At 62.4% G+C, this 54,719-nt stretch carries 52 protein-coding genes, 2 tRNA genes and 1 rRNA gene (1 of these 55 cut by a window edge); 41 read left to right on the top strand and 14 right to left on the bottom strand.

Annotated features, from left to right (window positions below; genetic code table 11):
• The 3 genes from AB6804_RS13040 to AB6804_RS13050 form a co-directional block, all read left to right on the top strand.
• Nucleotides 1-360: the 3' end of an aspartate kinase gene (locus AB6804_RS13040; protein ID WP_244794485.1), read on the top strand. 891 nt of this gene lie to the left of the window's left edge; 360 of the gene's 1,251 nt are visible here — the last part of the coding sequence; its start codon lies off the left edge, out of view; its stop codon occupies nt 358-360.
• 150 nt (nt 361-510) lie between these two features.
• Nucleotides 511-603, top strand: a tRNA-Ser gene (locus tag AB6804_RS13045).
• A gap of 522 nt (nt 604-1,125) precedes the next feature.
• Entirely contained in the window at nt 1,126-1,626 is a 501-nt protein-coding gene (locus AB6804_RS13050; RefSeq protein WP_370886783.1) for a porin family protein, read from the top strand.
• Between the two features lie 81 nt (nt 1,627-1,707).
• Here the strand turns inward: AB6804_RS13050 and AB6804_RS13055 are convergent, their stop codons facing one another.
• A complete protein-coding gene (locus AB6804_RS13055) occupies nt 1,708-2,478 on the bottom strand; it encodes a M48 family metalloprotease (protein WP_370886784.1) in 771 nt (256 codons plus the stop codon).
• A 352-nt stretch (nt 2,479-2,830) separates the two neighbouring features.
• On the opposite strand from AB6804_RS13055, the gene AB6804_RS13060 reads away from it, so the two are divergent.
• The gene (locus AB6804_RS13060) at nt 2,831-3,169 is read left to right on the top strand and encodes a hypothetical protein (protein WP_370886785.1); all 339 of its coding nucleotides are present in this window, start codon (nt 2,831-2,833) and stop codon (nt 3,167-3,169) included.
• Between the two features lie 230 nt (nt 3,170-3,399).
• A complete protein-coding gene (locus AB6804_RS13065) occupies nt 3,400-3,756 on the top strand; it encodes a hypothetical protein (protein ID WP_370886786.1) in 357 nt (118 codons plus the stop codon).
• Nucleotides 3,757-3,849: 93 nt separating this feature from the next.
• Here the strand turns inward: AB6804_RS13065 and fabI are convergent, their stop codons facing one another.
• Nucleotides 3,850-4,641, bottom strand: a complete 792-nt coding sequence (fabI, locus tag AB6804_RS13070; RefSeq protein WP_370886787.1) for an enoyl-ACP reductase FabI — start codon at nt 4,639-4,641, stop codon at nt 3,850-3,852.
• A 335-nt stretch (nt 4,642-4,976) separates the two neighbouring features.
• Between fabI and AB6804_RS13075 the strand changes: the two genes are divergently transcribed.
• The 6 genes from AB6804_RS13075 (at nt 4,977) to AB6804_RS13100 (ending at nt 13,308) form a co-directional block, all read left to right on the top strand.
• Nucleotides 4,977-6,809, top strand: a complete 1,833-nt coding sequence (locus AB6804_RS13075; RefSeq protein ID WP_370886829.1) for an extracellular solute-binding protein — start codon at nt 4,977-4,979, stop codon at nt 6,807-6,809.
• A gap of 12 nt (nt 6,810-6,821) precedes the next feature.
• Nucleotides 6,822-7,871 carry a microcin C ABC transporter permease YejB gene (locus AB6804_RS13080; RefSeq protein WP_370886788.1) on the top strand — a complete coding sequence of 350 codons (1,050 nt, stop codon included), beginning with the start codon at nt 6,822-6,824 and terminating at the stop codon, nt 7,869-7,871.
• A 2-nt stretch (nt 7,872-7,873) separates the two neighbouring features.
• The gene (locus AB6804_RS13085) at nt 7,874-8,986 is read left to right on the top strand and encodes an ABC transporter permease (protein WP_370886789.1); all 1,113 of its coding nucleotides are present in this window, start codon (nt 7,874-7,876) and stop codon (nt 8,984-8,986) included.
• The gene (locus AB6804_RS13090) at nt 8,983-10,581 is read left to right on the top strand and encodes an ABC transporter ATP-binding protein (protein ID WP_370886790.1); all 1,599 of its coding nucleotides are present in this window, start codon (nt 8,983-8,985) and stop codon (nt 10,579-10,581) included. The genes AB6804_RS13085 and AB6804_RS13090 overlap by 4 nt, the downstream gene beginning before the upstream one ends.
• A 147-nt stretch (nt 10,582-10,728) precedes the next feature.
• Entirely contained in the window at nt 10,729-11,385 is a 657-nt protein-coding gene (locus AB6804_RS13095; protein ID WP_035959397.1) for a C40 family peptidase, read from the top strand.
• Between the two features lie 378 nt (nt 11,386-11,763).
• Nucleotides 11,764-13,308 carry a 2-isopropylmalate synthase gene (locus tag AB6804_RS13100; RefSeq protein ID WP_370886791.1) on the top strand — a complete coding sequence of 515 codons (1,545 nt, stop codon included), beginning with the start codon at nt 11,764-11,766 and terminating at the stop codon, nt 13,306-13,308.
• A 65-nt stretch (nt 13,309-13,373) separates the two neighbouring features.
• Here the strand turns inward: AB6804_RS13100 and AB6804_RS13105 are convergent, their stop codons facing one another.
• Nucleotides 13,374-13,889, bottom strand: coding sequence for a hypothetical protein (locus AB6804_RS13105; RefSeq protein ID WP_370886792.1), 516 nt, complete (start codon nt 13,887-13,889; stop codon nt 13,374-13,376).
• Nucleotides 13,890-14,037: 148 nt separating this feature from the next.
• Here AB6804_RS13105 and AB6804_RS13110 point away from each other — a divergent pair, with 148 nt between their 5' ends.
• From AB6804_RS13110 to AB6804_RS13240, 27 genes are all read left to right on the top strand, one after another.
• Nucleotides 14,038-15,318 (top strand): branched-chain amino acid ABC transporter substrate-binding protein, encoded by a 1,281-nt coding sequence (locus tag AB6804_RS13110; RefSeq protein ID WP_370886793.1) that lies wholly within the window; start codon nt 14,038-14,040, stop codon nt 15,316-15,318.
• A gap of 165 nt (nt 15,319-15,483) precedes the next feature.
• Entirely contained in the window at nt 15,484-15,753 is a 270-nt protein-coding gene (gene rpsO, locus AB6804_RS13115) for a 30S ribosomal protein S15 (RefSeq protein ID WP_035959394.1), read from the top strand.
• A gap of 368 nt (nt 15,754-16,121) precedes the next feature.
• A complete protein-coding gene (pnp, locus tag AB6804_RS13120) occupies nt 16,122-18,257 on the top strand; it encodes a polyribonucleotide nucleotidyltransferase (protein ID WP_370886794.1) in 2,136 nt (711 codons plus the stop codon).
• A gap of 199 nt (nt 18,258-18,456) precedes the next feature.
• Complete coding sequence (locus AB6804_RS13125) at nt 18,457-19,473, top strand: NAD(P)H-quinone oxidoreductase (protein ID WP_370886795.1); 1,017 nt, start codon at nt 18,457-18,459, stop codon at nt 19,471-19,473.
• Nucleotides 19,474-19,659: 186 nt separating this feature from the next.
• Entirely contained in the window at nt 19,660-20,433 is a 774-nt protein-coding gene (gene tpiA, locus AB6804_RS13130; protein ID WP_370886796.1) for a triose-phosphate isomerase, read from the top strand.
• Nucleotides 20,434-20,513: 80 nt separating this feature from the next.
• Complete coding sequence (secG, locus tag AB6804_RS13135) at nt 20,514-20,879, top strand: preprotein translocase subunit SecG (protein WP_370886797.1); 366 nt, start codon at nt 20,514-20,516, stop codon at nt 20,877-20,879.
• A gap of 126 nt (nt 20,880-21,005) precedes the next feature.
• Nucleotides 21,006-21,090: transfer RNA gene (locus tag AB6804_RS13140), tRNA-Leu, on the top strand.
• A 177-nt stretch (nt 21,091-21,267) separates the two neighbouring features.
• A complete protein-coding gene (locus AB6804_RS13145; RefSeq protein ID WP_035959388.1) occupies nt 21,268-21,627 on the top strand; it encodes an NADH-quinone oxidoreductase subunit A in 360 nt (119 codons plus the stop codon).
• Between the two features lie 61 nt (nt 21,628-21,688).
• The gene (locus AB6804_RS13150; RefSeq protein WP_006052903.1) at nt 21,689-22,168 is read left to right on the top strand and encodes an NADH-quinone oxidoreductase subunit B family protein; all 480 of its coding nucleotides are present in this window, start codon (nt 21,689-21,691) and stop codon (nt 22,166-22,168) included.
• A 20-nt stretch (nt 22,169-22,188) separates the two neighbouring features.
• Nucleotides 22,189-22,791: an NADH-quinone oxidoreductase subunit C gene (locus AB6804_RS13155; protein ID WP_035959387.1), complete on the top strand. Its 603-nt coding sequence runs from the start codon at nt 22,189-22,191 to the stop codon at nt 22,789-22,791.
• A gap of 9 nt (nt 22,792-22,800) precedes the next feature.
• A complete protein-coding gene (locus tag AB6804_RS13160; protein WP_370886798.1) occupies nt 22,801-24,054 on the top strand; it encodes an NADH-quinone oxidoreductase subunit D in 1,254 nt (417 codons plus the stop codon).
• 168 nt (nt 24,055-24,222) lie between these two features.
• Nucleotides 24,223-24,708 carry an NADH-quinone oxidoreductase subunit NuoE gene (gene nuoE / locus AB6804_RS13165; RefSeq protein ID WP_035959385.1) on the top strand — a complete coding sequence of 162 codons (486 nt, stop codon included), beginning with the start codon at nt 24,223-24,225 and terminating at the stop codon, nt 24,706-24,708.
• Nucleotides 24,705-26,027 (top strand): NADH-quinone oxidoreductase subunit NuoF, encoded by a 1,323-nt coding sequence (gene nuoF, locus AB6804_RS13170; protein ID WP_370886799.1) that lies wholly within the window; start codon nt 24,705-24,707, stop codon nt 26,025-26,027. Before nuoE ends, nuoF begins: the two co-directional genes overlap by 4 nt.
• Before the next feature lie 50 nt (nt 26,028-26,077).
• Nucleotides 26,078-28,414 (top strand): NADH-quinone oxidoreductase subunit NuoG, encoded by a 2,337-nt coding sequence (gene nuoG / locus AB6804_RS13175; protein ID WP_370886800.1) that lies wholly within the window; start codon nt 26,078-26,080, stop codon nt 28,412-28,414.
• Nucleotides 28,414-29,478, top strand: coding sequence for an NADH-quinone oxidoreductase subunit NuoH (gene nuoH / locus AB6804_RS13180; RefSeq protein WP_035959381.1), 1,065 nt, complete (start codon nt 28,414-28,416; stop codon nt 29,476-29,478). The genes nuoG and nuoH overlap by 1 nt, the downstream gene beginning before the upstream one ends.
• Before the next feature lie 26 nt (nt 29,479-29,504).
• Nucleotides 29,505-29,993 carry an NADH-quinone oxidoreductase subunit NuoI gene (gene nuoI, locus AB6804_RS13185; protein WP_035959380.1) on the top strand — a complete coding sequence of 163 codons (489 nt, stop codon included), beginning with the start codon at nt 29,505-29,507 and terminating at the stop codon, nt 29,991-29,993.
• Between the two features lie 161 nt (nt 29,994-30,154).
• Nucleotides 30,155-30,844: an NADH-quinone oxidoreductase subunit J gene (locus AB6804_RS13190; protein ID WP_035959378.1), complete on the top strand. Its 690-nt coding sequence runs from the start codon at nt 30,155-30,157 to the stop codon at nt 30,842-30,844.
• Nucleotides 30,845-30,865: 21 nt separating this feature from the next.
• Entirely contained in the window at nt 30,866-31,171 is a 306-nt protein-coding gene (gene nuoK / locus AB6804_RS13195) for an NADH-quinone oxidoreductase subunit NuoK (RefSeq protein WP_007588140.1), read from the top strand.
• Between the two features lie 17 nt (nt 31,172-31,188).
• Nucleotides 31,189-33,243 carry an NADH-quinone oxidoreductase subunit L gene (gene nuoL, locus AB6804_RS13200; RefSeq protein ID WP_370886801.1) on the top strand — a complete coding sequence of 685 codons (2,055 nt, stop codon included), beginning with the start codon at nt 31,189-31,191 and terminating at the stop codon, nt 33,241-33,243.
• 13 nt (nt 33,244-33,256) lie between these two features.
• Nucleotides 33,257-34,747 carry an NADH-quinone oxidoreductase subunit M gene (locus AB6804_RS13205; RefSeq protein ID WP_035959376.1) on the top strand — a complete coding sequence of 497 codons (1,491 nt, stop codon included), beginning with the start codon at nt 33,257-33,259 and terminating at the stop codon, nt 34,745-34,747.
• Nucleotides 34,748-34,772: 25 nt separating this feature from the next.
• A complete protein-coding gene (gene nuoN / locus AB6804_RS13210; protein ID WP_370886802.1) occupies nt 34,773-36,245 on the top strand; it encodes an NADH-quinone oxidoreductase subunit NuoN in 1,473 nt (490 codons plus the stop codon).
• Nucleotides 36,245-36,565, top strand: a complete 321-nt coding sequence (locus tag AB6804_RS13215) for a DUF2818 family protein (RefSeq protein ID WP_370886830.1) — start codon at nt 36,245-36,247, stop codon at nt 36,563-36,565. The genes nuoN and AB6804_RS13215 overlap by 1 nt, the downstream gene beginning before the upstream one ends.
• A gap of 46 nt (nt 36,566-36,611) precedes the next feature.
• On the top strand, nt 36,612-37,211 hold the full coding sequence (locus tag AB6804_RS13220; protein ID WP_370886803.1) for an NUDIX domain-containing protein: 600 nt from the start codon (nt 36,612-36,614) through the stop codon (nt 37,209-37,211).
• A 188-nt stretch (nt 37,212-37,399) separates the two neighbouring features.
• Entirely contained in the window at nt 37,400-37,849 is a 450-nt protein-coding gene (locus tag AB6804_RS13225; protein WP_370886804.1) for a DUF1178 family protein, read from the top strand.
• 52 nt (nt 37,850-37,901) lie between these two features.
• Nucleotides 37,902-39,098 carry an acyl-CoA dehydrogenase family protein gene (locus AB6804_RS13230; RefSeq protein ID WP_370886805.1) on the top strand — a complete coding sequence of 399 codons (1,197 nt, stop codon included), beginning with the start codon at nt 37,902-37,904 and terminating at the stop codon, nt 39,096-39,098.
• A 10-nt stretch (nt 39,099-39,108) separates the two neighbouring features.
• A complete protein-coding gene (locus tag AB6804_RS13235; RefSeq protein WP_370886806.1) occupies nt 39,109-40,242 on the top strand; it encodes an acyl-CoA dehydrogenase family protein in 1,134 nt (377 codons plus the stop codon).
• A gap of 19 nt (nt 40,243-40,261) precedes the next feature.
• Nucleotides 40,262-40,720, top strand: a complete 459-nt coding sequence (locus tag AB6804_RS13240) for a MaoC family dehydratase (RefSeq protein WP_370886807.1) — start codon at nt 40,262-40,264, stop codon at nt 40,718-40,720.
• Nucleotides 40,721-40,744: 24 nt separating this feature from the next.
• Here the strand turns inward: AB6804_RS13240 and AB6804_RS13245 are convergent, their stop codons facing one another.
• From AB6804_RS13245 to AB6804_RS13275, 7 genes are all read right to left on the bottom strand, one after another.
• Nucleotides 40,745-41,968: an acyl-CoA dehydrogenase family protein gene (locus AB6804_RS13245; RefSeq protein ID WP_370886808.1), complete on the bottom strand. Its 1,224-nt coding sequence runs from the start codon at nt 41,966-41,968 to the stop codon at nt 40,745-40,747.
• Between the two features lie 21 nt (nt 41,969-41,989).
• A complete protein-coding gene (locus AB6804_RS13250; RefSeq protein ID WP_370886809.1) occupies nt 41,990-43,087 on the bottom strand; it encodes a phosphotransferase in 1,098 nt (365 codons plus the stop codon).
• A 31-nt stretch (nt 43,088-43,118) separates the two neighbouring features.
• Nucleotides 43,119-43,844, bottom strand: coding sequence for a histidine phosphatase family protein (locus tag AB6804_RS13255; RefSeq protein ID WP_370886810.1), 726 nt, complete (start codon nt 43,842-43,844; stop codon nt 43,119-43,121).
• Between the two features lie 3 nt (nt 43,845-43,847).
• A complete protein-coding gene (locus tag AB6804_RS13260) occupies nt 43,848-44,636 on the bottom strand; it encodes an oxepin-CoA hydrolase, alternative type (RefSeq protein ID WP_035959363.1) in 789 nt (262 codons plus the stop codon).
• Complete coding sequence (locus AB6804_RS13265; protein ID WP_370886811.1) at nt 44,633-46,174, bottom strand: 3-hydroxyacyl-CoA dehydrogenase; 1,542 nt, start codon at nt 46,172-46,174, stop codon at nt 44,633-44,635. Before AB6804_RS13265 ends, AB6804_RS13260 begins: the two co-directional genes overlap by 4 nt.
• Before the next feature lie 62 nt (nt 46,175-46,236).
• Nucleotides 46,237-47,418, bottom strand: coding sequence for a pyridoxal phosphate-dependent aminotransferase (locus AB6804_RS13270; RefSeq protein WP_370886812.1), 1,182 nt, complete (start codon nt 47,416-47,418; stop codon nt 46,237-46,239).
• A 42-nt stretch (nt 47,419-47,460) separates the two neighbouring features.
• A complete protein-coding gene (locus tag AB6804_RS13275) occupies nt 47,461-47,943 on the bottom strand; it encodes a putative toxin-antitoxin system toxin component, PIN family (RefSeq protein WP_035959359.1) in 483 nt (160 codons plus the stop codon).
• Between the two features lie 56 nt (nt 47,944-47,999).
• Here AB6804_RS13275 and yaaA point away from each other — a divergent pair, with 56 nt between their 5' ends.
• The gene (gene yaaA, locus AB6804_RS13280; RefSeq protein ID WP_244794533.1) at nt 48,000-48,779 is read left to right on the top strand and encodes a peroxide stress protein YaaA; all 780 of its coding nucleotides are present in this window, start codon (nt 48,000-48,002) and stop codon (nt 48,777-48,779) included.
• A 47-nt stretch (nt 48,780-48,826) separates the two neighbouring features.
• Nucleotides 48,827-49,996: a M14-type cytosolic carboxypeptidase gene (locus AB6804_RS13285; protein ID WP_370886813.1), complete on the top strand. Its 1,170-nt coding sequence runs from the start codon at nt 48,827-48,829 to the stop codon at nt 49,994-49,996.
• A gap of 90 nt (nt 49,997-50,086) precedes the next feature.
• Here AB6804_RS13285 and AB6804_RS13290 read toward each other — a convergent pair whose 3' ends face one another.
• The 4 genes from AB6804_RS13290 to AB6804_RS13305 form a co-directional block, all read right to left on the bottom strand.
• Entirely contained in the window at nt 50,087-50,719 is a 633-nt protein-coding gene (locus tag AB6804_RS13290) for a BspC domain-containing protein (RefSeq protein WP_370886814.1), read from the bottom strand.
• 138 nt (nt 50,720-50,857) lie between these two features.
• Nucleotides 50,858-51,532 (bottom strand): energy-coupling factor ABC transporter permease, encoded by a 675-nt coding sequence (locus tag AB6804_RS13295; RefSeq protein ID WP_370886831.1) that lies wholly within the window; start codon nt 51,530-51,532, stop codon nt 50,858-50,860.
• Between the two features lie 68 nt (nt 51,533-51,600).
• A complete protein-coding gene (locus AB6804_RS13300) occupies nt 51,601-52,410 on the bottom strand; it encodes a LuxR C-terminal-related transcriptional regulator (RefSeq protein WP_370886815.1) in 810 nt (269 codons plus the stop codon).
• A 186-nt stretch (nt 52,411-52,596) separates the two neighbouring features.
• Nucleotides 52,597-53,808, bottom strand: a complete 1,212-nt coding sequence (locus tag AB6804_RS13305; protein ID WP_370886816.1) for a DUF2863 family protein — start codon at nt 53,806-53,808, stop codon at nt 52,597-52,599.
• 617 nt (nt 53,809-54,425) lie between these two features.
• Here AB6804_RS13305 and AB6804_RS13310 point away from each other — a divergent pair.
• A 16S ribosomal RNA gene (locus tag AB6804_RS13310) occupies nt 54,426-54,719 on the top strand; the annotation flags it as partial.

Raw genomic sequence — 54,719 nt, forward strand, 5'->3', positions numbered from 1 at the left:
ATCGACATCGACATGATCATTCAGAACCAGAGCGTGAACGGCAAGACCGACTTCACGTTCACGGTCGGCCGCGGCGACTATCAGCGCGCACTCGAAATCCTGAACGGTCAGGTCAAGGGCCACGTGCAGGCGGAGACGGTGCTGGGCGATCCGAAGGTGTCGAAGGTGTCGGTGGTGGGCGTCGGCATGCGTTCGCACGTGGGCATCGCGAGCACGATGTTCCGCACGCTGTCGGAAGAGGGCATCAACATCCAGATGATCTCGACTTCTGAAATCAAGATCTCGGTGCTGATCGACGAGAAATACACCGAGCTGGCAGTGCGCGCGCTGCACAAGGCGTTCGAGCTGGATCGCGCGTAAGAAGCGCGGGCGTTTGCTCCGGTGGTCGGCGGCGGGAACATTCGTGGTCGATCCATTGGAAAAAATCGTCATGTGAATTTGACCACTGCCGGGGAACACGCTATTATCTCGATCTCGTTGCACTGCACTCCCGGTGCGACGAAAAGTTTGGGAGACGTGGCCGAGAGGTCGAAGGCACTCCCCTGCTAAGGGAGCATCTGGCTAAAAACTGGATCGAGGGTTCGAATCCCTCCGTCTCCGCCAGTGGTAGGAAGAAAAGCCCCGTAAGGTTTGCGCCTTGCGGGGCTTTTTGTTTGGGCGATTCATTCGGCACCTTGGTAGCCAACGTGGCAATTGCGGCATGGCTTTCCGCACGACGGAGCGACGATTCCCTCGAGAACGCAAGGCGCAGCACTTCTGCGCGTCTGCCGAAGGTTCGCCGTACTGACGGAACGTTCGCGCGGCTGCGCACGTCGTAGCGTCGCGACTCGCTCGCGATCGAACCGGACGCTGACGATTCCGCGCGATATTCATTCTGTCATGCTAAGTAATCTCAACCGGCGCACGCACTTTGAAGTCGCACGTTCATTCCGCAAGAACAGCACATCCCCAACGCCGACTCTGCGCCTTTTTGTTACTGCCTCGTTTCCGCCTGCCCGCTTTAAGACAAATCCGCTTCCGAAGTTGACTGTTGGAACCTAATCTCGCGCGTTGCTGTTTCTTCAGCAATCAAACGCAACGGCAGGCAAGACCGATGCACCGAGCAACAACGAGGTTCCAAACATCATGGCAAGTCTAAGAGAATTCGTCGCGCCGCTCATTATCCTGGCGCTGGGCGCGGTGACCGCACAAGCAAGCGAATTCGCTGGCCCGTACGCGGGCGCGAAGCTCGGAATCAACTGGTCGGATGCAACCGGCCGTCACTATCAAACCGACACGCATACGACGTTCTTCCCCGGCATCACGGCCGGATATAACTTCGATGTGGAACGCTTCGTGATTGGCGTGGAAGGCTTCGCCGACTTCCACGGCGGCTCGACCACCAAGAATGACGCGGGCATCGACGCCAAGTTCGGTATGCCGGTTCAGCAGAACATCATGCCGTATGCGCGCATCGGTTTCACGGGCACGTGGCCGGATACGCGCCTGCACTATGGCGCGGGCGTCGAGTACAAGTTCCACAAGAACTGGAGCGTGGCCGGCGAGTACACGGGCGATACCGCGAGCTACGATCAGGGACATCGTCGCAACGATAGCCTGACTGTCGGCGTGCATTATTTCTTCTGATTGCCGACGTCTTGCGTCGGGAGCGTTGCCGCCCGCGACGCGCGTCACCGGCGGCAACGCTGCCGCCGGTCGACACTCCGCTTACTTGCCCGAAGCAATGCGCTCTTCGATGTGCTTCGCACGCGAAGGCGACGACGGGTGCGAACTCAGCATGCTCGACTTGCCGCCGTCCAGCGCCGCCAGCTTCTGGAACGCCGTCACCAGACCGGCCGGGTTGTAGCCCTTCTTCTTCTGCTGATCGAACGAGTAGTCGTCCGCGGCGCTTTCCTGCGACTGGGAGAACTGCGCGTTGACGAACTTCTCCGACAGATCGCCGAGTTGCGAAGCCGACAGGCTGGCGACCGTGCCGCCCGCCGCCGATGCCACCGAGCGCGCCGCCGACGTCGCGTAGGCGACCTGCATCGCCTTCTTCGTATGGCCAAGCGCCACGTGCCCCATCTCGTGGCCCACGACGCCGCGCACTTCGTCGTCGTTCATCAGGTCCATCAGGCCGCTATATACGCGCACGCAGCCATTGGCCATCGCCCACGCATTGACGTCCTTCGTCATGTACACCTTGTAGTTGACCGGCACGCCGTTGATGTTGTCGCCCAGTTGCTTCGAAATGCGGTTCAGGCGCTGCGTGTACTGGCTTGATGCCGGCGCAATTTTGTTCTCAGTGTCCATTTGCGCGCAGGACTTGTCGGAGAGACCGCGGACATCGCTGTCGCTCAGCGTGAGCGCGGAGGTGGCCAGTTGGCCCGACTGCAGAAGCGTGTCGGGATTCAGATTGGCCACGCTGCCGCACGATGCGAGCGTGAAAACGGCGCATGCAGCTGCGCTTGCGGTCAATGCCAGACGGGTGAATTTCATGGTCTGCCCTAGGTTGTGAGCTGTTGTGGTAGTCAATCCGCAAACGTCGCGGACGGGCGCAATGCTCAATGGGAGTCGTGCCGTAAGCTATCCGACAATTCCGATTTTGCTGACCGAAAGCGATGCCAAGCTAGCAGCGAACCTGAATCAGTCGCACACGGGGAGTGAAATCGATGAGCCACGGCGAAATCGCATCAGCGCGGCGTTTGAGAAACGCGATACTTTAGCGTTATCTTACATTTTCGCAAGATTCAGACTCGGTAATAGGACGTTACCAAGTCGAACACTCGTCGCGCCGTTCTTCGATATAGTCCACTCGACACAACCAACACCCATCGAGGTAAGGCTTTACATGAACAAGGTATCGAAGGCTTCCGTCGCTTACGCGCTGGTCATCGGCGGTCTGATGTCCACCGGTGCGGCGATGGCGGGAGTTTCCGTAGGCGTGAACATCGGGGTTCCGGCGCCTGTGTACGTCGCGCCCGCGCCCATGTACGCGCCGCCTCCGCCGCCCGTCGTTTATGCGCCGCCTCCCGCGCCGATGTATGCGCAGCCGGCCATCGTCATTGGCTGGCATGGCGATCGTTATTACGACGGACGTCGTTACTGGGATCGCGATGACTGGTATCGGCACAACGGTCGTGGCCATGCTTACGGGCATGAGAATCACGGGCATCACGGCTGGCATTGATCCCCGCGAGACGACAAAGAAAAACCACCCATGCGGGTGGTTTTTTCTTTCTGCGGCGCGGTCAACGCAGTGTGCGCGACCGTTGGCCTGTGGCGACAGAATGTAACAAAAGGTAAGCTTTCCTCTGACGTAACGTCAGAACACGAAAGAACTTACAAAGCTGAAATATCCGCTCGAAAGCCTTTCGTTATATTTCCTTTACGCCAACACCAATAACGAGGTCCCTATCCATGAAAGCCAAACTTACGGGGCGCATCCTCGCAGCCGCACTGAGTATCGTCGCGAGCGCCGCCGTCAGCACGGCACAAGCGGCGGATGTCCACGTGGGCGTCAATATCGGCACGCCCGCGCCGGTGTATGTCGTGCCGACGCCGGTCTATGCGCCGCCTCCGCCGCCCGTTGTCTATCAGGCAGCGCCGCCTCTGTTCATCGGATGGCACGACGACCGGTACTGGGACGGCCGGCGCTACTGGAGCCGCGGCGACTGGGAGCGGCATCACGGTCACGGCAGGGGGCATGACAAACACGGTCATGGCAACGGCAACGGGCATGGCAACGGGCACGGCAACGGGCACGGACACCACTGAGCGACGGCGCCTGGCGCCAGCGCATGAACGGCAAAAGGGCCGCTTCCGTAAGGAAAGCAGCCCTTTTGTTTTTAGCGGTGGCGTAGAAAAAACTTACTCGCTGATGCCCGCCATCCCGCCGACGACCGCGTGGAAGCCGGAATCGACGTGGACGATCTCCGCGCTCACGCCGCCCGCCAGATCCGACAGCAGGAACGCAGCGACATTGCCCACTTGCTCGATGGTCACGTTGCGCTTGAGCGGCGCGTTATCTTCGACGAAGTCGAGAATCTTGCCAAAGCCCTTGATACCGCTCGCCGCGAGCGTCTTGATCGGGCCGGCCGAGATGCCGTTCACGCGCACGCCCTTTTCGCCGAGCGATGCCGCCAGATAGCGCACGCTCGCCTCAAGCGACGCCTTGGCGAGGCCCATCGTGTTGTAGTTCGGAATCGCGCGTTCCGCGCCGAGATAGCTCAACGTGAGCAAGGACGCGCTGTCCGACAACATCGAGTGCGCCGCCTTGGCCAGTGCCGGGAAGCTGTACGCGGAGATGTCGTGGGCGATGCGGAAGTTCTCCCGCGTCATGCCGTCGAGGAAATTGCCTGCGATCGCCTCGCGCGGCGCGAAGCCGATGGAATGCACGAGACCGTCGAGCGTGCCCCAGCGTTCCTTGAGCGACGCGAAGAGGGCGTCGATTTCCTCGTCGCTGGCGACGTCACACGGATAGACCATGTCGCTGCCGAACTCCGTTGCGAATTCGGTGATGCGGTCCTTGAATCGCTCGCCGACATACGTGAACGCCAGTTCCGCGCCTTCACGCTTGCAGGCTTCCGCGATGCCATAAGCGATCGAGCGGTTCGACAGCAAGCCGGTCAGCAGAATTCGTTTTCCAGCGAGAAAGCCCATGAATGCTCCTTGAATGTCAATGTCACGCGAGGCGCGCGGCGCGGCTCGATTGCGGTCGCGTCGTGCGTGCTTTGCGCAGGGTGCTGAGCGCATCGGTCCGAGGGGCGGGCAAGCATCGTGCTCACGCCTGCCATGCGCCCGAACCCGACGGCGTTTTGATTGGGTAGAATTCTCTCACATCGACACTGCGGTCCGGCTTTCTTGAAGCCTTCTTCACGGCCTTGCACGCCGCGTTTTCATCGCGCCGGGGCCTCTACCGATTTCGCAGGGAACGTATGACCGGGCTGACGACGTCCGCCAAGCCGATCGCATCATCGCCCGTCTGGAGCAAGTGCATGGCGCTCGCGCTGGCGGCGTGGATCGCCTGGCATCCGGGCGGTCCGGCGCACGCGGCGCATGCCATCGCTCAATACGGCGACCCCAAATATCCGCCCGGTTTCAAGCACTTCGATTACGTCAATCCCGACGCGCCCCGCGACGGCACGCTGGTGCTCGCGAATCCCAACCGCCTCACGAGCTTCGACAAGTTCAATCCGTTCACGCTGCGCGGCAATCCCGCGCCCGGCCTCGGGCTGATGTTCGAAAGCCTGACGACAGGCAGTTCCGACGAAGTCGCGAGCGCGTATTGCCTCCTTGCCGACGATATCGCCGTCGCGCCCGATGGTCTTTCGACGACCTTCCACATCAATCCGAAGGCGCGCTTCACGAATGGCGATGCGGTCACCGCGGAAGACGTCAAGTTCTCGTTCGAAACGCTCAAGAGTCCGAAAGCCGCGCCGCAGTTTTCGGTGTACTTCGGGCAGATTGCGCGCGCGGTCGTGGTCGACCGGCTCACGATTCGCTTCGAATTCAAGGTCGCGACGCGCGAAATGCCGCTGCTCGCCGGCGGAATTCCGGTGTTCTCGCGCAAATGGGGCCTGCGCCCGGACGGCACGCGCATTCCGTTCGATCAACTCGCGTTCGAGAAGCCGATCGGGAGCGGCGACTATCTGATCGACAGGTTCGACAACGGCCGCACGATCACCTACAAACGCGACCCGAATTACTGGGGCGCGTCGCTGCCAGTGCGCGTCGGCACGCACAACTTCGCGCGCATCGATTACAAGCTTTATTCCGATGCGACCGCGCGGCTCGAAGCATTCAAGGCGGGCGAATACGACGTGCTCGTCGAAAACGTCGCGCGAAGCTGGGTGCGAAGAGACATCGGCAAGCGCTTCGATAGCGGCGAACTGATCAAGCGCGAGTTTCCGCATCACAACGGCACCGGCATGCAAGGCTTCTTCATGAACCTGCGGCGGCCGCTTTTCAAGGACGTCCGCGTGCGTCAGGCGCTCGATCTCGCGCTCGACTTCGAATGGCTCAATCGCCAGTTGTTCTTCAATCAGTACAAGCGGACCGACAGCTTTTTCGTGAATACCGATCTGCAGGCGAAGGGCACGCCGAGCGAAGGCGAACTCGCGATCCTCGAACCGCTGCGCAAGAAGCTCGATCCGGCCGTCTTCGGCGAGATGCCGAAGCAGCCGGACACCGATCCGCCCGGCTCGCTGCGGGCGAACCTCATCAAGGCGCGCGAGTTGCTGGCGCAGGCGGGATGGACGTATCGCGATGGCGCGCTGCGTAACGTAAAGGGCCAGCCGTTCGTCTTCGAGATACTCGACGATACGGGCGGCGGGGCGTCGATGGAGCCGGTCGCCGCCGCGTTCGGCCGCAATCTGCAAAAGCTCGGCATCACGATGAATTTCCGCACCGTCGATTACGCGCTGATTCAGAAGCGCCTCGACGCGTTCGATTTCGACATGACGAGCGTGCGTCTGCCCGACGTGCAGGTGCCCGGCACCGAGCAGGTCTCGCGTTTTGCGAGCAAGCATGCGGACGAGCAAGGCTCCGACAATCTTGCGGGCGTGAAGTCGCCGGCCATCGATGCGATCCTGCACAAGGTCGTCGGTGCGCAGACGCGCGAGCAGCTCGTCGACGCGACGCATGCGCTCGATCGCGTGCTGATGCACGGCTACTATGTGGTGCCGCACTGGTACTCGGCGACGCACCGCGTTGCGTATCGCAATACGCTCGGGTATCCGTCGACGCTGCCGCTCTATTACGCGGCGGACGAGTGGGTGCTGTCGACGTGGTGGAAGCAGCCCGCTCGCGCCAGCAGCGCGGCCAAGTAGAGGACGAAGAGCATGTGGAACTACATCGCAAAGCGCATTCTGTTGATGATCCCGACGCTCATCGGCGTGCTCACGCTCACGTTCGTTGTGATCCAGTTCGTGCCGGGCGGGCCGGTCGAGCAGGCCGTGCATGATTTGCGGCGCGGCAATGCGGAAGGCGGAGGCGGTGGCGGGGGCTTCGGCATGCGCACGCATACCGGCGTCGATGCGCAACAGATTGCACAACTGAAGGCGCTGTACGGCTTCGACAAGCCGCCGCTCGAACGTTACTTGTCGATGCTCGGCAGGTTCGCGCGCTTCGATCTCGGCGAAAGCTACTTCCGGCATCAGAGCGTATGGTCGCTGATCGTATCGAAGCTGCCGGTGTCGATCAGCATCGGCTTATGGACATTCTTCATCACCTATCTGATATCGGTGCCGCTCGGCATCGCGAAGGCGGTGAGAAACGGCTCGCGCTTTGATGTCGCGACGAGCCTCATCGTGCTGATCGGCTTCGCGATTCCGGGTTTCGTGCTCGGCGTGTTGCTGCTCGTGCTGTTCGGCGGCGGCACGTTCCTGCAACTGTTTCCGCTGCGCAATCTGACTTCGGATAACTGGGCGACGCTCTCGCTCGGCGGAAAGATCGTCGATTATCTGTGGCACATCACCTTGCCGGTGGTGGCGTCGGTGGTCGGCAGTTTCGCCATCGTCACGATGCTCACGAAGAACGCCTTCCTCGACGAAATCCGCAAGCAGTATGTGTTGACCGCGCGCGCCAAAGGGTTGTCGGAGCGGCGCGTGCTGTGGAAGCACGTGTTTCGCAACGCGCTGCTGCCGCTGATCGTCGGTTTCCCGGCGGCGTTCATCGGCGCGTTCTTCACGGGCAGTCTGCTGATCGAAACGCTGTTTTCGCTCGACGGCCTCGGGCTGCTTTCGTACGAATCGGTCGTGCGGCGCGATTATCCGGTCGTGCTCGGCACGCTCTATCTCTTCACGCTGATCGGGCTGGCGACGAAGCTCATCTCGGACCTCTGTTACGTCTGGGTCGATCCGCGCATTCAATTCGAGCAACTGGAGCGCTGACTTTGAATCGAGCCGCATCGTCGCGCCGCGCCGCGACCGCCAGCGACGGCCAGCCGCTTTCGAGCGAAGTATCGATCACGCCCGGACGGCGCGTATGGCTGCGCTTCCGGCAGAACCGGCTGGGCTACTGGAGCCTCGTGCTGTTCGTCGCGGCGTTCGTCATCAGTCTCGCCGGACCCCTGTGGTCGAACGACAAGCCGCTCGTCGTGCGCTATCAAGGGCAGTTGTACTTCCCGCTCGTGAAGACCTATTCGGAAACCACCTTCGGTGGCGACTTCCCGACGCCGGCCGATTATCTCGATCCCTTCGTGCGCGACCGCTTCAGCGCGCCCGGCAACTTCGCGGTGTATCCGCCGAATCACTATTACTACGACACGCTCAATTACTTCTCGAAGGGCTCGAACCCCGCGCCGCCATCGCGTGAAAACTGGCTCGGCACCGATGATCGCGGCCGCGACGTGTTTGCGCGGCTGCTCTACGGCTTTCGCGTGTCGGTGCTGTTCGCGCTGGTGCTGACGGCCATCGGCACAGTGCTGGGCGTGGTGGCGGGCGCGGTGCAGGGCTTCTTCGGGGGAAGGACGGATATCGTCGGGCAGCGATTGATCGAGATCTGGAGCGCGCTGCCGGAGCTTTATTTGCTGATCATCTTCGCGTCGATCTTCGAGCCGAGTCTCGTGCTGCTTATCGTGCTGCTGTCGCTGTTCGGGTGGATCGGGCTATCGGATTACGTGCGCGCGGAGTTTTTGCGCAATCGCACGCAGGACTACGTGCGCGCCGCCCGCGCAATGGGCCTGTCGAACTGGCAGATCATCTGGCGGCACGTGCTGCCCAATAGCCTGACGCCGGTCATCACGTTCCTGCCGTTCCGGATGAGCGGGGCGATCCTCGCGCTCACGAGCCTCGATTTTCTCGGCCTCGGCGTGCCGTCGCCGACGCCTTCGCTTGGCGAACTGCTCGCGCAGGGCAAAGCCAATCTGGACGCGTGGTGGATTTCGCTGTCGACTTTCGGCGTGCTCGTCGCGACGTTGCTGCTGCTCACGTTCATGGGCGACGCGCTGCGCAACGCACTCGACACGCGCATCGCGGATGCGGTGAAAGCGGGAGGCGGGCAGTGAGCGAACCGTTGCTCTCCATCGACGATCTGCGCGTGCGCTTCGGCGACACGCTGGCAGTCGACGGCGTGAGTCTCGACATTCGGCCCGGTGAGCGGGTGGCGCTCGTCGGCGAATCGGGTTCGGGCAAGAGCGTGACGGCGCTGTCGATCCTGCGGCTCATCCGAGATGCGCAAGTCAGCGGCTCTGTCCGCTTCGCCGGCGAGGAGTTGCTCACGAAAAGCGAGCACGCGATGCGCGGCCTGCGCGGGTCCGACATCGCGATGATCTTCCAGGAGCCGATGACCGCGCTGAACCCGCTCTACACGGTGGGCAATCAGATCAGCGAAACCATCCAGCTCCATGACGGCGCAAGCCCGCGTGAGGCGCGCGAGCGGGCTATCGCGCTGCTGGCGCGCACCGGCATCACCGAGCCGGAGCGACGCGTCGACAGCTATCCGCATCAGCTTTCGGGCGGACAGCGGCAGCGCGTGATGATCGCGATGGCGCTTGCATGCAGGCCGCGCCTCCTGCTGGCCGATGAGCCGACGACCGCGCTCGACGTGACGATCCGCGCCCAGATCGTCGAACTGCTGCTGGAGCTGCAGCGGGACGAGGCTGCCAAGCGCGGCATGGCGGTGCTGCTCATCACGCACGATCTGAATCTCGTGCGGCGGTTCGCCCAGCGCGTCGCGGTGATGGAGAAGGGCGTGCTCGTCGAAAGCGGCGCGGTCGATGCGATCTTTGAAGCGCCGCAGCATCCCTATACGCAGCGCCTTTTGCAGAGCCGGCCGAAGCGCAGCGTGCTGCCGGTGCTGCCGATCGCGCCCGTGCTGCTCGATGCGAAAGACGTTCGCGTGGAATATCCGACGCGGCTGCCGGGCTTTGCCGGCTGGTTCGGGCGTGGCCGCTTCAAGGCGGTCGATGACGTCACGCTCTCGGTCCGGCAAGGGGAAACGCTCGGGATCGTCGGGGAATCGGGATCGGGGAAGTCCACGCTCGCGATGGCGCTGCTCGGCCTGCAACGCATCTCGCACGGCAGCGTCGAGTTTCAGGGAAAGGCGCTGCAGGATTTTCGCGGACGCGAAAAAACAGTGCTGCGCTCAAACCTGCAAGTGGTGTTTCAGGACCCGTTCAGTTCGCTTTCGCCACGGCAGACGGTGGAGCGGATCGTCGGGGAAGGGCTGGCGCTGCACCGGCCGGAACTCAACGCAGACGCACGGCGCGCGAAGGTGATCGCCGTACTGCGTGAGGTCGGGCTGGATCGCACCGCGCTCACGCGCTATCCGCACGAATTCTCGGGCGGCCAGCGTCAACGCATCGCCATTGCACGGGCACTCGTGCTCGAGCCGAGTATTTTGATCCTCGACGAACCGACCAGCGCGCTCGATGTCTCAATCCAGACTCAAGTCCTGGCGCTTCTTGCCGATATTCAAAGAAAGCACAACTTGGGTTATGTCTTCATCAGCCACGATCTTCAAGTGATCGGCGCGATGGCGCACAGGGTCGCGGTGATGCGAGATGGAAATGTCGTCGAAACCGGGGACGTGGAGAAGATTTTTGCGAATCCGTCCGACGAATACACACGAAAGCTGCTGGCCGCTGCCCTGAATTCCTAAAAATCTTTCTTTTTCGTCAATTGCGTGTCCGCGTCCATTGTATTTTTCTATTTCTTTTGACAGTTAAATACTTTGTGGCTAGTATGCGTTCAAACTTTCGCATATCTCACTGATTTTTCAGTCTTTAATTGTAAAACCTACCGACCGATGCAGCCACTCACACTGACTCAGACATGCGCGCGCGCTGCCGCTGGCATGTTGATCGGCCTTCTGATGACAACAACTTCGGGCGCGTTTGCCGACGAAGTCAACAGTTACAGCCAAAATGCCGGCAACGGCAATCTCACTTCGAAGCCTACTGATGCAGCCACGCTCGACACCACGAGCACGCCTGGCGGCGCGAAGTCTTTCCTTTCCGGCATGGCGAGCAAAGCGGGCGACGTAGTCGTCGGCGCGCTCAACATGATCGGCGTGCGGTATCGCTGGGGCGGCAATACGCCGGACTCCGGCCTCGATTGCAGCGGCTTCGTGCGCTACGTGTTTCAGGACACGCTCGGCATGACGCTGCCGCGCCGCGCGGAAGAAATGAGCCGCGTGGGCGAGAAGGTCCGCGTGTCGGATCTGAAGCCGGGCGACCTCGTATTCTTCAATACGATGCGCCGGTCGTTCTCGCACGTAGGCATCTATATCGGCGACAACAAGTTCGTGCACTCGCCGTCCACCGGCAGCACGATTCGGGTCGACGACATGGAAAGCGGCTACTGGGAACAGCGATTCCAGGGTGCACGCCGTATCGAGAATGCCCAGATCGGCGACGGCAGCGAATTGCGTCAGCGCGTAAGCGCCACGCTCGGCGGCTACTGATCGACCGGTCGCTGCCTTATGACAGTCAACGAAAAGCCTGCTTCCTCGCGAACGCAGGCTTTTTTGTTTTTACGGCCCCGCTCGAAAAAGCAGCATGCCCCGGCTATGAAGCCCATCGGAAAGCCTCATTGCACGCGTATCCAAAAGCCGTTATAGTTTTCGAATGAACTTTTCTTCGTTCCCCCTCTCGTTTTCCCCGGCTGGTGCGCTGCTACGCGCGCTATCGCTACTAGCGCCGCTCGCGCGCTGATTCTTCTCGCCTCCCGTCTGCTCGTTCAAGGTTTTCGACGCCAGCGGTGGCGCGAACACCCGGATTCCGTTTTGTCGTTTCATCTTGATATTCCCAACAATCGATAAATCTCCCCACAGGAGCCCAAAATGGCAGCAGACAAGTTGATCATCTTCGATACGACCTTGCGCGACGGCGAGCAGTCCCCCGGCGCTTCGATGACGAAGGAGGAGAAGATTCGCATCGCCAAGCAGCTCGAGCGCATGAAAGTTGATGTGATCGAAGCGGGCTTCGCTGCGAGCTCGAACGGCGATTTCGACGCGATCAACACCATCGCCTCGCTCGTGAAGGACAGCACGGTCTGCTCGCTCGCCCGCGCCAACGACAAAGACATTCAGCGCGCCGCCGATGCGCTCAAGCCGGCGAACCAGTTCCGCATCCACACGTTCATCGCGACGTCGCCGCTGCACATGGAAAAGAAGCTGCGCATGACGCCGGAGCAGGTTTTCGAGCAGGCGCGGCTCGCCGTCCGCTTCGCGCGCAAGTTCACCGACGACGTCGAGTTCTCGCCGGAAGACGGCAGCCGCTCGGACATCGACTTCCTGTGCCGCGTGCTGGAAGCCGTCATTGCCGAAGGCGCGCGCACGATCAATATCGCGGATACGGTCGGCTACGGCGTGCCCGAACGCTACGGCAACCTCGTCAAAACGCTGCGCGAGCGCATCCCGAATTCCGACAAGGCAGTCTTTTCCGTGCACTGCCACGACGACCTCGGCATGGCCGTGGCGAACTCGCTCGCGGGCGTGCAGATCGGCGGCGCGCGCCAGGTGGAATGCACGATCAACGGCCTCGGTGAGCGCGCCGGCAATACGTCGCTCGAAGAGATCGTGATGGCGGTAAAGACACGCAAGGATTATTACGGGCTGGATGTCGGCATCGATACGACGCAGATCGTCCCGACCTCGAAGCTCGTGTCGCAGATTACGGGTTTCGTCGTGCAGCCGAACAAGGCGGTGGTCGGCGCGAACGCGTTCGCGCATGCGTCGGGCATCCACCAGGACGGCGTGCTCAAGGCGCGCGACACCTACGAAATCATGCGCGCGGAAGACGTGGGCTGGAGCGCGAACAAGATCGTGCTCGGCAAGCTGTCCGGCCGTAACGCGTTCAAGCAGCGGCTCGAGGAGTTGGGCGTGTCGCTGCAATCCGAAGCCGACGTCAACGCCGCGTTCGCTCGCTTCAAGGATCTGGCCGACCGCAAGGCGGAAATCTTCGACGAAGACATCATGCAGATCGTCTCGGAGGAATCGGCGGAAGCGCAGGCCAAGGAGCATTTCCGCTTCGTCTCGATGAAACAGCACTCGGAGACCGGCGAGCAGCCGCAAGCTAGCGTCGTGTTCGCGGTGGAAGGCGCGGAAGTCACGGGCGAAGCGCGCGGCAACGGTCCCGTCGATGCGACGCTGCACGCGATCGAATCGAAGGTGGATAGCGGCGCGGAACTCGTGCTGTATTCGGTCAACGCGATCACGACCGGTACGCAGGCGCAGGGCGAAGTGACGGTGCGTCTGTCTAAGAGTGGGCGCATCGTGAATGGCGTGGGCACCGATCCGGATATCGTCGCGGCGTCGGCGAAGGCGTATATCGCGGCGCTGAACAAGCTGCATTCGAAGGTGGAAAAGCTTAATCCGCAGCTTTGATGCGCGAGCGGTCCGCCTGAACAACGAAGCCCTCCGAGCGAGGGCTTCGTTGCGTTCGGGCTGCGTCAGAAGAGACTGCGCCGGTCGGGATCGTGCAGCGGATCGGGCGATTTCTGCGTCGTGCGCAGGACGCCCTGATCGTCGAAATAAAAGCTGTACATCAGATACCAGAAGTTCGCTTCCATATAGCGGTACGTCCATACCTCCCGCTTCATCAGCGGAAAGTACGACGTTTCGACCGGCCGGCCGAAGTTCACGAGGACGTCGTCCTTCGTCCACGTGCCGATCTGCGCTTTATAGAACTCGTTCTCGTCGAGCACTTGCCGCACGCTGACGATTCTGCCCGACGCATCGATATCGGCGGCGGTGGTGAATTCGCCGAGCGGCTGCGTCGGCCACATCAGGCGCTTGCCGCCGTTTGGCAAGTCATAGACTTCGCGCGGCGGGCCGAGGCGCGCAGTAATCGTCGACGCATCCGCGCCCGGCTGATAGTTCTGCCACGGTTGCGCGCAAGCCGACAGCAGAAGCGCGGCCCCCGCGCATGCCAGCGCGCCGCGCAGACGGATGAATGAATGCAGCATTGCAGCCTCCACGTGCTTGTCCCCGCGCACAGGCGGGAATCGTTGGTCGTTTTCCGTGATTCTGACACGCGGCGCAAGATGCATGCGCTCTTGCGTCGCGCCCACAGCCCGGCCTATGATCCGCGCTTCTTCTCTCCCGGAAGGATCGATGGCAAGCGTTCATCCCCCGAAAAAATTGCGATGGCTGCTCGCGTGCGTCGCGTCGATATGCGTTCAGGCCAGCGCCGCCGATCTGCCGCCGGTCAAGCTCGCGATGATCGAAGGCATGTCCGGTCCCTTCGCGAACGCGGGCGCGGCGGTCGAGCGCAATCTGCGCTTCGGCGTGGAGCGCGTGAATGCGCAGGGCGGCGTGAAGCTCGCCGACGGCATGCATCCGCTGCAACTGGTCGTGCTCGACGGCAAGGGCAGCAGCGAAGCCAGTCTCGTGCAATTGCGCGCCGCGATCGACGAGAAAATCGGCTTCGTCATGCAGGGCAACAGTTCGGCGGTGGCGGCGGCGCTCGTCGCGGCCATCGACAAGCAGAATGCGCGCGAGCCTGATCGCCGCGTGCTGTTCCTCAATTATTCCGCCGACGATCCCGCGCTCACCAACGACGCGTGCAGTTTCTGGCATTTCCGTTTCGATGCCCACGCCGGCATGCGCATGGACGCGCTCGCCGATGCGCTGGCGCGCGACCACGCCGTGAAGGAAGTCTATTTGCTCAATCAGGACTACAGCTTCGGTCACGATGTGAGCCGTGAGGCGCGGCGCGCGTTGCAGGAAAAGCGGCCCGACGTCGCAATCGCGGGCGACGAGTTTCATCCGATCGGACGCGTGAAGGACTTTGCGCCGTATATCGCGAAGATTCGCGCGAGCGGGGCGGATGCGATCATCACCGGCAACTGGGGCAACGATCTGACGCTGCTGGTCAAGGCCGCGCGCGAGCAGGGGCTGAACACGAAGTTCTACACGTTCTACGGCAATAGTCTGGGCGCGCCGGCCGCGCTCGGCGATGCCGGCGTGAAGCGCGTGATCGCCGTCGCGGACTGGCATCCGAACGCGGGCGGCGCGGCATCCGACGCGTACTACCTGGCGTTCCGCGCGCGCTTTCCGGCCGCATCGGACGATTACCTCGTGCTGCGCATGCCGATGATGATCGACATGCTCGCCGCCGCCATGACACGCGCCGGCAGCGCCGATCCGCTCGCCGTCGCACGCGCGCTCGAAGGCATGCGGTCCGAGGGCGGAGGCTTCCATCCATCGACGATGCGCGCGGCCGATCATCAACTGATTCAGCCTCTTTACGTAATGGAGATGGACAAGGCCGGCGCGCCGGGCGTGCAGTTCGACAACGAAGGTTCGGGATACGGCTTTCGCACGCTGCTTGCCGTGCCGGCGCAAGCCACCGCGCAGGCGACGACCTGCAAGATGGCGCGGCCGTCGCGCTAAGCGCCGGGACGGTCGCGTGCCGGCCGTGCCCTGTGCTATACTCTGCGCTTCGTTTTTGGCGTAAAGCTAGAGATGAAAGGAGACGGGCTCAGGCCGAGTCCGTCGAAGCAAACCACGGCACGGCCTTTCTTCCGTGACCGCCTGTCTGTTTCAAAGGAAAAGCAAATGTCCGTAGCAGAAGTCAAGAAATCCGACGTCGTCGCTGAGTACGCGCGCGGCGCCAACGACACCGGCTCCCCCGAAGTGCAAGTTGCACTGCTCACGAGCCGCATCAACGAACTGACCGTCCACTTCAAGGCCCACACGAAGGACCACCACAGCCGCCGCGGTCTGCTGCGCATGGTGAGCCGCCGTCGCAAGCTGCTCGACTACCTGAAGGGCAAGGATGCGGACCGTTATCGCTCGCTGATCGAAAAGCTGGGTCTGCGCAAGTAATTGGCCCATAACGTGGCTTCGCGGCCAGCGTTCTAACGAAGTGCCTGTGTCAGTTCGCTGATACAGGCATTTTGTTTTTGCGCGATCCGCTCGCGAAGTGGTGCCTGATCGAAGTTTGTGTCGGTCGGCACGTGTTGTTGAAGTCAGCAATTTCAGTTTCACCCGGATGAGTCATCCGGTCCGACGCACGGTCCAGCCTCGCGGCAGAGCTTTGTGTCATTCCAGCGCGGCACGGCGGCGCTAGCGCGCGTCGCGCTGGAATGGCATAACACACCTCTCAAGCGTGGCGCGGGACCGTCCCAGCCCAGCGCCGCTCGGTAGCCTCATGCGCTCGATCGAAGGCGCGGCGCAACCTAGAAGGAGTCGCAATGTTCAATAAAATCGTCAAAGAATTTAAGTGGGGACAACACAACGTCCGCCTCGAAACGGGTGAAATCGCGCGTCAGGCGAGCGGTGCGGTCATCGTCGACGTGGAAGACACCGTGGTTCTGGCCACGGTCGTCGGCGCGAAGACGGCCAAGCCGGGTCAGGACTTCTTCCCGCTGACCGTCGATTACCTCGAAAAGACTTATGCGGCCGGCAAGATCCCCGGCGGCTTCTTCCGCCGCGAAGGCCGTCCGTCGGAAGGCGAGACGCTCATCTCGCGCCTGATCGACCGTCCGCTGCGTCCGCTGTTCCCGGAAGGCTTCTATAACGAAGTGCAGGTCGTGATCCACGTCCTGTCGCTGAACCCTGAAATCCCGGCGGACATCCCCGCGCTGATCGGCGCGTCCGCAGCGCTGGCCGTTTCCGGCCTGCCGTTCAACGGCCCGGTCGGCGCCGCACGCGTCGCGTACATCAACAACGAATACGTGCTCAACCCGACGCGCGCGCAGATGAAGGAATCGGCGCTGGATCTGGTTGTCGCGGGCACGGAGCGCGCGGTGCTGATGGTCGAATCCGAAGCGCAGCAGCTTTCGGAAGAAGTGATGCTCGGCGCGGTCGTGTTCGGTCACGACCAGATGCAAACCGCGATCGACGCGATCCACGAACTCGTGCGCGACGGCGGCAAGCCGGAATGGGACTGGCAGCCGGCGCCGAAGAACGAAGCGCTGATTGCGCGCGTGACCGAAATCGCCAAGCCGGAACTCGAAGCGGCTTACCAGCTGCGCAACAAGCAAGCGCGTTCGGCCAAGCTGAAGGAAGTCTTCGCAGCGACGTCCGCAAAGCTCACCGAAGAAGCGGCGGCATCGGGCACGGCGGCAGCGGACGCGGCCACCGTCGGCAACGTGCTGTTCGACATCGAAGCGAAGATCGTCCGTACGCAGATTCTGAACGGCGAGCCGCGTATCGACGGCCGCGACACGCGCACGGTGCGTCCGATCGAAATCCGCACTGGCGTGCTGCCGCGCACGCACGGCTCGGCGCTCTTCACGCGCGGCGAGACGCAAGCGCTGGTCGTCGCCACGCTCGGCACGAAGGGCGATGAGCAGAACATCGACGCGCTCGAAGGCGAGTACCGCGAGCGCTTCATGCTCCACTACAACATGCCCCCGTTCGCAACCGGCGAAACCGGCCGCGTCGGTTCGCCGAAGCGCCGCGAAATCGGTCACGGGCGCCTGGCGAAGCGCGCGCTGGTCCCGTGTCTGCCGAGCGCCGACGAGTTCGGCTACTCGATCCGCGTCGTGTCGGAAATCACGGAATCGAACGGTTCGTCGTCGATGGCTTCGGTCTGCGGCGGCTGCCTCGCGCTGATGGACGCCGGCGTGCCGATGAAGGCGCACGTCGCGGGCATCGCAATGGGCCTGATTCTCGAAGGCAACAAGTTCGCGGTTCTGACCGACATCCTCGGCGACGAAGATCACCTCGGCGACATGGACTTCAAGGTGGCCGGAACGGCGCAAGGCGTAACCGCGCTGCAGATGGACATCAAGATCCAGGGCATCACGAAGGAAATCATGCAGGTCGCGCTCGCGCAAGCAAAGGAAGGCCGCATGCACATCCTCGGCAAGATGACCAGCGCCGTGCCGGGCACGAACACGGAACTGTCCGAGTTCGCGCCGCGCATGATCACGCTGAAGATCAACCCGGAAAAGATCCGCGACGTGATCGGCAAGGGCGGTTCGGTGATCCGCGCGCTGACGGAAGAGACCAACACGACCATCGATATTTCCGACGACGGCGTGGTGACGATCGCGAGCACGAGCTCCGAAGGCATGGCCGAGGCGAAGAAGCGCATCGAGAACATCACGGCTGAAGTGGAAGTCGGCCAGATCTACGAAGGTCCGGTGCTGAAGCTGCTGGATTTCGGCGCGATCGTCAATATCCTGCCGGGCAAGGACGGTCTGCTGCACATCTCGGAAATCGTCAACGAGCGCGTGAAGGACATCAACGACTATCTGAAGGAAGGCCAGATCGTGAAGGTCAAGGTCATCCAGACGGACGAGAAGGGCCGTGTGCGTCTGTCGGCCAAGGCGTTGCTGAACGAAGGCGCCCCAGCCGAGACGACGCACCCGCAGCAGTAATGCGGTAATGTGTCGACGGCCGGCTCGCATGCGCGAGCCGGCCGTTTTCATGTATGACGGCGTTCGGGCTATGCATTGTCCGACGCGTCATCGGATTCGATGGCAGTGTGGCGCGTGAATCGCGCGTCGCGTGCGCACTGCCATCCAATTCGAGCCGTAGCGTCATTCGATCAACCTGCCACGCATTCAGGGGAAAGCTATGAAGGCCATCGAAATCACGGAGTTCGGCGCACCCGAAGTGCTGAAGCTGGGCGAGCGTCCGATGCCCGAAGCGGGCGAGGGCGAAGTGCTGATCAAGGTCGCGGCTTCGGGCGTGAACCGGCCGGACGTCTTTCAACGCAAGGGCGCGTATGCACCGCCGCCGGGCGCGTCGGATTTGCCGGGGCTGGAAGTGGCGGGCGAGATCGTCGATGGCGACTTCGATTCGAAGCACAACCCGTTCGGTCTCAAGAAGGGCGATCGCGTGTGCGCGCTACTCGCGGGCGGCGGCTATGCGGAATACGCGGTCGCGCCGATCGAGCAATGCCTGCCGGTGCCGGCAGGCCTTTCCGATATCGAAGCGGCCTCGCTGCCCGAGACGTTCTTCACCGTATGGAGCAACGTGTTCGAGCGCGCGCATCTCGGCGCTGGCGAGAACGGTGAGGAGGAGACGCTGCTCGTGCAGGGCGGATCGAGCGGTATCGGCGTGACGGCGATTCAGATTGCGCGGGCGCTCGGTTTCCGCGTGTTCGCCACCGCCGGCAGCGACGAAAAGTGCCGCGCGTGCGAATCGCTCGGCGCGGAGCGCGCGATCAACTACAAGACGGAAGATTTCGTCGAAGTGGTGAAGTCGCTGACGAACGATCGCGGCGTCGACGTCATTCTCGATATGGTCGCCGGCGACTATCTGCCGCGCGAGCTGAAGGCGCTGGCCGACGGCGGCCGCATCTGCGTGATCGCGCTGCTCGGCGGTGCGAAGGCGGAGATCAATCTGAACGATATTTTGCGCCGCCGGCTCGTTATCACCGGCTCGACGCTGCGCCCGCGTCCTGTTGCGTTCAAGGCGAAGATCGCCGCGAAGCTGAAGGAGCGCGTGTGGCCGGAGATCGAAGCGGGACGCATCAAGCCGGTGATCCACCAGGTATTTCCGGCGGCCGAGGCGGCGGCCGCCCATGCGTTGATGGAGAGCAGCACCCACGTTGGCAAGATCGTGCTCGACTGGCGGGAGAACGCGTGACAGCGCGATGCAACGGCAGCGGCTTTGGCGGTTTGACCGGTTTCGCCGTATCACAGTAAAATCGCCTGTTTTGTAAGCAGTTTGCAGTTCACAGCGCTTCATTCCAATAACAGGGCGGCTTCCGTATCGAGAGGCCGTCTGATCGACTAAGAAGGCGGCTGTCGAAAGCCGCCGAGCGACGAGACAATGTTTAGAGAACGAGCAAAACTGGTGGTGGGCAACTGGAAGATGCATGGTCGCATCAAGGACAACGCGGCCCTGCTGACCGAAGTCGCCGCAGGCGCATCGGCTTTGCAGAATGGCGTGAGTGTCGGCGTGTGCGTGCCGTGCCCGTATCTCGCGCAATCGCAGGCGCTGCTTTCCGGCTCGCTGTTGCGCTGGGGCGTGCAGGATATTTCGGCGCATGCGCAAGGCGCCTACACCGGTGAAGTCGCTGCAGAAATGGCGGCCGATTTCGGCGCGACCTATGCGATCGTCGGGCATTCGGAGCGGCGCGCGTATCATCGCGAAACGCCCGAGCTCGTCGCGGCGAAGGCGCGTCGTGCGCTGGAAGCGGGTTTGACACCGATCGTCTGTATCGGCGAAACGCTCGAAGAGCGCGAATCGGGCGCGACGGAGCAAGTCATCGGCGCGCAACTGGACGCCGTGCTGCTTATGTTGAGCGAGGAGGAAGCGGCGCGCATCGTCATCGCCTATGAACCGGTGTGGGCGATCGGCACGGGCAAGAGCGCGACGGCCGAGCAGGCGCAGGGCGTTCACGCCTTCGTGCGCGGCAAGCTGGCCGAGAAGGGCGAAGCGGTAGCGAACGTGCCGGTGTTGTATGGCGGCAGCGTGAAGCCCGAGAACGCGCAGGAATTGTTCGGGCAACGGGACATCGACGGCGGGCTGATTGGCGGCGCGTCGCTGAAGTCGAAAGATTTTCTTGCGATCTGCCAGGCGGCGCACACCGCGACGCGATAAGCGGCCGGACGCAGGGCAGTAGAAAGAGTAAGTCGCGGCACGTGAGTGTCACGGAAACATCAAGATCTAGGTGAGTTTAAATGCTGTATTTGAAGACATTGATTATCGTCGTCCAGTTGCTGTCGGCGCTTGGCGTTATCGGGCTCGTGCTGCTGCAACACGGCAAGGGCGCAGACATGGGCGCGGCGTTCGGCAGCGGGGCATCGGGAAGCCTGTTCGGCGCGACCGGATCGGCGAACTTCCTCTCGCGCACGACCGCCGTCCTCGCGGCGATCTTCTTCATCACGACGCTTGCGTTGACCTATCTCGGCAGCTACAAGCCGCAGACCTCGGCTGGCGTGCTGGGCGGCACCGCTCCCGCTGCATCGGCGCCCGCTTCGGGTGCGTCGGCACCGGCCGCAACGGCTCCCGCATCGGCGGCGCCGGGCACTGACGTGCCGAAATAACGTCCGGAACTTTTTTCGCGAAATTCGTGTTTTATGCGTTGAACAATTCTTGAGGCCTAGTTATAATTCAAGTCTTGAAGCGATTCGCGGCAATTAAGAAGTTGTTTTCCCGGATTGCAGTACAGTGCCGACGTGGTGAAATTGGTAGACACGCTATCTTGAGGGGGTAGTGGCGAAAGCTGTGCGAGTTCGAGTCTCGCCGTCGGCACCAAAAGTTATCCAATGCCAGCCGCTTGCTTCGCTTCGGCTGGCATTGTCACTTCTGGAGTACCCTTATGCTGCCGCGTGGCATCGTGAGTGGTCCCAAGTGAGTTCCGTCGCCGGGTGGTCTGTCCCGGCAGAAGCGCCCAATCATCGACTGACCGAACCTACCGATCTGAGGATAGCCTTGAACCTCGCACCCTATTACCCCGTCTTCTTGTTCCTCGTGGTGGGCCTTGGTTTAGGTATAGCGTTGGTCAGCATCGGCAAGATTCTCGGTCCCAGCAAGCCTGACACCGAAAAGAACGCGCCTTACGAGTGCGGCTTCGAAGCCTTCGAAGACGCCCGTATGAAGTTCGATGTGCGTTACTATCTCGTCGCAATTCTTTTCATCATTTTCGACCTTGAGACGGCGTTCCTGTTTCCGTGGGGCGTGGCTCTGCGTGATATCGGCTGGCCCGGCTTCATGGCCATGATGATCTTTCTGCTCGAATTCCTGCTCGGCTTCGCCTACATCTGGAGAAAGGGCGGCCTCGACTGGGAGTAACGGGTAGATCACCGGATTCATGGGCGGCTTTGGCTGGCTGCTCATCTGGAGTGGAAATCAAATGAGTATCGAAGGGGTCTTGAAGGAAGGCTTTGTCACCACCACGGCTGACAAGCTGATCAACTGGACGCGCACCGGCTCGTTGTGGCCGATGACGTTCGGTCTCGCGTGCTGCGCGGTCGAGATGATGCATGCGGGCGCGGCCCGCTACGACCTGGACCGCTTCGGCGTGGTGTTTCGCCCGAGTCCGCGTCAGTCTGACGTGATGATCGTCGCCGGCACGTTATGCAACAAGATGGCGCCCGCGCTTCGTAAGGTGTACGACCAGATGGCCGAGCCTCGCTGGGTCATCTCGATGGGTTCGTGCGCGAACGGTGGCGGCTATTACCACTACTCGTACTCCGTCGTGCGCGGCTGCGACCGAATCGTCCCGGTCGATGTCTACGTTCCCGGCTGTCCTCCCACGGCCGAAGCACTGGTCTACGGCGTGATCCAGTTGCAGGCGAAGATTCGCCGCACCAACACCATCGCCCGTCAATAAAGGCCTGAGCCTCCCCAACTATGGCAAGCAAACTCGAGACCCTGAAGGCGAACCTCGAGACGGCGTTTGGCGGCCGTCTCCAGAGCATCACCGAGTCGCTGGGTCAGTTGACGGTCGTCGTGAAGGCGGCCGATTACCTCGAAGTCGCAACCCGGCTGCGTGACGATCGCTCGCTCGGTTTCGAGCAGTTGATGGACCTCGCCGGCGTCGACTATTCGACCTATGGCGACGGCGCCTACGAAGGCCCGCGCTTCGCAGCCGTTCTGCATCTCCTCTCCGTGTCGAACAACTGGCGCGTGCGTGTGCGCGTATTCGCACCGGACGACGACGTGCCGATCGTCCCGTCGGTGGTCGACGTGTGGTCGTCGGCCAACTGGTACGAGCGCGAGGCATTCGACCTCTACGGCATCGTGTTCGAAGGCCACCCCGATCTGCGCCGCATTCTCACGGACTATGGCTTTATCGGCCATCCGTTCCGCAAGGACTTCCCGGTGAGTGGTTTCGTCGAGATGCGTTATGACCCGGAAGAGAAGCGCGTCGTGTATCAGCCCGTGACGATCGAGCCGCGCGAGATTACGCCGCGCGTGATTCGCGAAGATCGCTACGGTGGCCTGAAACATTAAGAGAGCGTCATGGCAGAGATCAAGAATTACACGCTGAATTTTGGCCCGCAGCACCCTGCCGCACACGGCGTGTTGCGCCTCGTGCTGGAACTGGACGGCGAAGTGATCCAGCGCGCCGATCCGCATATCGGCCTGCTGCATCGCGCGACCGAGAAGCTCGCGGAAACCAAGACGTTCATTCAGTCCGTGCCGTACATGGACCGTCTCGACTACGTGTCGATGATGTGTAACGAGCATGCTTACGTGCTCGCCATCGAGAAGCTGCTCGGTATCGACGTGCCGGTGCGCGCGAAATACATCCGCGTGCTGTTCGATGAAATCACGCGCGTGCTGAACCACCTGATGTGGATCGGCTCGCACGCGCTCGACGTCGGCGCGATGGCCGTGTTCCTTTACGCGTTCCGCGAGCGCGAAGACCTGATGGACGTCTACGAGGCGGTATCCGGCGCGCGCATGCACGCGGCCTACTATCGTCCGGGCGGCGTGTATCGCGATTTGCCGGACGCGATGCCGCAATACAAGGTCTCGAAGATTCGCAACGCGAAGGCACTCGAGAGGATGAACGAGAACCGCCAGGGTTCGCTGCTCGACTTCATCGACGACTTCTTCACGCGTTTCCCCGGTCATGTCGACGAGTACGAAACGCTGCTCACCGACAACCGCATCTGGAAGCAGCGTCTGGTCGGCATCGGCGTGGTCAGCCCCGAGCGCGCATTGCAGCTCGGCATGAGCGGCGCGATGCTGCGCGGTTCGGGCATCGAATGGGACCTGCGCAAGAAGCAGCCGTACGAAGTCTACGATCAGCTCGACTTCGACATCCCCGTCGGCGTGAATGGCGATTGCTATGACCGCTATCTGGTGCGCGTCGAAGAAATGCGTCAATCCACGCGTATCGCCAAACAGTGCATTGCCTGGCTGCGCGCGAATCCCGGCCCTGTGATGATCGATAATCACAAGGTTGCGCCGCCGTCGCGTGTCGGCATGAAGAGCAACATGGAAGAGCTGATTCACCACTTCAAGCTCTTTACCGAAGGCTTCCATGTGCCGGAAGGCGAGACGTACGCCGCGATCGAGCATCCGAAGGGCGAGTTCGGCATCTATCTGGTCTCGGACGGCGCGAACAAGCCGTACCGCCTGAAGATCCGCGCGCCCGGTTATGCACACCTCGCCTCGCTCGACGAAATGGCGCGCGGCCACATGATCGCCGACGCCGTGACGATCATCGGTACGCAAGACATCGTGTTCGGCGAGATCGATCGCTGATCCATCCGCCCGCTGCAAGCACGGCGTGCTCGTCGAGCCGCCGTCGCGGTGAATCGAAGCGGGAAGCGTAGAAGCAATTACAGGAAACCGCAGGACGCCAGGTCTGCTGCAATAAGATGGTCGCGGCAGGTTTTCGTTCGGTAGGAATTGAAAGAGTCGTGTCTGAAAATGATCTCAGCTGAAGGCCTCAAAGAAATCGATCGTGCGATCGCGAAGTATCCCGCCGAGCAAAAGCAGTCGGCGGTGATGGCTGCGCTCGCTGTCGCGCAGGAGGAACACGGATGGCTGTCGCCGGAACTGATGAAGTTCGTCGCCGACTATCTGGGCATGCCGCCTGTTGCCGTACAGGAAGTCGCCACCTTCTACACGATGTACGAGCTGGCGCCGGTCGGTAAGCACAAGATCACGCTCTGCACGAACCTGCCTTGCCAGTTGGGCCCGGATGGCGGCTCCGACAGCGCGGCGCAGTATCTGAAGCAGAAGCTCGGCATCGATTTCGGCGAGACCACGCCCGACGGCAAGTTCACGCTGAAGGAAGGCGAGTGCTTCGGTTCGTGCGGCGATGCGCCGGTGATGCTGGTGAACAATCACCGCATGTGCAGCTTCATGAGCCGCGAGAAGATCGACCAGTTGATCGAGGAACTTTCGAAATGACGTCTCTCCACGATCGTCACATCAAGCCGCTGATCCTCGCCGGCCTCAACGGCGAGAACTGGCATCTTGAAGATTACGTTGCGCGCGGCGGCTACAAGCAACTGCGCCGCATCCTCGAAGAGAAGATTCCGCCGGAGCAGGTGATCGCCGACGTCAAGGCGTCGGGTCTGCGCGGCCGTGGCGGTGCGGGCTTCCCGACCGGCCTGAAGTGGAGCTTCATGCCGCGCCAGTTTCCGGGGCAGAAGTATCTCGTTTGCAACTCGGACGAGGGCGAGCCGGGCACGTTCAAGGACCGCGATATCCTGCGCTGGAATCCGCACTCGCTGATCGAAGGCATGGCCATCGGCGCGTACGCAATGGGCATCACCGTCGGCTATAACTACATCCACGGCGAGATCTTCGAGGTCTACCGCGTGTTCGAAGCGGCACTCGAAGAAGCGCGCGCGGCCGGTTATCTCGGCGCGAACATTCTCGGCTCGGGCTTCTCGTTCGAGCTTTACGCGCATCATGGTTACGGCGCGTACATCTGCGGCGAAGAAACGGCGCTGCTCGAATCGCTCGAAGGCAAGAAGGGCCAGCCGCGCTTCAAGCCGCCGTTCCCGGCGAGCTTCGGCGTGTACGGCAAGCCGACCACGATCAACAACACCGAAACGTTCGCGGCGGTGCCGTTCCTGCTGGAAATCGGCCCGCAGAATTATCTGGAACTCGGCAAGCCGAACAACGGCGGCACGAAGATTTTCTCGGTGTCGGGCGATGTGAACCGTCCGGGCAACTACGAAATTCCGCTCGGCACGCCGTTCTCGACGCTGATGGAACTCGCCGGCGGCGTGCGCGGCAACTCGGTGAAGGCGGTGATTCCGGGCGGTTCGTCCGCGCCGGTCGTGCCTGGCGAGATGATGCTCGCCACCGACATGGACTACGATTCGATCGCCAAAGCCGGTTCGATGCTGGGCTCGGGCGCGGTCATCGTCATGAACGAAACGCGCTGCATGGTGCGCTCGCTGTTGCGCCTGTCGTACTTCTATTACGAAGAGTCATGCGGCCAGTGCACGCCTTGCCGCGAGGGCACAGGCTGGCTTTATCGCGTCGTGCATCGCATCGAGCATGGTCTCGGGCGCAAGGAAGATCTGGATCTCCTGAACTCGGTCGCCGAAAACATCATGGGCCGCACCATTTGTGCGCTCGGCGATGCGGCGGCGATGCCGGTGCGCGGCATGCTGAAGCACTTCTGGAACGAATTCGAATATCACGTCGAGCACAAGCACTGTCTCGTCGGCGGGCACGCGCATCATGCGGCGTCCGAAGCGCTTACCGCGTAATCAGGCGCACAAGTCAGTTGCGCGAAAGAGGTTGAGGACCATTTCCCATCATGGTTGAACTAGAAATTGACGGCAAGACGGTCGAGGTGCCCGAAGGCAGCATGGTGATCCAGGCTGCGCATAAGGTTGATACGTACATTCCTCACTTCTGCTATCACAAGAAGCTGTCGATCGCGGCGAACTGCCGGATGTGCCTCGTCGAAGTCGAGAAGATGCCGAAGGCCGTCCCCGCGTGCGCGACCCCCGTGTCCGCGGGCATGGTCGTGCGCACGACGTCCGACAAGGCCGTGAAGGCCCAGCAGTCGGTGATGGAATTCCTGCTGATCAACCATCCGCTCGATTGCCCGATCTGCGATCAGGGCGGCGAGTGCCAGTTGCAGGATCTGGCGGTCGGTTACGGCAAGTCGCAATCACGCTATAGCGAAGAAAAGCGCGTCGTGTTCCACAAGAACGTCGGTCCGCTCATCTCGATGGAAGAGATGACGCGCTGCATCCACTGCACCCGCTGCGTGCGCTTCGGCCAGGAAGTCGCGGGCGTGATGGAACTCGGCATGCTGGGCCGCGGCGAGCATTCGGAGATCACGTCGTTCGTCGGCAAGACGGTGGATTCCGAACTGTCCGGCAACATGATCGACCTGTGCCCGGTCGGTGCGCTCACGAGCAAGCCGTTCCGCTACAGCGCGCGGACGTGGGAATTGTCGCGCCGCAAGTCGGTGAGTCCGCATGATTCCGTCGGCGCGAACCTGGTCGTCCAGGTGAAGAACAACCGCGTGATGCGCGTTCTGCCGATGGAAAACGAAGCCATCAACGAATGCTGGATCTCGGACAAGGACCGCTTTTCGTACGAAGGCCTGAACAGCGACGAGCGTCTCACCACGCCGATGCTGAAGCAGGGCGGCAACTGGATCGAAACCGACTGGCAGACCGCGCTCGAATACGTGGCGAAGGGCATCAAGGGCATCAAGGCGGATCATGGCGCGAACGCCATCGCCGCGCTCGCGACGCCGCATAGCACGATCGAAGAACTGCACCTGCTGAAGGCGCTGACTGAAGGCGTCGGCACGCCGAACATCGACTTCCGTCTGCGTCAGAGCGACTTCTCCGCGCCGGTCGGCGTGGGCGCGCCGTGGCTCGGCATCAAGATCGCGGATCTGTCGAACGTGGACACCGCGTTCGTGATCGGCTCGTTCCTGCGCCGCGATCATCCGCTCTTCGCCGCGCGTCTGCGTCAGGCAGCTAAGAACGGCGCGAAACTGACGTTCCTCAACGCGAGCAACGACGATTCGCTGATCCCGACCGCGCATCGCCTGGTGGCGGCGCCGTCGGCATGGCTGGATCAACTGGCCGGTATCGCGGCGGCGGTCTCCGAGGCGCGCGGCGTCGCGTTGCCCGAGGCGTTCGCGGGCCGCGAAGCATCGGCTGCGGCAAAGGACGTTGCTGCGTCGCTGTCGGCGGGCGAGAAGCGCGTCGTGCTGCTCGGCAATGTCGCGGTTCAACATCCTGATTTCGCGCAGATTCAAGCGGCGGCGCAGTGGATCGCCGATAACACCGGCGCGAGCTTCGGCTTCCTGACCGAAGGTGCAAACTCGGTCGGCGCTTATCTCGTCGACGCATTGCCCGGCGAAGGCGGCCTCAATGCACGCGAAGTTTTCGAACAACCGCGCAAGGGCTACGTGCTGCTGAACGCGGAGCCGGAATTCGACACGGCCGACCCGGCGCAAGCCATCGCCGCGCTGAAGTCAGCGGAAATGGTCGTCGTGATGTCGCCGTTCAGACACGGCATGGAGTATGCGGACGTGCTGCTGCCCATCGCGCCGTTCACGGAAACATCGGGCACGTTCGTCAACGCGGAAGGCACGGCTCAGTCGTTCAACGGCGTCGTGCGCGGTCTGGGCGATACGCGTCCGGGCTGGAAGGTGCTGCGCGTGCTCGGCACGATGCTCGGCCTGCCGGGCTTCGAGTTCGACACCGCCGAGGAAGTACGCATCGCGGCGCTCGGCACGGGTGATCTGACCACGCGCCTGTCGAACAAGACGACGGTCGCGGCTAAGCGCGCAGCGTCGAACATCGCGGTGAAGGGCGGCTTCGAGCGTCTCGCCGATGTGCCGATCTATCACGCCGACGCGCTCGTGCGTCGCGCGCCGTCGCTGCATCTAACTGCAGCAGCGCGCGACGCGAATGTAGCCGGCCTGCCGACGACGCTCTTCGACAAGCTCGGCCTGAAGGACGGCGACGCGGTGCGTGTCAAGCAAGGCAACCTGTCGGTGGTGCTGCCCGCGGTCCGTGACGCGAATCTGGCTGAATCGGTGGTCCGCGTGCCGGCCGCGACGGCAGCTGGTGCGGCACTCGGCGGCCTGTTCGGTGAACTGGTAGTGGAGAAGGCGTAATGGGCTTGTTCGATACGATCAACGCAGGCGGCACGCAGCTTCTTGGCGTTGCATGGCCGACCGTGTGGGCGCTCGTGCGCATCGTCGTCGTCGCGGTGGTGATCCTGCTGTGCGTCGCGTACCTGATTCTCTGGGAGCGCAAGCTCATCGGCTGGATGCACGTGCGTCTCGGACCGAACCGCGTCGGCCCGGCTGGCCTGTTGCAGCCGATTGCCGACGTGCTGAAGCTGCTGCTGAAGGAAGTCATTCAGCCGACGCAGGCCAGCAAATGGATCTACGTGATTGCGCCGATCATGACCGTGGTTCCGGCATTCGCCGTGTGGGCGGTCATTCCTTTCCAGGCGAAGGCCGTGCTCGGCAACATCAACGCGGGCCTGCTGTACATCATGGCGATCTCGTCGATCGGCGTATACGGCGTGATTCTCGCGGGCTGGGCGTCGAACTCGAAGTACGCGTTCCTCGGCGCAATGCGCGCGGCCGCGCAGATGGTGTCCTACGAAATCTCGATGGGCTTCGCGCTGGTCGTGGTGTTGATGGTCGCCGGCACGCTGAACATGTCGGACATCGTCGCTTCGCAGCAGCGCGGCATCTTTGCGGGCTTCGGCGTGAACTTCCTGTCGTGGAACTGGCTGCCGCTGTTGCCGATGTTCGTCGTGTACTTCATCTCGGGCATCGCCGAAACGAACCGTCACCCCTTCGACGTGGTGGAAGGCGAATCGGAGATCGTCGCGGGTCACATGATCGACTATTCGGGCATGGCGTTCGCGCTGTTCTTCCTGGCCGAATACATCAACATGATTGTGATTTCGGCGATCGCGGCGACGCTGTTTCTGGGCGGCTGGGATGCACCGTTCGGCTTCCTGTCGTTCATTCCCGGCGTCTTCTGGCTCGTGCTGAAAGTCTTCTTGCTGCTGTCGATTTTCATCTGGGCGCGCGCGACTTTCCCACGTTACCGCTATGACCAGATCATGCGTCTCGGCTGGAAAGTGTTCCTGCCGGTGTCGGTCGTGTGGGTGGTCGTGGTCGGCTTCTGGATCATGTCGCCGCTCAACATCTGGAAGTAACGGCGAAAGAGCGGACGAAAATCATCATGAATGCCATTCAGAACTTCTTTAAGACCTTCTTCCTGACCGAGCTGCTGAAGGGTCTGGCGCTGACGGGACGTTACACGTTCCAGCGCAAGATCACCGTGCAGTTCCCGGAAGAAAAGACGCCGGTTTCGCCGCGCTTCCGCGGGTTGCATGCGCTGCGCCGCTACGAGAACGGCGAAGAGCGCTGCATCGCGTGCAAGCTGTGCGAAGCGGTATGCCCGGCGCTCGCGATCACCATCGAATCGGAAACGCGCGCGGACAACACCCGCCGCACGACGCGCTACGACATCGACCTGACCAAGTGCATCTTCTGCGGCTTCTGTGAAGAAAGCTGCCCGGTCGATTCGATCGTCGAGACGCACATCCTCGAGTATCACGGCGAAAAACGCGGCGATCTGTATTTCACGAAGGACATGCTGCTTGCAGTGGGCGATCGTTACGAGAAGGAAATCGCCGCATCGAAGGCGGCTGACGCTCCTTACCGTTGATGCGAGTTCGGTGCCGGCGCCGCGCGGAAGAACCAGGCGTCATGCTTTCGCGCAAACCGGCTTCGAACACGAAGCGATTCTGCTTTGCTGTCGGCGCACGTGAAGAGAAACGCGCGCCGACACACCATGCCTGATGATGGCCTAACGATGAACCGGTAATCATGGAATTCACAACCGTACTGTTCTATATCTTCGCGCTGCTGCTGACCGTGTCCGCGCTGAAGGTGATCACTTCGCGCAATCCGGTGTCGTCCGCGCTTTTTCTCGTGCTCGCGTTCTTCAACGCGGCCGCGATCTGGATGCTGCTGCAAGCCGAATTCCTCGCGATCCTGCTGGTTCTCGTGTATGTCGGCGCCGTGATGGTGCTGTTCCTGTTCGTCGTGATGATGCTGGACATCAACATCGACGTGCTGCGACGCGACTTCCGGCGCTTCGTGCCGCTCGCGACCATCGTCGGCGCGATCATCGTGATCGAGACGGCGCTGATCCTGTGGCACGGCTACGGGGACACCTTCGCGCCGCTGCGTGATGCGGCAGCGGGCGCGGGCGTCGGCGGAGCGGCGGTCATGCCGAACACGCAACTCATCGGCAAGGTCATCTACACCGATTACATTTTCGCGTTCGAAATCGCGGGCCTCGTGCTGCTCGTCGCGATCATCGCGGCGATTTCGCTCACCATCCGCGACAAGAAGGACAAGAAGACACAAACCGTCAGCGAGCAGGTCAAGGTGCGCCGCGAAGACCGCGTGCGCCTCGTGAAGATGCAAGCCGAGAAGCAGGCGCCGGACGCGTCTGTCGAGCCCGCCGTGACCGGCAATGTCGGCGCGGGCACCGTCGACAACAAAGGCTGAGCGCAGAGGAGAAATCTAAACATGTTGAGTCTTGCTCATTACCTGGTGCTCGGCGCGATCCTGTTCGCGATCAGCATCGTCGGGATCTTCCTGAACCGCCGCAACGTGATCATCATCTTGATGGCCATCGAGCTGATGCTGCTCGCGGTGAACACCAATTTCGTCGCGTTCTCGCACTATCTGGGCGACGTGCACGGCCAGATTTTCGTGTTCTTCGTCCTGACCGTGGCCGCCGCCGAAGCCGCGATCGGTCTCGCGATTCTCGTGACCCTGTTCCGTAGCCTCGACACGATCAACGTCGAGGATCTCGATCAGCTCAAAGGTTAATTTCAGGCTAGGCTGTTATGTCCACGACACTCAACGAAAACCTACTGCTTGCGATCCCGCTTGCGCCGCTCGCGGGCTCGCTGATCGCCGGGCTGCTCGGGAAGGCCATCGGGCGCAAGGGCGCGCATCGCGTGACCATTCTCGGCGTCTTCATCTCGTTCATCCTGTCGGCGATCGTCTACGCCGACGTGATGAAGGGCGCCAGCTTCAACGGGACCATCTATCAGTGGCTGTCGCTCGGCTCGCTGAAGATGGAAGTCGGCTTCCTGGTCGACTCGCTCACCGCGATGATGATCGTCATCGTCACCTTCGTCTCGCTGATGGTCCACATCTACACCATCGGCTACATGGCCGAAGAGGACGGCTACCAGCGGTTCTTCTCGTACATTTCGCTCTTCACGTTCTCGATGCTGATGCTCGTCATGAGCAACAACTTCCTGCAGCTGTTCTTCGGCTGGGAAGCGGTGGGTCTCGTGTCGTACCTGCTGATCGGCTTCTACTACACGCGTGAAAGCGCCATTTACGCGAACCTGAAGGCGTTCCTCGTAAACCGCGTCGGCGACTTCGGCTTTCTGCTGGGCATCGGCTTGTTGCTCGCGTTCGCCGGCTCGCTCAACTATGGCGATGTCTTCGCGCAAGGCGACAAGCTCGCGAGCATGCAATTCCCTGGCACGAGCTGGGGTCTGCTGACGGTGGCGTGCATCTGCCTGTTCATCGGCGCGATGGGCAAGTCCGCGCAGTTCCCGCTGCACGTGTGGCTGCCTGATTCGATGGAAGGCCCGACGCCGATCTCCGCGCTGATTCACGCGGCGACGATGGTGACCGCCGGCATCTTCATGGTGACGCGCATGTCGCCGCTGTTCGAGCATTCGGATGCGGCACTGTCGTTCGTGACCGTCATCGGTGCGATTACGGCCCTGTTCATGGGCTTCCTCGGCGTGGTGCAAAACGACATCAAGCGTGTCGTCGCTTATTCGACGCTTTCGCAACTCGGCTACATGACGGTCGCGCTCGGCGTATCGGCGTATCCGGTCGCCGTGTTCCATCTGGGCACGCACGCGTTCTTCAAGGCGCTGCTGTTCCTCGGCGCGGGCTCGGTCATCATCGGCATGCACCACGATCAGGACATGCGCAACATGGGCGGCCTGGCCAAGTACATGCCGATCACGTGGATCACGTCGCTGCTCGGTTCGCTCGCGCTGATCGGCACGCCGTTCTTCTCGGGCTTCTACTCGAAAGACTCGATCATCGATGCAGTGAAGCTCTCGCATCTGCCGGGTTCTGGCTTTGCGTACTTCGCGGTGGTGGCGAGCGTGTTCGTCACGGCGCTGTACTCGTTCCGCATGTATTTCATGGTGTTCCACGGCAAGGAGCGTTTCCGCGGTCCGAAACACCCCGAGTCGCCGATGGGCGCCGAAGAAGCAGCGCACGGCCACGGTCACGGTCACGATGACCACGGTCACGGCCACGCGCACGAGCCGCACGAAAGCCCGTGGGTCGTCACGCTGCCGTTGATCCTGCTCGCGATTCCGTCGGTCGTGATCGGCGCGATCATGATCGGTCCGATGCTGTTCGGCGACTTCTTCTCGCACGGCGTCGTGTTCGATAAGGTGATCTACATCGCCGAGAACCACGAAGGCATGCACGAAATGGCCGAGGAATTCCACGGCTGGTTCGCGATGAGCCTGCATTCGGTCTCCGGCTTGCCGGTGTGGCTGGCGCTCGCGGGCGTGGTCGTCGCGTGGTTCCTGTACATGAAGCGCCCGGATCTGCCGCCGGTCATCCGCCGCCGCTTCGGCCCGATCTACACGCTGCTCGACAACAAGTACTACTTCGACAAAATCAACGAAGTGGTCTTCGCGAAGGGCGCCATCGCCATCGGCCGCGGCCTGTGGAAAGAGGGCGATGTGGTGGTCATCGACGGCATCGTCAATGGCAGTGCGCGATTCGTCGGCTGGTTCGCCGGTGTCATCCGCTTCCTTCAATCCGGTTACATCTATCACTACGCGTTCGCCATGATTATCGGCATGTTGGGGCTGTTGACCCTGTTTGTAACGCTCGGCGGCAAATAAGGCGAGGGACCCCATGCACTCTTTTCCGATTCTCAGTGTCGCGATCTGGTTGCCGATCGTATTCGGCCTCCTGGTTCTCGCTGTAGGCAATGACCGCAACCCGGCGCCCGCGCGCTGGGTCGCGCTGATCGGCTCGGTTCTCGGTTTGATCGTCACCATTCCGCTGATCACCGGCTTCGATTCGTCGACCGCCGCGTTGCAGTTCGTCGAACAGGCGAACTGGATCGAGCGGTTCAGCATCACGTATCACCTGGGCGTGGACGGCATCTCGATGTGGTTCGTCGTGCTGACCGCGCTGATCACCGTCATCGTCGTGATCGCCGGATGGGAAGTGATCACCGAGCGCGTGTCGCAGTACTTCGCCGCCTTCCTGATCCTCTCGGGCATCATGATCGGCGTGTTCTCGACGGCCGACGGCATGCTGTTCTACGTGTTCTTCGAAGCCACGCTGATTCCGATGTACATCATCATCGGCGTGTGGGGCGGACCGAACCGTGTGTACGCGGCGTTCAAGTTCTTCCTGTACACGCTTGCCGGCTCGCTGCTGATGCTGGTCGCGCTGCTGTATCTGTACACGCAGACGCACACGTTCGACCTCGCCACGTGGCACGCAGCGAAGATCGGCATGACGCCGCAGGTGCTGCTGTTCATCGCGTTCTTCCTGGCGTTCGCCGTGAAGGTGCCGATGTGGCCGGTCCACACCTGGCTGCCCGACGCGCACGTCGAAGCGCCGACGGGCGGCTCCGTCGTGCTGGCGGCAATCATGCTGAAGCTCGGCGCATACGGCTTCCTGCGCTTCTCCCTGCCGATCGCTCCGGACGCGAGCCACTTTCTCGCTCCCGTGGTCATCACGCTGTCGCTGATCGCGGTGATCTACATCGGCCTCGTGGCGATGGTGCAAGCGGACATGAAGAAGCTCGTCGCGTATTCGTCGATCGCGCACATGGGCTTCGTCACGCTCGGCTTCTTCATCTTCAGCCAGCTGGGTGTCGAAGGCGCGATCATCCAGATGATCTCGCACGGCTTCATCTCGGGCGCGATGTTCCTTTCGATCGGCGTGCTGTATGACCGCGTCCATTCGCGCCAGATCGCGGATTACGGCGGCGTCGTCAACACGATGCCCAAATTCGCGGCGCTTTCGATGCTGTTCGCGATGGCCAACTGCGGCTTGCCGGGCACGTCGGGTTTCGTCGGTGAATTCATGGTGATTCTGGCTGCCGTGAAGTTCAACTTCTGGATTGGCTTCCTCGCCACGTTCACGCTGATTCTCGGCGCGGCCTATACGCTGTGGATGTACAAGCGCGTGTACTTCGGCGCGGTCGCGAACGACCACGTTGCGAAACTCGCGGACATCAACAAGCGTGAGATGTTCATGCTCGTCGTGCTCGCGCTGTTCACGCTTTACATGGGCCTGCATCCGAAGCCCTTCACCGACGTGATGCACGAGTCGGTGGCAAACCTGCTCTCCCACGTCGCGCAGTCCAAGCTGCCGCTGGCTCAGTAACGCCGTGCGGAGGAACTAAAAGATCATGCAAAACGCCCCTATGAGTGTGCTGTTGCCCGACGCGGTCCTGATGGCCGCGGTCGTCGTGGCCTGGTTGAACGACACCATCTTCGGACCGTCGAGCCGTCGCGTCACGTATCTGATCGCGCTGTTGTCGACGATCGTCGTTGGCGTCTGGTTCGCCTTCACCGCGCTCGATCCGACGCCGCACTACTTCTTCACGCGCATGTATATCGTCGATCCGTTCGCGAGCGCGATGAAAGCGGTCGTGACGCTCGGGTACGCGGTGTCGATCATCTATTCGCGCAAGTATCTGGAAGACCGCGATCTGTTCCGTGGCGACTTCTTCCTGCTCGGCCTGTTCTCGCTGCTCGGCCAGTGCGTGATGATTTCGGGCAACAACTTCCTGACGCTGTATCTCGGTCTGGAACTGATGTCGCTGTCGCTGTATGCGGTCATCGCGCTGCGCAAGGACGCGCCGCAGTCGAACGAATCGGCGATGAAGTACTACGTGCTCGGCGCGCTTGCTTCCGGTTTCCTGCTCTACGGCGTGTCGATGCTGTACGGCGCGACCGGCTCGCTCGAACTGAACGAAGTGTTGAAGGCGGTGGCTTCCGGCCGCATCAACGACGCAGTGCTGCTCTTCGGCGTGATCTTCATCGTCGCGGGCGTGGCGTTCAAGATGGGCGCGGTGCCGTTCCATATGTGGGTGCCCGACGTCTATCAGGGCGCACCGACCGCCATGACGCTGCTCACCGGCGGCGGCCCGAAGGTCGCGGCGTTCGCATGGGGCCTGCGCTTCCTCGTGATGGGCCTGTTGCCGCTGGCGGTGGACTGGCAGGAAATGCTGGTGATTCTCGCGGCGCTGTCGCTGATCGTCGGCAATATCACGGGTATCGTGCAGCGGAACATCAAGCGGATGCTGGCGTACTCGGCCATCTCCAACATGGGTTTCGTGCTGCTCGGCCTGCTCGCGGGCGTCGTGGACGGCAAGGTGACGGGCGCGGCGGGCGCATACAGCTCGGCGATGTTCTACAGCATCATCTATCTCGTGACGACGCTCGGCACGTTCGGCGTGGTCATGCTGCTTGCGCGGCGCGACTTCGAAGCCGAAATGATCGACGACTTCAAGGGCCTGAATCAACGCAGCCCGGTCTTCGCGTTCGTGATGATGGTGATGATGTTCTCGCTCGCCGGCATTCCGCCGACGGTCGGCTTCTACGCGAAGCTCGCGGTGCTCGAAGCGACGATGAACGCTGGCCTCACGTGGCTCGCGGTGCTGGCCGTCCTGACTTCGCTGGTTGGCGCGTTCTACTATCTGCGTATCGTGAAGCTGATGTACTTCGACGCGCCGCAGGACGCATCGCCGATCGTGGCCGGTGCATTCAATCGTTCGCTGCTCGCGTTCAACGGTCTGGCCGTGCTGGTGCTCGGCCTGGTTCCCGGTCCGCTGATGACGGCGTGCCTGCAGGCGATCTCGCATACGCTGCCGCTGTAATGTCGGCGGCGGGCTGGTTCATCGTGCTGTTGGCGCTCGTGGGCGCCAACATCCCCTTTCTGAATCAGCGCCTCTTCGCCGTCGTGCCGTTGCCGCTTCCCGCGCCGACGGGGCGTAAAGCGGCGAAGAAGAGCGCCTGGATCAGAATCGGCGAGCTGATCGTTCTGTACTTCGTCGTCGGCGCGCTCGGCTTCATGCTCGAAGCGCGCGCCGGCAATCGCTTCAGTCAGGAATGGCAGTTTTATGCCATTACCTTCAGTCTCTTCGTGGTGCTCGCGTTCCCGGGCTTCACGTATCAATACCTCGTCAAACGCCGCTGATGGTTCTGCCGTCAGCGGCTTGTTTGCATCCAAGCTAGGGTTCAGCATGGCAGATCACACGTCCACTCCCGGTAGCGACGATGGCCTTATCGAAAAAAAGGTCGAAAGCGTCACGTTGCACGAAGGCAAATTCCTGACGCTCAAGCGCGACACCGTGGCTTTGCCCGATGGCAAGCATGCGACGCGCGAGTTTGTCGAGCATCCGGGCGCGGTGATGATCCTCCCCGTGTTCGACGATGGTCGCGTGCTGCTCGAACGCCAGTTTCGTTATCCCGTCGGCCAGGTGCTGCTGGAGTTCCCGGCGGGCAAGCTCGATCCGAACGAGGACGAACTCACGTGCGCCAAGCGCGAGTTGCAAGAAGAGACGGGCTATAGCGCGCGTGAATGGACGTTTCTGACGCGCATTCATCCGGTGATTTCGTATTCGACGGAATTCATCGATCTGTATCTCGCAAGCGGCCTGACCGCCGGCGACGCGAAGCTCGACGAGGGTGAATTCCTCGAAACGTTCATCGCAGATCACGCTCAGTTGATGACGTGGGTCAAGGACGGAACCATCAGCGATGTAAAGACGATCATCGGCGCGTTCTGGCTCGAAAAGCTACGCTCCGGCGAGTGGCAGGCGGGCGATCCGGTCAAGGCTTGAGCCAAAGCGTCAGCGGATTCGAAAGCGGCCCACGTGGCCGCTTTTGTCGTTTGTATGCACTCGAACGGCCAAGCGTCGCACCGGTTGAACAGCTAGAATCTAAGAGCCGGACGCATCATCGCGCTCCGTCACGAACGACCGTTCACAAACAGCAGTTCCGAGATTAAACTTCACGAAGCCCCATCAGCATGAAGGTCCTCGATTTAAAGTGCGCGCACGAACATCGCTTTGAAGGCTGGTTCGCTTCGGCCGACGAGTTCGAGTCGCAATTGGCGCGCAAGCTGGTCGCCTGTCCCGTTTGCTCGGCGACGGACGTCAGCCGCATGCCGTCCGCACCGCGGCTGAATTTGACGTCGGCGCGCGGAGATGCGCCCGCATCGGCGCAACCGCCGGTTGCCGCCTCGGACGCCGCGGCGCTTCAGGCCCGCGCGCTGAAGTTCATGCGCGAGCTGGTCGCGAAGACCGAAAACGTGGGCGAGCGTTTTGCGGAAGAGGCGCGGCGCATCCATTACAACGAAGCGCCCGCGCGCAATATTCGCGGCGTCACGACGCCGGAAGACGCGCATGCCTTGCTCGAAGAAGGAATCGAAGTGATGCCGCTGCCGGTACCGGCAGCGTTGAAGGAGCCGCTGCAGTAGAGCGCGAGCGCGGCGTCTCCGAAGGCTTCGGCACGATAAGGAGACACCGCGCATGGATCTCGACTATTCCCCTGCGGACAACGCCTTTCGGGCCGACGTCCGCGCCTGGCTCGACGCCAGTCTGCCGCGCGCGCTGCGCGAAAAAGTTCTCGGACACAAACGCCTGAACCGCGATGACTACGCCAGCTGGCATAAGCTGCTGGCCGCACGCGGCTGGTCGGCGGTCGCGTGGCCGAGGGAACACGGCGGCCCCGGCTGGGACGCCACGCAGCGCCACATCTGGGACGAGGAATGCGCCCGCGCCGGCGCGCCGATCGTGCTGCCGTTCGGTGTGTCGATGGTCGCGCCCGTGCTGATGAAATTCGGCAGCGACGCGCAAAAGTCTCGTTACCTTCCCCGCATCCTCAATGGCGACGACTGGTGGTGCCAGGGCTATTCGGAACCTGGCGCAGGGTCCGACCTCGCGTCGCTGCGCACCCGCGCCGAGCGGCAAGGCGATCACTACGTCATCAACGGACAAAAGACCTGGACGACGCTCGGCCAGCACGCCGACATGATGTTCTGCCTCGTGCGCACCGACAGCAGCGCGAAAAAGCAGGAGGGCATTTCATTCCTGCTCGTCGATATGAAAACGCCGGGCATCACCTTGCGCCCGATCATCACGCTCGACGAAGATCACGAGGTCAATGAAGTCTTCTTCGAGGACGTGAAGGTGCCGGTCGCCAATCTCGTCGGTGAAGAGAATCACGGCTGGACGTACGCGAAGTATCTGCTTGGCCACGAGCGCACGGGCATCGCGCGCGTCGGGCAATCGAAGCGGGAGCTGGCGTTTCTCAAGCGCCTCGCGCTCGATCGGAACAAAGAGGGCAAGCCGCTGCTCCTCGATCCCTTGTTTGCGGGGAAGGTCGCGGCGCTCGAAATCGAATTGATGGCGCTGGAGGTGACGGTGCTGCGTGTCGTCGGGAGCGAGACGGGCGGGAAGGGCCTCGGTCCGGAAGCCTCGATGCTCAAGATCAAGGGCACGGAAGTGCAGCAGACGTTGACCGAGTTGATGTTCGAAGCCATCGGCCCGCAGGCCGCCGCCTTCGATCCGGCGTTCCTCGAAGGCGAGCGGGAAACAAGCATCACCGATGACGATGACGCCGCGCCGCTCGCGGCTTACTACTTCAATTTCCGCAAGACATCGATCTACGGCGGATCGAACGAGATTCAGAAGAACATCATCGCGCAGATGATTCTGGGACTTTGAGGAGCCGCCCGTGGACTTCGATTTCAGCGATGAACAGCAGCAGTTTCGCGATGCGCTGCGCCGCTATCTCGACAACGAATACACCTTCGATGTGCGGCAGAAAATCGTTGCATCCGCGTCCGGCGTCGATGACAAGCATTGGCGTGCTTTCGCGGAACTCGGTCTGCTTGCGTTGCCGGTTCCGGAAGCGCAAGGCGGCTTCGATGGCGGTCCGGTCGATATGCTCGTCGTCATGCAGGAGCTCGGGCGCGCACTCGTCGTCGAGCCGGTCTGGGCGACGCTCACGGGAATCGAGGCGTTGCGGCTCGCCGCTTCGGAGGGAAGCGCGATAGCCCGTGAGTTGCTGGAGCGTGCGGCAACAGGCGGTGTGCGCCTGACGGTCGCGTTCAACGAACCGCACGCGCGTTATGACGTGTTCGACTTGCGCTCAACGGCCACCATGAGCGGCGATGCTTGCGCGATAACCGGCGTGAAGTCCGTCGTGCAGCACGGCGCGCAAGCGGATTACTGGATCGTGCCGGCACGCGTGGACGGCGAGATCGCGCTGTTCCTCGTCGCGCGCGATGCGGCCAACGCGGGCATCACCGAATACCGCACGATCGACGGCCAGCGCGCCGCGACCCTCGTCTTCAACGCGACGCCCGCCATGCGCCTCGATGGCGCGGGCGCAGCCACGCTCGAGCGGATCGCGGATTACGCGACATTCCTGCTCTGCGCCGAAGCGCTCGGCGCGCTCGATGCGCTCAATCTCGCGACGGTCGGCTACACGAAAGAGCGCCAGCAATTCGGCGGGCCGATCGCGCGATTTCAGGCGTTGCAGCATCGCATGGTCGACATGCTGATTCACACGGAGCAGGCGCGCTCGATCACCTATCTCGCCGCCGCGCGCTGCCGGCACGACGACGCCGCGACGCGCGCGCAGGCGATATCGGCGGCGAAGGCGCGTATCGGACAGGCTGCGCGCTTCGTCGGCCAGCAGGCGGTGCAGTTGCACGGCGGCATGGGCATGACGAACGAGTTGCCAGTCGCGCACTGGTTCAAGCGCTTGTCGATCATCGAGACGACGCTCGGCGACGTGGATCATCATCTCGCGCGCTTTGCATCGTCGCCCGCGTTTTCCATTACCGACATCACCAACGTTTGACGTTCACGAGGACCTTTGCATGACCTACAGCTTTGAAGACTTCGAAGTCGGCGCGGCCGTGACGCTCAGCGCCCATACTTTCACGCGCGAGGAGATCGTCGACTTCGCCGGCCGTTACGATCCGCAGCCGTTCCATCTCTCCGATGAAGCGGGCAGGGCGTCGCATTTCGGCGGGCTCGTCGCGAGCGGCTGGAACACCTGCTCGGCGATGATGGGCATTCTGGTGCGCGACATGCTCGCCGATTCGACATCGATGGGATCGCCGGGCCTCGACAACATTCGTTGGCTGAAGCCCGTGCGCGTGGGCGATTCGGTGCGCCTCACGGTGCGCGTGCTCGACAAGCGCGTGTCGAAGAGCAAGCCGGATCGCGGCATCGTGTCGACGCGCTGGGAAGCGCATAACCAGGACGGCGAACTCGTCCTGACGGTCGATTCGGCCGCGTTGTTTGGATTGCGCGAGCCGGCATCGCAGTTTTGAAGGCCGCCGTCGCGCGCAAGGTCGCTACTCGCGCGCGATGTATTTCGCCAACTCGAGCCGGGCGATCGCATTGCGATGAACCTCGTCGGGTCCGTCCGCCAGGCGCAAGGTCCGCGCCGACGCATAGGCATACGCGAGCGGAAAGTCATCGCAGACGCCGCCGGCGCCGTGCGCCTGTATCGCCCAGTCGATCACCTGACACGCGACGTTCGGCGCGACGACCTTGATCATCGCGATTTCGCCGCGTGCGCCCTTGTTGCCGACGGTGTCCATCATGTACGCGGCCTTCAGCGTGAGAAGCCGCGCCTGCTCGATCATGATTCGCGCCTCTGCGATCCGTTCCTGCGTCACGCCATGCTCCGCAATCGGCTTGCCGAACGCGACGCGTGAAAGCGTGCGCTTAGTCATCAGTTCGAGCGCGCGTTCCGCGAGCCCGATCAGCCGCATGCAGTGATGAATGCGCCCCGGCCCGAGCCGTCCCTGCGCGATCTCGAAGCCGCGTCCCTCGCCGAGCAGCATGTTCGAAGCGGGCACGCGCACGCGATCGAGCGTGATGTCCATGTGGCCGTGCGGCGCGTCGTCGTATCCAAAGACGTTCAGCGGGCGATGGATCGTGATGCCGTCCGCATCCGCCGGGACGAGGATCATCGACTGTTGCGCGTGCTTCGGTGCGTCGGGATTCGTCTTGCCCATCACGATGAACAGCTTGCAGCGCGGATCGCCCGCACCGGACGACCACCACTTGTGACCGTCGATGACATAGCTGTCGCCGTCGCGCACGATGCTGCACCGGATATTCGTCGCATCCGATGACGCCACTTCCGGCTCCGTCATCAGAAAGGCCGAGCGGATCTTGCCGCGCAGCAGCGGTTCGAGCCATTGCGCCTTCTGGGCGTCGGCGCCGTAACGCTCGATGGTCTCCATGTTGCCGGTATCGGGCGCGCTGCAATTGAACACTTCCGGCGCCCACGGCACGCGGCCCATGATCTCGCAAAGCGGCGCGTATTCGAGGTTCGTCAGGCCCGCGCCACGTTCCGACGCGGGCAGAAAGAGATTCCACAGTCCTTCGCTGCGGGCTTTTTCCTTGAGGCTTTCGACGAGCCGCGTCGGCACCCATGCATTGCCCGCCGCGCGATTCGCTGCGATTTGATCGAAGAACGCGCGTTCGTTCGGGTAGATGTGCGCATCGAAGAAACCAAGCAGCTTCTCGCGCAGCGCGTCGACTTTCGGCGTGTAATCGAAGTTCATGCGGTCGTGTCCCCGTTGTGTTCATCGTCCGACTTTCTGCGCGTATCGCCACGCGAGTTCGGCCATCGGGCGGGCGCGGCGTCCCGCGTCGACGGCCTGCGCGCTCGCGGCGGTGCCATCGGCGACGCGCTTCATGATGCCTTGCAGAATCGCTGCGATGCGGAACATGTTGTACGCCAAGTAGAAGGCCCAGTCGCCTTCGATCGTGAAGCCCGTGCGCTCGCGATAGCGCGCGACATATGCGGCTTCGTCCGGAATCCCGAGCGATGCCCAGTCCAGTCCGGCGATACCGCGAAACTGCGACGGATCGACATGCCACGCCATGCAGTGATACGCGAAGTCGGCGAGCGGATCGCCGAGCGTCGAGAGTTCCCAGTCGAGCACGGCGAGCACGCGCGGCTCGTCGCGATGAAAGATGAGATTGTCGAGCCGGAAGTCGCCATGCACGACGCTCGCTTTGCGTTCCGACTGAGGGGGAAGGTGTCGAGGCAGCCAGTCGATCAGCCGGTTCATCGCATCGATGTCCTCCGTCTGCGATGCCACGTACTGCTTGCTCCAGCGCCCGATTTGCCGCTCGAAGTAATTGCCCGGCTTGCCATAGCTCGCGAGACCGGCGGCCTCGGCATCGACCGTATGAAGGGCGGCGATCACGCGATTGGTTTCGTCGTAGATCGCGGCGCGTTCGGCCTGCGTCATGCCGGGCAGCGACGGGTCCCACAGCACGCGGCCGTCGACGAACTCCATCACATAGAACGCGCGGCCGATCACGCTCTCGTCTTCGCAAAGCGCCAGCATGCGCGCGACGGGCACGTCGGTGCCGGCGAGCGCGTCCATCACGCGGTACTCGCGCTCGATCGCGTGCGCCGACGGCAGCAGCTTCGCGGCGGGGCCGGGCTTCGCACGCATCACGAAGCTGCGCGACGGTGTAACGAGCTTGAAGGTCGGGTTCGACTGGCCGCCTGCAAATTGCTCGATGTCGAGCGGCGCCGCGAAGCCATCGACGTGCGATGCGAGCCACGCGGCGAGCGCGCCGGTATCGAAGCGCTGCCGTTCGTGAACGGGGCGCGTGCCTTCGAATGCTGAAAAATCGGAGTGCTTGTCTGTGTCGTTGTCGGGCATTGTCTCCTCCGGTTTTGTGGGCGAAGCGTCGTCAGTTCATGCCGCTCGCCTTGAATCGCACGAATTGGGCGTAAAGCAGTTCCATCGTCGTATTGCGGACGCCGGCGTGCAGCGGCGAGGGCGGCGAATGGTTGATCGCGTGGACGACCCAGTCGCCGCTTTTGTCGCCGACATCGAGCGCGTTGATGCAGCCCGTCGCTTGCGACAGATGCCCATAGAACGCGCGTCCGCCCGCCGTGATCGCATGCGAGAGCAGCGCGCGGTTGACGCCACCGTGCAGCACGAGCAGCACCGTGTCCCACGCCGTGTCCGCGCGCAGCCGGGCCATCGCGGGCAACGCGCGGTCGAGCAGTTCGCCGATCGTCTCGCCGCCGAGAAACTGCGTGTCTTCGGGCACGACGCCGTCGAACACCGAGAGGAACGCACGCTCGATGTCGCTCGTCGACAGATTCGCGAGCCGGCCACCGCGTATCTCTTGCCATTCCGGCCAGATTTCGATTTCCGCCGCTTGCCCCGTTTCCGCGAGCGCGCGTTGCGCCGTCTCCACCGTGCGCGGCAGGCCGCTCGCGATCACGCGATCGAAGCGGATCTTCTGCGCCGCGAACTCGCGCCCGGCCGCGCTCGCTTCCTCGCGGCCGCGTTCGTTGAGCGGCACGCTTTCGGGATCGATCGCGCGGCCGGTGTCGTCGAAATAAGTGACGTCGCCGTGACGCATCAGAAAGATGCGCCGCCGTTTCGGCAGTTCGTAGTGAGCCATGACTTAACGGTAGTTGGGCTGGCGCTTTTCGAGGAACGCGGTGATGCCTTCGAGCGCATCGCCGTGATGGAGAGCATCGACGAAGCAGTCGCGTTCGAGATCGAGATGCGCGGCGAGCGGCTGCACGTCCGCTGCGTTGATCAGCGACTTGATGCGCGCGAGCGCCTTCGGCGACACGCTGCCGAGATCGTCGGCCCAGGCGATCGCCGCATCCAGCGCAATGCCTTTCTTCGTCAGCCGGTTGACGACGCCCACCTCGTAAAGCCGCACCGCGCCGATCGGCTTCGCTTCGAGCAGCACTTCGCTCGCGAGCGTGCGTGGCAGCGCGCGGGAGAGGAACCACGAAGCGCCGCCATCCGGCGTAAGGCCGACGCGTGCGTACGACATGACGAAGCGCGCGTCGTCGGCGGCGACGATCAGATCGCACGCGAGCGCAAGCGAAAAGCCGGCGCCGGCCGCCGCGCCTTCGACAGCCGCGATCACCGGTTTCGTCGATGCCCGCAGCGCGCTGATCCATTCCGCGAGCAAGTCGATGCTCTCGGCCTGCACCGATGGCTCCTTCGCGCGATTTTCCAGCAGGCGATTCAGATTGCCGCCCGCGCAGAAAAAGTTGTCCGCGCCGGTGAGCACGATGGCGCGCACGGAGCTATCGCGCTCGGCGGTCGACAGCGCTTCGATGCCCGCCGCGTACATGTCCGGATGCAGCGCGTTGCGCGCGCCGGGATTCGACAGCTTCAGCACGAGCGTGGTGTCGCTGCCTGCCGGGCGGTGTGTCAGAAGTTCGGCGCTCATCGGCGCTCCTCGTCGTGGGTGAGCGAAAGTCCGAGCTGCGCGCGGCGCGTGAGCCACGGCGAAGGGCGGTAACGCGGATCGCCGAGCACGCTTTGCATGTTGCGCAGGATCGTGAGGATGGTCGTCGCGCCGAGCGAGTCGCCGAGCGCGAGCGGCCCGCGCGGATAGCCAAGCCCGAGCGTCACGGCGAGATCGATATCCTCCGGCGTCGCGATGCCTTGCTGCGCGATATCGCAGCCGATGTTGACGATCGTCGCCACGATGCGTTGGGCGACGAAGCCGGTCGAATCGCGAATCATGGTGACGGGCACGCCATCGGCGGAGAAGAGCGCGTGGGCGGCGTCGCGCATCGCGGGCGTGGTCGCGGGCGTCGTCATGACCGTGCGTCGCGCGACGGTATCGAGCGGAAAGAGCGTGTCGACGGCGACGACGCGCGTGGCGTCGAGATGCTCGGCGACGGCGGTCGTCGTCGCATCGAAGCCGAGCGGCGTGACGACGATCAGCGATTCCGGCGCGGGTGTGACGCCGCAATCGATGTGAATGCCGGCGTCATGTTTGGCAATCACCTTCAGCACTTGCTCGCGCGCCGCGTGCGATGCCCGGCTGATCCACACGCGCGCCGGCAGTTGCGTCGGCGCGGGCGCTTCTTCGGGCGCTTGCTGCTTGCCATCGACATAACGATAGAAGCCTTCGCCCGCCTTGCGTCCGATCAGCCCGCCCGCGAGCCGCGTGCCGGTAATCGGCGACGGCGTGAAGCGCGGCTCTTCGTAGAACTGGTGATAGATGGATTCCATCACCGGGTGCGAGACGTCCAGCGCGGTCAGGTCGAGCAGTTCGAACGGCCCGAGCCTGAAGCCCGCCTGCTCGCGCATGATGCGGTCGATATCCGCGAAGCTCGCGACGCCTTCGCTCGCCACGCGCAGACCTTCGGTGTTCATGCCGCGTCCCGCGTGGTTGACGATGAACCCCGGCATGTCCTTCGCGCGCACCGGCGTGTGACCGATGCGGCGCGCGAGCTGCATCAGCGCATCGCCGGCGCGGGGATCGCCGCGCAGTCCGTCGATGACTTCGACGACGCGCATCAGCGGCACCGGGTTGAAGAAGTGGAAGCCCGCGACGCGTTCCGGCTTCGAGCAGCCCGCGGCGATCGCGGTGATCGACAGCGACGACGTATTCGACGCCAGAATGCAGGACGCGCCGACCACGGCTTCGAGTTCGCGAAAAAGTTCGCGCTTGATGTCCAGTTTCTCGACGATCGCCTCGACGACCGCGCCGCAATCGGCAAGCTCGCTCAGGTCTTGCGCATCGTGGACGAGGGCGAACGCGGCGTGCGCGTCGGCCTCCTTGATCTTGCCTTTGGCGGCGAGCTTGCCGAAGGTCTCCGACAGATACGCGCGCGCGGCGTCGAGCGCGGCCGGGTTCGAATCGTAGAGACGCACGGTCAGCCCGGCGAGCGCGGCGATCTGGGCGATGCCGCGTCCCATCGCGCCGCTGCCGACGATGCCCAGCGTGTCGATCTTGTATTCCTGCGGACTCATGATGCGTTTCGTCTCCTCGATGTGCTTCGTCTGATCTGAATGTCCGGCAGCGGAATCGACGTCTAGAGCTTGCTCAGCCGCTCCAGCGCGAGCGCCAGCGTTTCTTCCTTCTTCGCGAAGCAGAAACGCACGACGCCGGATTCGTGAGGCTCGTGATAGAACGCCGACACGGGAATGGCCGCGACGCCGATCTCGCTCGTGAGCCATTGCGAAAAGTCGGCTTCGGACATGTCGCTGATCGCCGAATAATCGACACACTGGAAGTACGTGCCGTCGCAAGGCAGCAGCGAAAAGCGCGTGTTCGCGAGGCCCGCGCGGAAGAAGTCGCGCTTTCTCTGATAGAACGCGGGCAGTTCTAGATACGGCTTCGGGTCTTCGAGATAGTGCGCGAGGCCGACCTGCATCGGCGTGTTCACCGTGAACACATTGAACTGATGCACCTTGCGCAATTCGGCGGTGAGCGCGGCGGGCGCGGCGACATAGCCGAGCTTCCAGCCCGTCACGTGAAACGTCTTGCCGAAGCTCGACACGACGAAGCTGCGCTTCGCGAGTTCGGGATAGCGCGAGACGCTTTCGTGCGGCGCGCCGTCGTAGACCATGTGCTCGTAGACTTCATCGGAGACGATCAGCACGTTGGTGCCGCGCACGATGTCTTCGAGCTTGCGCATGTCCGCTTCGCGCCAGACGCGGCCGGTCGGATTGTGCGGCGTGTTGATCATCAGGAGCCGCGTCTTCGGCGTGATCGCGGCGGCGATCTTGTCGAAGGGGAGCGCGTAGTCCGGCGCTTCGAGCGATACGAACACGGGCTTGCCGCCCGCCAGCTCGATCGCGGGCACGTAGCTGTCGTACATCGGCTCGATCACGACGACTTCATCGCCCGGATGCACGCAGCACAGCACGGCGGTGAGCAGCGCTTGCGTCGCGCCCGCGGTGACGGTGATCTCGCGGTCGGCGTCGTAGGCGCGGCCATAAAGCGCCTCGATCTTGCGCGCGATGGCCTGACGCAGCGGCGCGGCGCCGGCCATCGGCGGATACTGGTTGTGGCCGTCGCGCATGGCGGAGGCGACAGCATCGACGATGCGCGGATCGCAATCGAAATCAGGAAAGCCCTGACCGAGATTCACTGCGCCTTTTTGTGCGGCGAGCGCGCTCATCACGGTGAAGATGGTCGTGCCGACATTCGGCAGACGCGACGGAAAGGACAGCTCGGGTGACGCTTCAGGCATGGAGTGCATGGCGTTCATGGTGATTGTTGGACGTGGGCTGTGCGATTCTCGCGCACGCTTTCAGGCAGGTTCGGCGACGACTCCCGCTTCGAATGCCGCGACGAACGGCTTCGGCTCGGCGATACGGAACGCGAAATCGCGCGCGACGCGGCGCGCGAGCTTCAACACCGCGCGGTCCTTCGAAACGAGCCAGTCCGCGTTCGATGCATGCGCGAGTTCTAGAAACTTCTGATCGTCGCGGTCGCGGCACTTCGGCAAAGGCCGCTCGTCCGCCGGCGCTTCCGGTGCGATCAGTGTCGACAGACGCGCGAGCGTATCGAGTGCCGCTGCCTTGTCGATGCCGATGCGCACGAACTGCGGATAGTCGAGCACGTGCGTCAGTTCGGCGAGACAGCGGGCATCGATCAGCGCGTCGAGCGTGCGGGCTTCGAGCGCGGCGCGGATCGGCCGGGTGGCGGGATCGTCGAACACGAGGATGTCGATCCACACGTTCGAATCGAGCACGACGCGCGCTCTGGCGGGTGACGCGGCGGAATTATCCATTCGATACAATCGGGGGTTTATGCCTATGATCGTCGGCGGGGTGCCGGCGAGCCTCCATGATAATCGTTCTCTCGCCTGCCAAATCGCTCGACTACGAGACGCCCGCCCATATCAGGAAACACACGCTGCCGGATTTCGTCGATGACGCCGCCGAACTCATACAGGGCTTGCGGCAACTTTCGCCGCAGCAGATCGGCGGCATGATGGGCATTTCCGATCAGCTCGCGACGCTGAACTTCCAGCGCTACGCCGAATGGTCGAAGACCTTCGACGCGCAGAACTCGAAGCAGGCGGTGCTCGCGTTCAACGGCGACGTGTACGAAGGCTTCGCGGCCAGGACGCTCACCTCCGCCGATCTCGATTTCGCGCAGAGCCACGTGCGCGTGCTGTCGGGGCTGTATGGGCTGTTGCGGCCGCTGGATCTGCTGCAGCCGTATCGGCTGGAAATGGGCACGAAGTTTCCGAACGCACGCGGCAAGGACCTGTATGCATTCTGGGGCGAGCGCATCACGGCGGCGCTCAACGAGCAGTTCAAACGGCAGCGCGGCGCGCGCGTGCTGGTGAATTGCGCGTCGGGAGAGTATTTCAAGTCGGTGAGGCCGAAGCTGCTGGATGTGCCGGTGGTCTCGCCGGTGTTCGAGGACTGGAAGGGCGGGCGGTACAAGATCATCAGCTTTCATGCGAAGCGCGCGCGCGGGTTGATGGCGCGTTATGCGGTGCAGAATCGCATCGACGAGCCGGAGGCGCTGAAGGGCTTCGACAGCGAAGGCTACCGGTTCGACGCGAAAGCATCGAACGATACGACTTACGTTTTTCGCCGCCGCATCGCGGAGTGACCGCCAGTGGCATTCATGCATCGCGACGCAGAACAAGGGATATCCACATGAGCATTTCCATCACCAGCAACTTCGACGCGGGCGCAATCGAAGTCATCGACGCCGGCAATCCGGCGGACATTCGTCTGCGCGTTCGTCCGGATAACCGCGCCGACTTTGCGCAGTGGTTCTACTTTCGCGTATCGGGCGTGCGCGGCGAGCGTCTCGTGATGACGTTCGAGAACGCGTCGAAGTGCGCCTTTCCCGATGGCTGGCGCGACTATCAGGCGGTCGCGAGCTACGATCGTGCGAACTGGTTCCGTGTGCCGACGCGGTATGACGGCACGGTGCTGGTCATCGACCATACGCCGGACTTCGATCGCATCTACTACGCCTACTTCGAGCCGTACAGCGAGGAGCGGCATGCCGAGTTTCTCGGCGCGCTTCAGCAAATGCCGCACGCGAGGCTGACCGAGCTTGGCCGCACGGTTGAGCATCGGCCGATGTCATTGCTTACGCTCGGTCTCGACAACGAGCCGGACGCGCGGGCGAAGAAGCACGTCTGGATCATCGCGCGTCAGCATCCCGGCGAAACGATGGCGGAATGGTTCGTCGAAGGGCTCGTCAAGCGCCTTGCAGGCTGGGGCGACTGGTCCGGCGATCCGGTTGCGCGCGCGCTGTTCGATCGCGCGGTGTTTCATATCGTGCCGAACATGAACCCGGACGGCAGCGTGCTCGGCAATCTGCGCACGAATGCGGCGGGCGCGAATCTGAATCGGGAATGGATGGAGCCCAGCGCCGAGCGCAGCCCCGAAGTGCTGCTCGTGCGCGACGCGATCCGCACGACCGGCTGCGACATGTTCTTCGATATCCACGGCGACGAAGCCATTCCGTACGTGTTCGTCGCGGGCTCCGAGATGCTGCCGGGCTTCACCGCGCAGCAGGCGAGGGAGCAGAAAGCATTCGTCGATTTCTTCAAGCAGGCGAGCCCGGACTTTCAGGATGTCCACGGCTATGAGTCGGGCAAGTATCAGTCGGATGCGTTGAAGCTCGCGTCGAAGTACATCGGCAATGAGTACAAGTGCGTGTCGCTCACGCTGGAGATGCCGTTCAAGGACAACGCGAACCTGCCGGACGAGCGCGTCGGCTGGAATGGGGAGCGGAGTGCGGCGCTGGGAGCATCGATGCTTCAGGCGATTCTTTGGCACCTGCAGGCATTTGCCGACGGCGTCGCGTGAGTTGATCGGGCATCGCTGAAGCGCGATAAAAACAAAGGGCGTGGCCATCTTCCGAAGGCCACGCCCTTTGCCTATGTGCCTTCGCGAAGCTCAGTGCTTCTTCGAAGTCTTCTTCGTGCTGCCCGACGATGCCTTCGTCGACTTCGTGGACGCCTTGCTCGTGGTCTTCGCCTTGCCTGCCGATGCCGCCGGCTTGCTCTTCGCGCCGTGCTTGGCCGTTGCGCCGTGCTTCCCGCCGCGTGCCGTGCTTCGCGCGGGCGCTTCGGTGCGCGCGCGCAGGGGCGGCACGGGGTCGTTCCAGCCGAACGCGAGCATCTGACTGCCGACGTAGCCGCAGCGGAACTTCAGCGGCGTGGAATCGTGCTCGCCGCTCTTCGACATGCCTTGTCCCTCGACGGTCACGACGTTGTCGACTTTGATGCGCTGTTTTTTCTCATCGAAGGAATCGTTCCAGGGCTCGATGGTGGAATGCGAGGGATCGAAAGAAGAGGGGGGAAAGTCGACGTGATCGAACGCCGCCGATGTGCTGGCGATGAAGTTGCCGTGCGCGGCGCAATCGGCAGCCAGCGGATTGGCGTTGTAATCGGTGACGAAGTGGTGAATCAGTTCATTGCGCTCGTCGAGCGTATCGGCAAAGGCGGATACCGCGCAGGCAAGCCATGCGCATACCGCGAACCGGCCGACGAGCCGCATGAGCCGGCGCGGTGCGTAGTTACTTTCCATCAATTTGGCGCTAAGAAGACACGGGCAAGTAAGATGCCTCGTGTGGGGAAGGAGTTCAATCTTATCGTACTTTGTGCGCGCTTCGGACCGCCTGAAGTCCGAGATGACGTTGCCGGGCAGGTAAAAAACCCGGCGCGTTCAGACGCGAGGGCCGCGGTCGAGCCGGTAACGACGGACGTCGTAGGTAGTGATCCACGCGGGCTTATACACCGTAATCAATATGGTGAGCAGCCCGGTGAAGAGCGCCTCGCCGATGCCTAGCAGCAGCGAGCCGCGCGTAAATGACGCAGGAACGTTGATGTGACCGCCGGCAAGCGCCATCTCCAGAAGCACCGTCGCGCCGCATGCAGCAGCAACCGCCGCCGCCGAAGTGACGAATCCGTGGCCGACGATGAACGTGAAGAGATTGCGCGGCAGCCACGCGTTGGAGAGACGTTGGAGCAACGTCGACACCCCGACGGGAAGCGCGCCGAAAAGCAGGTACGTGGTGGCAACCGAGAGCCACGAGGCATCGAGTACCACTGCGGCAAGTCCTGTGCTGGCGGCGGTGCCGATGAGCGCCAGCCGCCAGTCGAAGAGCGTGACCATCAGCGTTGCGCCCAGCAGATGGATGACGGGGCCGTCGTCGAACCATGCATTGCATGCCCATAGCACCGTCACCGACACGATGACACCCAGCCACACGTGCTGGAGCGTAGCGTCCTGCAGCCGGCTGAACGGCCGCTGCACCAGTATGAGTGCGAGCAGCCCCGCGGCGACAATCCAGCTGCCGAGGGTCAGCCAAAGCGGTAGCGGTGTGTAGAAGAACCCCATGCCTTGCATATTACTCGTTGCGTGTGAAACGTGTGCGCAATCCACGAACCCACTTTTCGCCATTGTTGCTAAAACGAAGCCTCGGGCTCGGCCGCCATCGGCAGTGGCGCGGCTGCATCGTCCGTTAGCGGCGAATACTGGATATGCCGATGACGCAGCGGGATCACGTTGGATTCGCCGGGCTTCGGGCGTATCGAGCGCTGCGCCTCGCTGCGCAGGACTTCGAGGTGCGAGTTCTGCACGCCGTTATAGATGGCGACGGCAGCCGCGCGATTCGTCGCGCCGAGTTGCTGGAAGATGCTCGCAAGGTGAATCTTGACCGTGCCTTCACTGATGCCGAGCGTCTTCGCAATCATTTTGTTCGTGCTTCCCATATGGACGCATCGCATGATCTGATGCTGGCGCGGCGACAAGGTCGAGTGAATCCGTGTGGGGCGCGGAAGTGCGGCGTTGTTCTGAAAGCGGCGCAGGGGAAGGTCCCGCAGCGGCTCGAGGTCGATGACATCAGGTGGGACGTAGTGGCCGCCGATCAGCACCATCTCGAGCGCGCGGAGGATCAAAACGGGTTCGAGGGTGCGCGGAATGACGCCCATCGCGCCGGCCCCCATCAGCATGTACACCTGCGCAGCTCCGCAGCGATCCACCATCGTGGCGGCGGGTACGCCCGGCGCGTTATCGAGCAATGTCTCCAGATCGCTCATGCGCAAAGTCTCCGCCCAGTCGATGACGATCATGCTGGCCTCGGTGCGCTTCAGCGCGGAAGCAGCTTGCCGCCAGTCTTTCGCTTCGGTGAACTGTGCTTGACGCGCGATACGGCGCAGCAATGTTTTCAGGCCCGCACGGCGCTCCGCGTCCGAACCCATGATGATAATTTTCATGCTTGACCTCGTTCCAATACGTCCGCCGCCATTCGCGACGGGTCTCAACACCGGCCAATCTGTCGGTGTCGACGTCATATTGACAAACTTCCGGTCGTTCCGCCCCCTATCCGAAAGGCATAAGCAAAATGGACAAAGCCCCGCGCGAGGCGGGGCTTGGCTGGACGGCGAGATGGCTGAATCGGGTCAGTGAAAATGAGGTTGCGCGGGCTCGGCGTCTTCGGGCATTTCCGCGTGGACGATCTCGCCGAGGGGATCGGCATACAGCGGAACGCCGCAGTCGTCGCAGAATTCCGGCTCGAAGCGGCCGGCATGGCGACGAACATCCGAGACGCCGGCTTTCCTCAACAGTTCGACGATCTCTTCGATGGGACCGTCTTCCCCCTCCAGGTCGCCTTCGTCTTCCATATCGGCGTCCGCGTTTTCACGGCCATATAGCGGCCAGACGACGCCGTAGATCACGTCGTTGCTGCCGCGGCGCGTGAAGCCGATGCGGTATTCGTCGATGCGCCGCTCCCCGAAGCCGGCGATAACCGCTCGCAATTCCTGCGGCGCGGTGCCGAGCGTATCGAAAAGATAGCGGACGGCGGTGCGAACGGTATGGGGACGAACTTGCTCGTCGGCATCACGGCACGCTGAATAGTAGGCATCCGGCAGCAGGCATTCGAATTCGCAGCCGGGCAGAATCGTCGCGAAGCTCGCACCGCCTTGCGTTGCCCATTGTTCAAGACACTGACTACGCTCGATCCGCACGCCGTTCTCTTCTTGTTGCCAGCGGAAGAACGCGGCGTCCGCCGGAACGACAGCCAGTGCGAGCAAGAAGCGCGGGTCGGCGAGAATCGGTGAAGTTTCAGGCAAGTCCGACAAGTTCAGGCGGGCCGTGGCGCCGCCAAGCGCGGTCTGCATCAACTGTTGCGCGAGACGCGCGGTGTCCACGTGATGGCGCGGCAACTGGTCGATGCTATACAGATAAGGCGCGACGGCGACGCGCGCGTCCGAAGCAAGGACATGCGCTTGCAATTGCGTACGAAGGGCGTCGACGGTATCGCTTTTGAGTGCCCCCGACGGGATCGCGTAGCGCGTCCAGGCTAGCACGGGCGCCGCGATCAACAGCGCTTCGTGCGGAGCGCCATCGATGTCGATGCGGAACGACTCGCTGTGAGTTTCGGCCATATCGGCCAGGGCGCCGTAGGCGTCGGGATGATTCTGCTGAAGGTGATCAAGCGCGGCATCGAGCGTCGTCTGGTTGCCATTGCGCACAAGTTTGGCGACGAGTGTGTCGAGGCGGCTTTCCCAGAATCGATCCTCGACGCGGCTGCCAGAGGCGAACAGCGCGAGGGAGAGACTGACGAGCTTGTCCGCGTCTGGGGGAATACGTTTAGCGGTTCGCGTGCGCATATCGATACGAGTTAATTGGAGCAGTGAACCTTTTATTGTAGTCGCTTGGACGCTTGTTTTACCGGAGCGTTCGTCGTCGAGGGACATAAGCGACGAAGCGGCGCGCCCCACGCGATCGCCGAGGACAAGCAACGTGCCGTAGCGCTCTGCAAATTTTCACGGGACAGCCCTTGCATATTGCGTTCGGGCTAACTAGAATTCCGTTCCTTCGCGATTCACTGAACGCGAAGGAAGCGGGAGTAAGCGGTTCGGAGGGGTGCTGGAGATGGGCGGTAAAACATTCTCTCAAGCGCAGTCAGCAAGTAAAGCGGTTCAAAAACTTGTTGACAGACTTCGAAACGATGTTCATAATCTCGTTTCTCTGCTGCTGATGCAGCGACGCAAGACGAAGCAAGACGGTCTTAGCGGAAATGTTCTTTAAAAACTAACAGCCGATAAGTGTGGGCGCTTGATAGCGAGTGCGGCTTCGGTCTTCGGACTGGGGCAATAGCAAAAGTAATCAAGAGTCTCACACGAAGTATTAAGAGGAAGGTTTTTCATCTTAGGATGAACAATCATCGTCAGTACGTTGAGTGAGCGACCGGTTTCTAACGGAACCGAAAAACAGTAACAGGTTTGAACTGAAGAGTTTGATCCTGGCTCAGATTGAACGCTGGCGGCATGCCTTACACATGCAAGTCGAACGGCAGCACGGGGGCAACCCTGGTGGCGAGTGGCGAACGGGTGAGTAATACATCGGAACGTGTCCTGTAGTGGGGGATAGCCCGGCGAAAGCCGGATTAATACCGCATACGATCTACGGAGGAAAGCGGGGGATCTTCGGACCTCGCGCTATAGGGGCGGCCGATGGCAGATTAGCTAGTTGGTGGGGTAAAGGCCTACCAAGGCGACGATCTGTAGCTGGTCTGAGA

The organism is Caballeronia sp. RCC_10 (assembly GCF_041360715.1).
Taxonomy (GTDB): Bacteria; Pseudomonadota; Gammaproteobacteria; order Burkholderiales; family Burkholderiaceae; genus Caballeronia; species Caballeronia grimmiae.

Coding starts and splice junctions, on each gene's coding strand:
- AB6804_RS13050 (WP_370886783.1), top strand. CDS start 1,126: ATGGCAAGTCTAAGAGAATTCGTCGCGCCGCTCATTATCCTGGCGCTG.
- AB6804_RS13055 (WP_370886784.1), bottom strand. CDS start 2,478: ATGAAATTCACCCGTCTGGCATTGACCGCAAGCGCAGCTGCATGCGCC.
- AB6804_RS13060 (WP_370886785.1), top strand. CDS start 2,831: ATGAACAAGGTATCGAAGGCTTCCGTCGCTTACGCGCTGGTCATCGGC.
- AB6804_RS13065 (WP_370886786.1), top strand. CDS start 3,400: ATGAAAGCCAAACTTACGGGGCGCATCCTCGCAGCCGCACTGAGTATC.
- fabI (WP_370886787.1), bottom strand. CDS start 4,641: ATGGGCTTTCTCGCTGGAAAACGAATTCTGCTGACCGGCTTGCTGTCG.
- AB6804_RS13075 (WP_370886829.1), top strand. CDS start 4,977: ATGGCGCTCGCGCTGGCGGCGTGGATCGCCTGGCATCCGGGCGGTCCG.
- AB6804_RS13080 (WP_370886788.1), top strand. CDS start 6,822: ATGTGGAACTACATCGCAAAGCGCATTCTGTTGATGATCCCGACGCTC.
- AB6804_RS13095 (WP_035959397.1), top strand. CDS start 10,729: ATGCAGCCACTCACACTGACTCAGACATGCGCGCGCGCTGCCGCTGGC.
- AB6804_RS13100 (WP_370886791.1), top strand. CDS start 11,764: ATGGCAGCAGACAAGTTGATCATCTTCGATACGACCTTGCGCGACGGC.
- AB6804_RS13105 (WP_370886792.1), bottom strand. CDS start 13,889: ATGCTGCATTCATTCATCCGTCTGCGCGGCGCGCTGGCATGCGCGGGG.
- AB6804_RS13110 (WP_370886793.1), top strand. CDS start 14,038: ATGGCAAGCGTTCATCCCCCGAAAAAATTGCGATGGCTGCTCGCGTGC.
- rpsO (WP_035959394.1), top strand. CDS start 15,484: ATGTCCGTAGCAGAAGTCAAGAAATCCGACGTCGTCGCTGAGTACGCG.
- pnp (WP_370886794.1), top strand. CDS start 16,122: ATGTTCAATAAAATCGTCAAAGAATTTAAGTGGGGACAACACAACGTC.
- AB6804_RS13125 (WP_370886795.1), top strand. CDS start 18,457: ATGAAGGCCATCGAAATCACGGAGTTCGGCGCACCCGAAGTGCTGAAG.
- tpiA (WP_370886796.1), top strand. CDS start 19,660: ATGTTTAGAGAACGAGCAAAACTGGTGGTGGGCAACTGGAAGATGCAT.
- secG (WP_370886797.1), top strand. CDS start 20,514: ATGCTGTATTTGAAGACATTGATTATCGTCGTCCAGTTGCTGTCGGCG.
- AB6804_RS13150 (WP_006052903.1), top strand. CDS start 21,689: ATGAGTATCGAAGGGGTCTTGAAGGAAGGCTTTGTCACCACCACGGCT.
- AB6804_RS13155 (WP_035959387.1), top strand. CDS start 22,189: ATGGCAAGCAAACTCGAGACCCTGAAGGCGAACCTCGAGACGGCGTTT.
- AB6804_RS13160 (WP_370886798.1), top strand. CDS start 22,801: ATGGCAGAGATCAAGAATTACACGCTGAATTTTGGCCCGCAGCACCCT.
- nuoE (WP_035959385.1), top strand. CDS start 24,223: ATGATCTCAGCTGAAGGCCTCAAAGAAATCGATCGTGCGATCGCGAAG.
- nuoF (WP_370886799.1), top strand. CDS start 24,705: ATGACGTCTCTCCACGATCGTCACATCAAGCCGCTGATCCTCGCCGGC.
- nuoG (WP_370886800.1), top strand. CDS start 26,078: ATGGTTGAACTAGAAATTGACGGCAAGACGGTCGAGGTGCCCGAAGGC.
- nuoH (WP_035959381.1), top strand. CDS start 28,414: ATGGGCTTGTTCGATACGATCAACGCAGGCGGCACGCAGCTTCTTGGC.
- nuoI (WP_035959380.1), top strand. CDS start 29,505: ATGAATGCCATTCAGAACTTCTTTAAGACCTTCTTCCTGACCGAGCTG.
- AB6804_RS13190 (WP_035959378.1), top strand. CDS start 30,155: ATGGAATTCACAACCGTACTGTTCTATATCTTCGCGCTGCTGCTGACC.
- nuoK (WP_007588140.1), top strand. CDS start 30,866: ATGTTGAGTCTTGCTCATTACCTGGTGCTCGGCGCGATCCTGTTCGCG.
- nuoL (WP_370886801.1), top strand. CDS start 31,189: ATGTCCACGACACTCAACGAAAACCTACTGCTTGCGATCCCGCTTGCG.
- AB6804_RS13205 (WP_035959376.1), top strand. CDS start 33,257: ATGCACTCTTTTCCGATTCTCAGTGTCGCGATCTGGTTGCCGATCGTA.
- nuoN (WP_370886802.1), top strand. CDS start 34,773: ATGCAAAACGCCCCTATGAGTGTGCTGTTGCCCGACGCGGTCCTGATG.
- AB6804_RS13215 (WP_370886830.1), top strand. CDS start 36,245: ATGTCGGCGGCGGGCTGGTTCATCGTGCTGTTGGCGCTCGTGGGCGCC.
- AB6804_RS13220 (WP_370886803.1), top strand. CDS start 36,612: ATGGCAGATCACACGTCCACTCCCGGTAGCGACGATGGCCTTATCGAA.
- AB6804_RS13225 (WP_370886804.1), top strand. CDS start 37,400: ATGAAGGTCCTCGATTTAAAGTGCGCGCACGAACATCGCTTTGAAGGC.
- AB6804_RS13230 (WP_370886805.1), top strand. CDS start 37,902: ATGGATCTCGACTATTCCCCTGCGGACAACGCCTTTCGGGCCGACGTC.
- AB6804_RS13240 (WP_370886807.1), top strand. CDS start 40,262: ATGACCTACAGCTTTGAAGACTTCGAAGTCGGCGCGGCCGTGACGCTC.
- AB6804_RS13245 (WP_370886808.1), bottom strand. CDS start 41,968: ATGAACTTCGATTACACGCCGAAAGTCGACGCGCTGCGCGAGAAGCTG.
- AB6804_RS13250 (WP_370886809.1), bottom strand. CDS start 43,087: ATGCCCGACAACGACACAGACAAGCACTCCGATTTTTCAGCATTCGAA.
- AB6804_RS13255 (WP_370886810.1), bottom strand. CDS start 43,844: ATGGCTCACTACGAACTGCCGAAACGGCGGCGCATCTTTCTGATGCGT.
- AB6804_RS13260 (WP_035959363.1), bottom strand. CDS start 44,636: ATGAGCGCCGAACTTCTGACACACCGCCCGGCAGGCAGCGACACCACG.
- AB6804_RS13265 (WP_370886811.1), bottom strand. CDS start 46,174: ATGAGTCCGCAGGAATACAAGATCGACACGCTGGGCATCGTCGGCAGC.
- AB6804_RS13270 (WP_370886812.1), bottom strand. CDS start 47,418: ATGAACGCCATGCACTCCATGCCTGAAGCGTCACCCGAGCTGTCCTTT.
- AB6804_RS13275 (WP_035959359.1), bottom strand. CDS start 47,943: ATGGATAATTCCGCCGCGTCACCCGCCAGAGCGCGCGTCGTGCTCGAT.
- yaaA (WP_244794533.1), top strand. CDS start 48,000: ATGATAATCGTTCTCTCGCCTGCCAAATCGCTCGACTACGAGACGCCC.
- AB6804_RS13285 (WP_370886813.1), top strand. CDS start 48,827: ATGAGCATTTCCATCACCAGCAACTTCGACGCGGGCGCAATCGAAGTC.
- AB6804_RS13290 (WP_370886814.1), bottom strand. CDS start 50,719: ATGGAAAGTAACTACGCACCGCGCCGGCTCATGCGGCTCGTCGGCCGG.
- AB6804_RS13295 (WP_370886831.1), bottom strand. CDS start 51,532: ATGGGGTTCTTCTACACACCGCTACCGCTTTGGCTGACCCTCGGCAGC.
- AB6804_RS13300 (WP_370886815.1), bottom strand. CDS start 52,410: ATGAAAATTATCATCATGGGTTCGGACGCGGAGCGCCGTGCGGGCCTG.
- AB6804_RS13305 (WP_370886816.1), bottom strand. CDS start 53,808: ATGCGCACGCGAACCGCTAAACGTATTCCCCCAGACGCGGACAAGCTC.